The sequence below is a fragment of the Hymenobacter sp. BT188 genome (assembly GCF_014333585.1).
Taxonomy (GTDB): domain Bacteria; phylum Bacteroidota; class Bacteroidia; order Cytophagales; family Hymenobacteraceae; genus Hymenobacter.
Window position 1 is genome coordinate 346030 of record NZ_JACSCW010000001.1, and the last position, 57671, is coordinate 403700.

45 protein-coding genes and 1 tRNA gene (2 of these 46 only partly in view) are annotated in these 57671 nt (G+C 53.9%); 20 read left to right on the forward strand and 26 right to left on the reverse strand.

Going from position 1 to position 57671, the window contains the following annotated elements:
- The 3 genes from H8B13_RS01450 to H8B13_RS01460 form a co-directional block, all read right to left on the reverse strand.
- Window positions 1–313: the beginning of a universal stress protein gene (locus H8B13_RS01450; protein ID WP_187309051.1), read on the reverse strand. The gene continues 551 nt to the left of window position 1, outside the view; only the first 313 of its 864 coding nucleotides appear in the window; it begins with the start codon at window positions 311–313; its stop codon lies off the left edge, out of view.
- A 422-nt stretch (window positions 314–735) separates the two neighbouring features.
- Complete coding sequence (locus H8B13_RS01455) at window positions 736–2601, reverse strand: serine hydrolase domain-containing protein (protein WP_187309052.1); 1866 nt, start codon at window positions 2599–2601, stop codon at window positions 736–738.
- A gap of 419 nt (window positions 2602–3020) precedes the next feature.
- Window positions 3021–6215, reverse strand: a complete 3195-nt coding sequence (locus H8B13_RS01460) for an AsmA-like C-terminal region-containing protein (protein WP_187309053.1) — start codon at window positions 6213–6215, stop codon at window positions 3021–3023.
- Window positions 6216–6477: 262 nt separating this feature from the next.
- On the opposite strand from H8B13_RS01460, the gene H8B13_RS01465 reads away from it, so the two are divergent.
- Both H8B13_RS01465 and H8B13_RS01470 read left to right on the forward strand, forming a co-directional pair.
- On the forward strand, window positions 6478–7374 hold the full coding sequence (locus H8B13_RS01465; protein ID WP_187309054.1) for an alpha/beta hydrolase: 897 nt from the start codon (window positions 6478–6480) through the stop codon (window positions 7372–7374).
- A gap of 153 nt (window positions 7375–7527) precedes the next feature.
- Window positions 7528–7821, forward strand: a complete 294-nt coding sequence (locus tag H8B13_RS01470) for a putative quinol monooxygenase (protein WP_187309055.1) — start codon at window positions 7528–7530, stop codon at window positions 7819–7821.
- 214 nt (window positions 7822–8035) lie between these two features.
- Here H8B13_RS01470 and H8B13_RS01475 read toward each other — a convergent pair whose 3' ends face one another.
- Window positions 8036–9043, reverse strand: a complete 1008-nt coding sequence (locus tag H8B13_RS01475; protein WP_187309056.1) for a J domain-containing protein — start codon at window positions 9041–9043, stop codon at window positions 8036–8038.
- 59 nt (window positions 9044–9102) lie between these two features.
- A complete protein-coding gene (locus tag H8B13_RS01480) occupies window positions 9103–10020 on the reverse strand; it encodes a histone deacetylase (protein ID WP_187309057.1) in 918 nt (305 codons plus the stop codon).
- 783 nt (window positions 10021–10803) lie between these two features.
- Here H8B13_RS01480 and H8B13_RS01485 point away from each other — a divergent pair.
- Complete coding sequence (locus tag H8B13_RS01485; RefSeq protein WP_187309058.1) at window positions 10804–12327, forward strand: TROVE domain-containing protein; 1524 nt, start codon at window positions 10804–10806, stop codon at window positions 12325–12327.
- Window positions 12328–12954: 627 nt separating this feature from the next.
- Here the strand turns inward: H8B13_RS01485 and H8B13_RS21080 are convergent.
- Window positions 12955–13083: a hypothetical protein gene (locus tag H8B13_RS21080; protein ID WP_261990182.1), complete on the reverse strand. Its 129-nt coding sequence runs from the start codon at window positions 13081–13083 to the stop codon at window positions 12955–12957.
- Window positions 13084–13671: 588 nt separating this feature from the next.
- On the opposite strand from H8B13_RS21080, the gene H8B13_RS01490 reads away from it, so the two are divergent.
- The 3 genes from H8B13_RS01490 (at window position 13672) to H8B13_RS01500 (ending at window position 17202) form a co-directional block, all read left to right on the forward strand.
- Window positions 13672–15072, forward strand: a complete 1401-nt coding sequence (locus H8B13_RS01490; protein WP_187309059.1) for an RtcB family protein — start codon at window positions 13672–13674, stop codon at window positions 15070–15072.
- A gap of 381 nt (window positions 15073–15453) precedes the next feature.
- Window positions 15454–16890: an RtcB family protein gene (locus H8B13_RS01495; protein ID WP_187309060.1), complete on the forward strand. Its 1437-nt coding sequence runs from the start codon at window positions 15454–15456 to the stop codon at window positions 16888–16890.
- 72 nt (window positions 16891–16962) lie between these two features.
- Window positions 16963–17202 (forward strand): hypothetical protein, encoded by a 240-nt coding sequence (locus H8B13_RS01500; RefSeq protein ID WP_187309061.1) that lies wholly within the window; start codon window positions 16963–16965, stop codon window positions 17200–17202.
- A 10-nt stretch (window positions 17203–17212) separates the two neighbouring features.
- Here the strand turns inward: H8B13_RS01500 and H8B13_RS01505 are convergent, their stop codons facing one another.
- A complete protein-coding gene (locus H8B13_RS01505; RefSeq protein WP_222841311.1) occupies window positions 17213–19930 on the reverse strand; it encodes a cation-translocating P-type ATPase in 2718 nt (905 codons plus the stop codon).
- Window positions 19931–20288: 358 nt separating this feature from the next.
- Between H8B13_RS01505 and H8B13_RS01510 the strand changes: the two genes are divergently transcribed.
- The 3 genes from H8B13_RS01510 to H8B13_RS01520 all read left to right on the forward strand — a co-directional run bounded on the left by H8B13_RS01510 (window position 20289) and on the right by H8B13_RS01520 (window position 26040).
- Window positions 20289–21104 carry an SDR family oxidoreductase gene (locus H8B13_RS01510; RefSeq protein WP_187309062.1) on the forward strand — a complete coding sequence of 272 codons (816 nt, stop codon included), beginning with the start codon at window positions 20289–20291 and terminating at the stop codon, window positions 21102–21104.
- A 147-nt stretch (window positions 21105–21251) separates the two neighbouring features.
- Window positions 21252–23876 (forward strand): MGH1-like glycoside hydrolase domain-containing protein, encoded by a 2625-nt coding sequence (locus tag H8B13_RS01515; RefSeq protein WP_187309063.1) that lies wholly within the window; start codon window positions 21252–21254, stop codon window positions 23874–23876.
- Between the two features lie 274 nt (window positions 23877–24150).
- Window positions 24151–26040, forward strand: coding sequence for a CocE/NonD family hydrolase (locus H8B13_RS01520; RefSeq protein ID WP_187309064.1), 1890 nt, complete (start codon window positions 24151–24153; stop codon window positions 26038–26040).
- A 3-nt stretch (window positions 26041–26043) separates the two neighbouring features.
- Here the strand turns inward: H8B13_RS01520 and H8B13_RS01525 are convergent, their stop codons facing one another.
- The gene (locus H8B13_RS01525) at window positions 26044–26580 is read right to left on the reverse strand and encodes an MOSC domain-containing protein (protein WP_187309065.1); all 537 of its coding nucleotides are present in this window, start codon (window positions 26578–26580) and stop codon (window positions 26044–26046) included.
- Between the two features lie 244 nt (window positions 26581–26824).
- Between H8B13_RS01525 and cfa the strand changes: the two genes are divergently transcribed.
- Complete coding sequence (cfa, locus tag H8B13_RS01530) at window positions 26825–27946, forward strand: cyclopropane fatty acyl phospholipid synthase (protein ID WP_187309066.1); 1122 nt, start codon at window positions 26825–26827, stop codon at window positions 27944–27946.
- A gap of 103 nt (window positions 27947–28049) precedes the next feature.
- Here cfa and H8B13_RS01535 read toward each other — a convergent pair whose 3' ends face one another.
- Window positions 28050–30083, reverse strand: coding sequence for a DUF4394 domain-containing protein (locus H8B13_RS01535; RefSeq protein WP_187309067.1), 2034 nt, complete (start codon window positions 30081–30083; stop codon window positions 28050–28052).
- Window positions 30084–30597: 514 nt separating this feature from the next.
- Here H8B13_RS01535 and H8B13_RS01540 point away from each other — a divergent pair.
- Both H8B13_RS01540 and H8B13_RS01545 read left to right on the forward strand, forming a co-directional pair.
- Window positions 30598–31266: a Dps family protein gene (locus H8B13_RS01540; protein ID WP_187309068.1), complete on the forward strand. Its 669-nt coding sequence runs from the start codon at window positions 30598–30600 to the stop codon at window positions 31264–31266.
- 251 nt (window positions 31267–31517) lie between these two features.
- A tRNA-Leu gene (locus H8B13_RS01545) sits at window positions 31518–31600 on the forward strand.
- A 94-nt stretch (window positions 31601–31694) separates the two neighbouring features.
- On the opposite strand, the gene H8B13_RS01550 is transcribed toward H8B13_RS01545, so the two are convergent.
- The 3 genes from H8B13_RS01550 to H8B13_RS01560 form a co-directional block, all read right to left on the reverse strand.
- The gene (locus tag H8B13_RS01550; RefSeq protein WP_187309069.1) at window positions 31695–33263 is read right to left on the reverse strand and encodes an NFACT RNA binding domain-containing protein; all 1569 of its coding nucleotides are present in this window, start codon (window positions 33261–33263) and stop codon (window positions 31695–31697) included.
- Between the two features lie 107 nt (window positions 33264–33370).
- Window positions 33371–34138 (reverse strand): MBL fold metallo-hydrolase, encoded by a 768-nt coding sequence (locus H8B13_RS01555; RefSeq protein WP_187309070.1) that lies wholly within the window; start codon window positions 34136–34138, stop codon window positions 33371–33373.
- Between the two features lie 69 nt (window positions 34139–34207).
- Window positions 34208–34666, reverse strand: a complete 459-nt coding sequence (locus H8B13_RS01560) for a TerB family tellurite resistance protein (RefSeq protein ID WP_187309071.1) — start codon at window positions 34664–34666, stop codon at window positions 34208–34210.
- A gap of 242 nt (window positions 34667–34908) precedes the next feature.
- Here H8B13_RS01560 and pfkA point away from each other — a divergent pair, with 242 nt between their 5' ends.
- Both pfkA and H8B13_RS01570 read left to right on the forward strand, forming a co-directional pair.
- Window positions 34909–35880, forward strand: a complete 972-nt coding sequence (gene pfkA, locus H8B13_RS01565; RefSeq protein WP_187309537.1) for a 6-phosphofructokinase — start codon at window positions 34909–34911, stop codon at window positions 35878–35880.
- Between the two features lie 114 nt (window positions 35881–35994).
- The gene (locus H8B13_RS01570; protein ID WP_187309072.1) at window positions 35995–36642 is read left to right on the forward strand and encodes a hypothetical protein; all 648 of its coding nucleotides are present in this window, start codon (window positions 35995–35997) and stop codon (window positions 36640–36642) included.
- Here the strand turns inward: H8B13_RS01570 and miaA are convergent.
- Together miaA and H8B13_RS01580 are read right to left on the reverse strand one after the other, a co-directional pair.
- Window positions 36639–37598 (reverse strand): tRNA (adenosine(37)-N6)-dimethylallyltransferase MiaA, encoded by a 960-nt coding sequence (miaA, locus tag H8B13_RS01575; protein ID WP_187309073.1) that lies wholly within the window; start codon window positions 37596–37598, stop codon window positions 36639–36641. The two genes, H8B13_RS01570 and miaA, sit on opposite strands and share 4 nt — an antisense overlap.
- A gap of 2 nt (window positions 37599–37600) precedes the next feature.
- Window positions 37601–38728: a glycosyltransferase gene (locus H8B13_RS01580; protein WP_187309074.1), complete on the reverse strand. Its 1128-nt coding sequence runs from the start codon at window positions 38726–38728 to the stop codon at window positions 37601–37603.
- A gap of 148 nt (window positions 38729–38876) precedes the next feature.
- Here H8B13_RS01580 and H8B13_RS01585 point away from each other — a divergent pair, with 148 nt between their 5' ends.
- Together H8B13_RS01585 and H8B13_RS01590 are read left to right on the forward strand one after the other, a co-directional pair.
- Entirely contained in the window at window positions 38877–42977 is a 4101-nt protein-coding gene (locus H8B13_RS01585) for a PAS domain S-box protein (RefSeq protein WP_261990183.1), read from the forward strand.
- A 67-nt stretch (window positions 42978–43044) separates the two neighbouring features.
- Complete coding sequence (locus H8B13_RS01590; protein WP_187309075.1) at window positions 43045–43422, forward strand: response regulator; 378 nt, start codon at window positions 43045–43047, stop codon at window positions 43420–43422.
- Window positions 43423–43523: 101 nt separating this feature from the next.
- Here H8B13_RS01590 and H8B13_RS01595 read toward each other — a convergent pair whose 3' ends face one another.
- The 4 genes from H8B13_RS01595 to H8B13_RS01610 all read right to left on the reverse strand — a co-directional run bounded on the left by H8B13_RS01595 (window position 43524) and on the right by H8B13_RS01610 (window position 46490).
- On the reverse strand, window positions 43524–44720 hold the full coding sequence (locus tag H8B13_RS01595) for an aspartate aminotransferase family protein (protein ID WP_187309076.1): 1197 nt from the start codon (window positions 44718–44720) through the stop codon (window positions 43524–43526).
- Window positions 44721–44905: 185 nt separating this feature from the next.
- Window positions 44906–45415, reverse strand: coding sequence for a hypothetical protein (locus tag H8B13_RS01600; protein ID WP_187309077.1), 510 nt, complete (start codon window positions 45413–45415; stop codon window positions 44906–44908).
- Between the two features lie 34 nt (window positions 45416–45449).
- Window positions 45450–45908 carry a hypothetical protein gene (locus tag H8B13_RS01605; protein ID WP_187309078.1) on the reverse strand — a complete coding sequence of 153 codons (459 nt, stop codon included), beginning with the start codon at window positions 45906–45908 and terminating at the stop codon, window positions 45450–45452.
- A gap of 30 nt (window positions 45909–45938) precedes the next feature.
- Window positions 45939–46490: an RNA polymerase sigma factor gene (locus H8B13_RS01610; RefSeq protein ID WP_187309079.1), complete on the reverse strand. Its 552-nt coding sequence runs from the start codon at window positions 46488–46490 to the stop codon at window positions 45939–45941.
- Window positions 46491–46712: 222 nt separating this feature from the next.
- Here H8B13_RS01610 and H8B13_RS01615 point away from each other — a divergent pair, with 222 nt between their 5' ends.
- Together H8B13_RS01615 and H8B13_RS01620 are read left to right on the forward strand one after the other, a co-directional pair.
- Window positions 46713–47030: a tyrosine-type recombinase/integrase gene (locus H8B13_RS01615; protein ID WP_187309539.1), complete on the forward strand. Its 318-nt coding sequence runs from the start codon at window positions 46713–46715 to the stop codon at window positions 47028–47030.
- Window positions 47031–47287: 257 nt separating this feature from the next.
- On the forward strand, window positions 47288–48037 hold the full coding sequence (locus tag H8B13_RS01620; RefSeq protein WP_187309080.1) for a CPBP family intramembrane glutamic endopeptidase: 750 nt from the start codon (window positions 47288–47290) through the stop codon (window positions 48035–48037).
- Between the two features lie 297 nt (window positions 48038–48334).
- Here the strand turns inward: H8B13_RS01620 and H8B13_RS01625 are convergent, their stop codons facing one another.
- Window positions 48335–49210, reverse strand: a complete 876-nt coding sequence (locus H8B13_RS01625) for a DUF481 domain-containing protein (protein WP_187309081.1) — start codon at window positions 49208–49210, stop codon at window positions 48335–48337.
- A 16-nt stretch (window positions 49211–49226) separates the two neighbouring features.
- On the opposite strand from H8B13_RS01625, the gene H8B13_RS01630 reads away from it, so the two are divergent.
- A complete protein-coding gene (locus H8B13_RS01630; protein ID WP_187309082.1) occupies window positions 49227–49523 on the forward strand; it encodes an HPF/RaiA family ribosome-associated protein in 297 nt (98 codons plus the stop codon).
- Window positions 49524–49640: 117 nt separating this feature from the next.
- On the opposite strand, the gene H8B13_RS01635 is transcribed toward H8B13_RS01630, so the two are convergent.
- The 7 genes from H8B13_RS01635 to H8B13_RS01665 form a co-directional block, all read right to left on the reverse strand.
- Complete coding sequence (locus tag H8B13_RS01635) at window positions 49641–50597, reverse strand: transketolase family protein (protein ID WP_187309083.1); 957 nt, start codon at window positions 50595–50597, stop codon at window positions 49641–49643.
- Window positions 50598–50649: 52 nt separating this feature from the next.
- Window positions 50650–52050 carry a vWA domain-containing protein gene (locus H8B13_RS01640; RefSeq protein WP_187309084.1) on the reverse strand — a complete coding sequence of 467 codons (1401 nt, stop codon included), beginning with the start codon at window positions 52048–52050 and terminating at the stop codon, window positions 50650–50652.
- Window positions 52051–52194: 144 nt separating this feature from the next.
- Window positions 52195–53094: a transketolase gene (locus H8B13_RS01645; protein ID WP_187309085.1), complete on the reverse strand. Its 900-nt coding sequence runs from the start codon at window positions 53092–53094 to the stop codon at window positions 52195–52197.
- A gap of 46 nt (window positions 53095–53140) precedes the next feature.
- Window positions 53141–53593: a thioredoxin-dependent thiol peroxidase gene (gene bcp / locus H8B13_RS01650; RefSeq protein ID WP_187309086.1), complete on the reverse strand. Its 453-nt coding sequence runs from the start codon at window positions 53591–53593 to the stop codon at window positions 53141–53143.
- 12 nt (window positions 53594–53605) lie between these two features.
- Window positions 53606–54166: a lipocalin family protein gene (locus tag H8B13_RS01655; RefSeq protein ID WP_187309087.1), complete on the reverse strand. Its 561-nt coding sequence runs from the start codon at window positions 54164–54166 to the stop codon at window positions 53606–53608.
- 156 nt (window positions 54167–54322) lie between these two features.
- On the reverse strand, window positions 54323–56347 hold the full coding sequence (locus tag H8B13_RS01660) for a M23 family metallopeptidase (RefSeq protein WP_187309088.1): 2025 nt from the start codon (window positions 56345–56347) through the stop codon (window positions 54323–54325).
- Between the two features lie 13 nt (window positions 56348–56360).
- The gene (locus H8B13_RS01665) at window positions 56361–56975 is read right to left on the reverse strand and encodes a fumarylacetoacetate hydrolase family protein (RefSeq protein ID WP_187309089.1); all 615 of its coding nucleotides are present in this window, start codon (window positions 56973–56975) and stop codon (window positions 56361–56363) included.
- Window positions 56976–57280: 305 nt separating this feature from the next.
- On the opposite strand from H8B13_RS01665, the gene H8B13_RS01670 reads away from it, so the two are divergent.
- A protein-coding gene (locus H8B13_RS01670) for a M48 family metallopeptidase (protein WP_187309090.1) crosses the window boundary here: on the forward strand, window positions 57281–57671 show its 5' end (the start). 407 nt of this gene lie beyond the right edge of the window; the window shows 391 of its 798 coding nt (coding positions 1–391); the start codon lies at window positions 57281–57283; its stop codon lies off the right edge, out of view.

A 57671-nucleotide genomic window follows, 5' to 3' on the forward strand; every position in this document is an offset into this window, starting at 1 on the left:
CCAGAATGGCCTCGTCTACATTGCCCGTCGCTACTTGGTCGTGCACCGTTACGTCCGGAGCAATGCGGGCCATTTCGGCAATCAGCTGGCGCATGCGGTGTTTGGTACGCTGCAGCAGTTCCACCATAAATACGCCGTGCAGCGATGCTCCGCTCGATACGCCGCCAGTGGTTACCATACCACTACCAGCCGAAGCATCTACTACGTGCAATAACGTGATCTGCCCATGCGTGCGGTGGGCCAACTGCATAGCCACCTCGAAGGCGTTGTGCGCTTCGGGGGAAAAGTCCGTAGGTACAAGGATATTTTGCATGACAGTAAGGGGGAAAAGTGTGGTATACAAACGCTGCACGCGCCGGTGACGCTGGTGTAATAATTTACATATTATACTTCAATAAAACAATATTAGAGCTCAACTTTATACTCTGCCCATTTACTTCCTCTACTATCGCAACTGGTTGGTAGTGAAATACAAACGGTTGATTTCTTCTCAAAAGAAAAGGATCTTGCCAGTTGCCCCAGGCTAGCCATTCTAGCAGCGGCAAAAGCAGATGGGGGCGACGAATAATGGTAGTCAGGTATCGGCTTGCGGGTACGGCCACGATGGAGGGCTTTTTTATTGAGTTCACCTCCCACGCAGTAGCAAAAGAAGCCCCAGCTGCGGTGGCAGCTGGGGCTTCTTTTGCTACTGATAAAGCGTGGCTCTTTACTCGGTTGAAAGCTGCATTTTAATAACTACACACTCCACAGTTGCAACCCCAGCCAGCCATACGTTCCCAACACCGTAGCAACTAAGCCCAGCGCGCCGTAGGTGAGCAGCAGGTACCAGGCTACCACACGACTGCGAAACAGGCGGAAGCGGCGTACCGTCAAAATTAGGCCCCAGAGCGTGAGCACGGTGAAGGCCAGCGGTGCCACAAAGAGCAGCACACTTTGGATGCTTACGCGCCCGGCCGCCGCCACATTGCCCCCCAGGCTGCCCAGGGCAAACCCAAGTGTTATCAGTGCCACCGTGGCTAGCAGCGGCAGCAGGCGCGGCAGCAGCTGTATGCGCGGCAGCTGTTTGCGCAAAGCATAAATCAGCCAGATCAGCCCTGCCACGCTGGATGTGGTAGCCAGCAGGATACTAAGCCAGAACAACGTAGGTGGCAGCCACCACCAGATGCCTGCTTTGAGCGCGTAGCCTTGGGGTGATATCAGCACCAACTCCCCGTCGTGGTCTTTTGTTAGGGCCACGCTCGGCAGGGTTTGGCCACTGAGCCGGAAAGAAAGCGGGCCGGTAGCCATCAGTGTATCGGGGTCGCTGAAGAGGGGCTGGAGCGTGAGCAGCTGCCCGCGTCGCTCTAACGAAATGCCCCCCAGTAGGTGAGTGCTGAAGCCGGTTAGCGCGTTGCGGGGCGCAGCGCTCTGATAATGGCCCAGGTAGGGCGCAATGGCTGCTGTATCAAGAGCCAGCACGGGCGCGGTAGGCGGCGTGGGTTGGTCGCGCAGCAGAAAATCACGCACCAAGGTACTGATGGAAGTGAGTGGTTTCGAGCCATTGTTTGATAAAGCATAACCCAGGCCCAGCTCCCGGTTGTAGGCAAACATGGAGATGAAACCCTCGATGCCCCCATTATGCCCGCGAAACGGGGCTTTGCCTTTTTTGTTGATGATGGTGCTGGCAAGGCCGTAGCCGGTTTGCAGGCCGACGCGGGCTTCGAGGGTGCTATGCACGGTTTCCATTTCGCGCAGACTGGCAGGCTGGAGCAAGGCCGTGCCGCTAGGGGTGCGGAAGTCGCGAAGAAAGAACTGTACCCACTGAGCCATATCGGTGGCGGAAGCACTCATGGAGCCCGCCGGACCTGCATAAATGGGTAAGAGGGGCACGGGTTGGTAGCCGCCGTCGTCGTAAACATAGCCACGGGCCAGCTTCGGATCCGACTCTTGACGCAGGGCCGCAGTGGCATCAGGCATACCCAGGGGGCGCAGCACGTTTTTGGCGAGGTAGTGCTCATACGGTTCTCCGCTCAGCTTTTCGAGCAGATATCCGGCCACCAGATAGCCTGGATTGGAGTACGACATTCGCTCGCCGGGCCGCCACCGGCAACGCAGCTCCTTACGAAAAATCTGGACTGCCGCCGCGCCGCGTGGGTCGGTGGGGGTGGTGTTATAGACGTGGTTAATCTGCATGTCGTCGAAGCCGGCGGTATGCTCCAGCACATGCACCACGCGCACCGGATCGGTCGCTTCCCAGGGGTTATCGATGGGTACCTCGGGGGCAATTTTGCGCACCTCGTCGTTGAGGCTCAGCTTGCCTTGCTCCACCAGCTGTAGCAGCCCTACTACAATAAAAGGTTTGGTAACAGAACCCACCCGAAATAGGGTGTGGGGCGTCACAGGGGTTTTATGCTCCACATTAGTCAAGCCTAGCCCGCCCGCAAACAGCACTGAGTCGCGGGTAACCATAGTGAGTAGCAACCCCGGAATATGCTCCCGCCGCATGATGCGCTCGATGGAATCTGTAAGCTGGGGAATGGTCGTTATTGGCTGGGGTCGGCGCTGGGCCTGAGCGCTGAAACATGGCGTTAACAGCGCCAGGAATAGAAGAAGTCTTTTCACGATAAGCGCAGGAAGTAGATAGGTATATGCGCTGGAAGATAGAGCTTTTACTATTTAGATAAGCAGGACAAGTAGATAAGGCAATAGCAACTTGCGAATCAGTAACATCTCGCTGGGGGCTTTTTTTGGAAAGTATGCTTTTACAATGAGGTAGTATCCATAGTCAAACAGACAGATTGGATTCAAACTAGTAAGCTGTCATGCAGAGCGCAGCGAAGCATCTCGCGCGCTTCGTTGCAATGGTAGTTCAACCAAACACGCGAGATGCTTCGCTGCGCTCTGCATGACGTTCTAGTGATTGAGTTAGTACTCTTGCATCAGCCCGCGAGATACTTCGTCACTGCTGGAGGCGTAAAATGCTCTGCATGACTGGCGATTTTGGAAGACGGGCGACGGACCTTAGGCTCGGAAAATGCCCTCTACGGCCGCAGAAGCCGTAGCGTAGTATCCAGAGGCTGGGTGAGGAGTAGCTGCCGGGACTGCTGGCGCAGGGTTTCCTGCTGCTCGCGCTGTTCGACTTTTTTGAATAAGCGCACCTTATAGGGGCTTTTAGCAGCAGCGCGACGCAGGTTAATGTATGTAGGGCGGCCCCGGGCACTACGAATCAGGCGACCTTGCTCAATGCGCTCTACGCGCTTCTGGTTGTTGCCAAAAAGCACCTGCAACGGATTGAGGCTCACGTATAAGTTGGCCCGCCCATCTAGGTGGTAGTAGCCGCTGACTTCCAGGTTGCTCAGGTTGCTATTCAGGCGCAGGCTGGGAATCAGGATGCGGCCATCATGCAGCAAAAGCTGGGTGCTGACGGGCTCAAAAAATAGGTGGCTGGTGCGCTCCGTTTTCATGAATTTCAGTGCCTCCGTGAAAAAATCAACGTTCAGCAGCTCCAGATTGCGAATATCCGTTTTGAGGTAACCCAAGGTGGTAGCGAATACGGGCAGGAAAGTAGAGTCGAGGTCGGTGTGAATGTCGGCGGAGCAGCGCAGGGTACCGCGCACATTATGGCCGTCGAGCAGATTGATGTTCATGTCTGTGAGCGTAGTAAAAAGCTCAGGGAGAGCGATATCTTCCAATTGCGTTTGGACGTGCAGGGGATGATGGTTCTGCCCGGCATTGGTGAGCATACGTCCACGCAGCTTAATGCGGCCCTGCAAGGCATTCAGGGAGCATTCCTCCAGCACTGCTTCGCCCTCTCGCAGCCGCGAGACCAGTTGGAAGTCCGTGCCACGCACCGCTGTGTACTGCACTTTGTCGGCCTGTACCCGCACCACGGCACTCAAAATACCACTGGAAAGCAGCGACTTGTCGCGGGCAGTGCCGTTGCCATTCACGGCCGGTTTCTTCCTGCGATTTCCATTTTGGGCGGACTGGGGGGCATTTTCTTCCTTCACGTCCAGGCCGGCCAGCATTTGCAGAAGCTGCTGCACATCGAGGGTGGCGTAGCGCAGATCAAGGGTAGCATTGGCGGCCTGTACGCGGGTGCCTTCTACCTGCACGGTAGCCGTGGCCTTGCCAATACCGCCCCGCGTAGTGGCGAAGTTGAGGTAGGGCATCCGCAGCGAATTGCCCGTCTTTTCTAAGCGTAGCCGCAGATCCTTAATGTTTTCACCCGCCGAGAGCTGCATAGCATCGATCGAGCAGGTAACATGCCCGTTGGCGGCCAGTAGCAGCTCCCGCAGGGCCGGACTCGCGGGCTCCTTGGCTGAGCGCTGGGGTGGACGGGCCGTATGCCGAAGCAGGTTTTGGTAGTTGAGCTGATCGTAGTTTACTGCCAGCTCGAAGCGGATGGGAGCCACTTGCTGACTTGTATCGGAAGGCCAGGACGCGCGCCCGCTCACATTTGCCCCCCACACCTGGCCACGAATATTATTGAGGAGTACGCGGTGGCCATCGTGGCGCACGGTCACGGCCAGGTGGTTGACGGTATCGGCGGGCAGGAAAAGCCGGTCGCAGCGCAACCCCACATTCAGGCGCAACCCCGGCGGAAACATGCTCATATCCAGCTTCCCCGACTTAGCGGCTGGGGGCGGTACGGTGCGCGCGGAACCGGCCGCAACCGGCCGCAAGAGCTCACGCACGCGGTCCAGGCGCACTTCATCGACGGCAAAATTGCCGGTAATCTCGGTGGTCGGGTGTCGCTTGGTCAGGTAATCCAGCAGGTGCGTAGTAGTAGCGGTGGCCCGAAAACGCATGCCGTCCAGCACCCCCGTAGCATTGGTAAGGTGCCAGCGACTATCCTGTAACCCCACCTGCACGTTTACGCCCGAGAAATTTGCCCCCCGGTCGAGCAGCACGAAGGATGCGTCGCGCAAGGTCACCGCGCCCCGCACCGACAGGCTATCCAGATAAACCGGGGTATCACGATCCGACTGCGGCGGCAGTGGCCCTTGCAGCTTTAGATCGAGCTCGGCCGTGCCGCGCCGCGCCTGCAACAGCTCCGGGACTACCACCGCTGCTAGCTCAGGTAGCTCGGTGCGCCCAATTACCTGCCCGTTCAGATACGGGCGGGTAAAGTCGCGAATGGAAAGGGCCACATCGAGCCAGCCCGGCGCGGTATGGATGCGGCAGTGGTGGAGGGTGAGAGTAGTGGATTTGAGATTATGACCCGGGCCATTGTCGTAGGTCCCGGTGAGGTCCCAGTTTTTGATGTGGCGGGTGGTGTCGGGCCAGGTAAGCTGAGCGTTGCGCAGGGCAAAGCGAAGGATATTGCGCGGACGGATGGTGGGCCCGCTCAGCCCCCGAATAGTATAGCGAATATAGGCCTTGCTGGGACTGGTGGCTCCTTTTACAATCGGCCGCAAGCTCAGCGGCAGCGCTAGTCGCAGCACATCGGGCAGCGGCTGGGTGCCTACGAACCGGAAGTTGAGCTGGGTGCCCGGCTGACCGGGGTTGACGGCATGCGTGCCGCTAATCTGCACGGTATCACCATTGAGCGTAGCGCGGGTCCGATAGATATAGCCCTGGCGCTCCCGGAATTTGTAGCGGTAATTTACCCAGGCCTGCATGGGTTCGCGCTGAAATAAAGGCTCCGTGGTGGAGCCTAGGCGCTCAAGCTCGCCGTCGAGGCTGCCATTTACCCGCAGTATGCCCTGTTGCATGTAGGCTTTCAGTCGAGCCTGACGCACTTGTGCCGCAAACAGGCCGCCGGTAAAGTCGTTGCGGGTTATGATGCGGAAGTTATTGATGACTAAAGCATCCAGCTTCAGATTCATCCTGGGTGCCTTGCCCGGCCCGGCGCGGCGCTTGCCCTTGCGCCCCACGCTCCAGCTGCGTCCCAGCGAATCGACCCGCTCCTGCAGCAGGGCATCATTAATCACCAAACGCGTGACATGCACCTGACCCCGCAGCAGCTCGCGCAACGACAGGCGCATGTCGGTCCGGGCGATGCTCAACACCGTCATCGGCTGTTGGTAAGCGGTATCGGTGAGGCGCAAACGAAGCAGGGAAGCCGTAAGGTGCGGAAAGTCGCGCCAGGGCGAAATCTGGACTTCAAACGGCGCCAACACTAGGGCTGAGTTCTGCCGGTGCTGCTCGCGTACCCATTGCGCCACGCGTCGCTGCCCGATTCCGGTGCCCACCAATGCGGCCACCAGCCCCAGCGCAAGTATTACCAGCAAGAATAAGACAACCAGTAAGCGCCGAAGCCAGCTCCATTTCATAAATATGACCGCTCCAGTTGCAGCTACACGCCTAATTACGAGTAATTATGGCGTGTCGTCGAGTTAAGGTTGTTTGGGGTAGGGGTGAAGCGCAGGTAAGATAGATAGTCCTTTCCTAAGAACCTCAACCTTTACCAGGCAGATGAGGGTTTGAATCAGCAAGTTATTTTATCTAAACTCTCGTATTCGGCCTTACTTATTGCTTGCTGATCCGCTTTTTATGTCTCCAACCAAAACGACTACTCATCCCGCTAAGGTGCAGTATCCCTCAGTGCCGCCTGGCCTGAAGCTGCTGCGGCTGAAGTTTCGGGTACTGTCGGCAGTATCCTCCGAATGGGCTTTTAAGGCTGCTTGGGAGGTGTTTACCACCCCGCGTCGGCTACCACTAAAGGCATGGGAGGCGAAGGCTCTGGCCCATGCTACCCAGTATTGGGCTCAGGCGGAAAGCAGCCGGGTAGCCTACTATGAGTGGAACCCGGGCGGCAGCCGCACGGTGCTGCTGGTGCACGGCTGGGAGCACCGGGCCAGCTTCTGGGGTCATATGGCGGAGGGCTTAATCGAGGCTGGTTTTCGAGTAGTGGCCGTGGACGGACCAGCGCATGGCCAGTCGGAAGGGAAGCGGGCTACACTGGTGAGCTTTGCGGGAGCCGTGCAAGCCGTAGCTGATATTATAGGGCAGGTGCACGCGGTAGTTGCGCACTCTTTTGGAGCCGCATGCACGGCGGGCGTGCCGGTGCGGTTCAATCAAGCCGCTGGGGGGCAATTGCCTCGGCTTGTCCTGATGAGCGTGCCCAGCAGCACCCGCAATGTAGCCGCCCGCTTCGCCGAGTTGCTGCATTTGCCCCCCAGCGTAGTCCAGCGCATGGGGCGCTTCATTGAGGAGCAATACGGCCGCAGCGCCGAGAGTTTCAGCCTGCTTGAAGGCGGTCGTCACTTGCCCGTGCATCTCGCCCTGCTCCTCCACGACCACCTCGACCCCAATGTTCCCTTCGCCGAAGCCAAAGAAATAGTCCGTCACTGGCCCGCCTTGGAGTTTCGGCCTACTACTGGCTTGGGCCACAACCGCATCATGCGCGATCCCAACGTGATAAAGCAAGTAGTGGATTTTATTGCTTGATAGGTGCTAGGAAATAACACGTGCTCGAATTGGCAACTTAAACTGATTGCTCACAAAGGAACTACAGTTTTAAGCTGAACAATACATAGCGTGTTGGACTTGACTAACTATATTAGGTTACTCACTTCCATTTACCTCTAACACCCCAAACGCATGGTCAACGTAGGACTGTTGGTGCGGCTCGAAGCCAAGCCCGGAAAAGAACAAGCAGTAGCCGATTTTTTGCGCAGTGGGCTGCCGCTCGTGCAAGACGAGCCCGAAACCATCAACTGGTATGGCATCCAGCTAGGGCCATCTACTTTCGGTATTTTCGACACTTTCCCCGACGATGCTGGTCGCAAAGCCCACCTTGGCGGCAAAGTAGCCGAAGCTCTCATGGCTAATGCTGGGGAATTGTTGACCACTGACCCGGTCATCGAAATGGTTGATATTCTCGCCTCTAAGTAACTCCTGATAGTAATTCAGGTTGATCAGTAAGTAGAAAAAGCCCCCAGACGTCATTTTTAATGTCTGGGGGGCTTTTCTGGCCGTCATGCAGAGCACAGCGAAGCATCTCGCTCGCGCCATTAAATTAGTAATCCAGCGTCAGCACACGAGATGCTTCGCTGTGCTCTGCATGACGGCTGTTTAGTTACGAAGTTCCTTCAGTAGTTTAAGCTTCTTAAACCGTTTCCTGGCCTTCAGCTGCTAGTCCACGCAGCACTTCGCGCAAGCCGTCGGGCTCTTGAATCAAGCGAGCTACGTGCTGCACGTACTCAGCTTCGGCGCGTAAGTAGCGCTTGAGTTGGCGCAATTCGGCTTCTTGTTTTTTACCTGTGCCGCTAAGCACTTTAGACGGCCCGTATTTCAACTCGTTCAATTGCTGCTTTAGCTCGATTTGCTGCTGACGCAGAGCCTGAGTGTAGCGCGTAAGAACGTCGTCATCGGCGTGGTCGGTGGGGGCAGATTCGGACAGAAGCTGAAGCAGCGTGTAGAGGTCGTTGGCCTCGTAGGCTTCCGTAATGCGCTGCATGAGGGCGGTTTTGTGTTGCTGCGCGTCGGGATTGCGCTCTAAGTCGGGGTGATGAGTGCGGGCGAGCTGGCGGTAGAGCGTTTTTGTATTGGATAACAGTCGTTGCTCCTCTTCACGTGCAGCTTTTTCGGCGGCCTCCTGTGCTTTCTGCGCTTTGGATTTGCGTCGGGCGCGGGCTTGCTCCGCCGCTTGCTCATGTGGGGGCAGCGAAGAATCGAAGCTGGCGTTGGCTTCTGCGGAATCTGAGGCAGTACTTTGCGCCCTGCCTGACTGGCTCTGGGGGGCATATTTTAGTAATATATCCGCCGCATCTTCTCCAAACCGTTCCTGCAAAGCGCGTGCATTCCCAACGATTACCCCCGTAATCTGCTGTTCCTCGGCCCGACTGAAAAAGTGAATCAATAAAGCGTTTTCCAACGGTGCAAACAACGTCTGCCGCGCCTCTACCACCGCCCGCGCCGCTGGCCCTACCTGTTGCCAATAGCGACGCCGGGCTTCGGCTCGCTCGGCCTGCAAGTCACGTAGGCGCTGGCGCAAGCCCTCTACCTGCTGCACTGCCTCCCGAAACGCCTGTTGGGCTGGGTTGATAGCCGTATCCGTTGCCGGGATGGGTAAGGAGGTAGCGGCCGGAACGTCGAAAGAAGTGGTGTTTGCCATGGGCCAGCAAAGATAAGACGTAACCCTAAGAGAGTATTTGACGCAGTTCGTTGTCTCAGCTACTGCGCTATCTTATCACTCCACACTTCATACGCCACCCGAAACGTATTACAATGGGCATCCACGATGTCGCCGATACGTTCGGAATATCCGCCGCCCATGCTCACGGCCACCGGCAGATTGTTGTCCCGACAAAGCCCCAACACGAACTCATCCCGCTGGCGGCAGCCCTCCTTGGTGAGCGTCAGTTTACCCAGCTTATCAGTAGCCAATACATCCACGCCAGCCTGAAAAAACACGAAATCAGGCTTCACTTCGGCTAGCAGGCGAGGCAACGTGGCGGTAAGCTGGTCCAAATATTCCGCATCAGAAGTGCCCAGCGCCAACTCCAAATCCAGATCCGACTTCTCCTTACGAAGCGGATAATTAGCCCCCGCGTGCATAGAAAAGGTGAACACCCGCGGCTCCTGCTGAAAAATGCTGGCCGTACCGTCGCCCTGATGCACATCCAGATCGACGACTAACACTTGCTTAGCTAACTTATAATGCAGCAAATGCGCCGCAGCAATGGCAATATCATTGAGCACGCAAAAACCCTCACCCCGGTCGGCGAAGGCATGGTGGGTGCCGCCAGCCAAGTTCAGCGCCACGCCGTCAGTCAGGGCCCGCCGCGCCGATTGCAAGGTGCCGGCGCTGCTGCTCAAAGAACGGCGTACTAGCTGCTCACTCTGGGGTAAACCTAGCCGCCGTATTTCGGCAGGGGAGAGGCGCTGGTCGCGTACTTTGTGCCAATACTCTTGGGTGTGCACGCGCAGTATATCCTCCTCAGCGCAGAGGCCAGGGTCGTAAAAGTCAGTTTGGGGAGCAATTCCCTGCCACAGTAGCTGCGCCCGAATCAGCTCGTACTTGGCAATCGGAAACCGATGACTGGGGGGCAAATCCAGGGTATAGCGTTCGGAAGTAGCGAGGCAGGGCATGAGGTAAAGACGCAAATAGAATGAACCCGAGAACATACGTACACAGCGCAACAAGAGTGCTCGGCTCTTTAATAACAACCTTAATCCAGTGATTTAAGCTATGATTGTAAAAAAAATATTTAGTTAAATAGAATTAAAAATATGCTCAATAATGATTTAAATAAGGTTTTATAAAAGAAATGATTGATGTCAATAAAATTTATTTTAAAAATATATGCATTGCCTATTGCATGAATAAAATCAACCCTGCATATTTGTTCCATCAACTACACAACGCCATGCTACGCTGCACCAATTTTATTTCCAAGCAAGACGCCCAGGAGCCACGGATCTCCAGCGCGGTTCGGTACAGCTAAGTAGCAGCAGATTCCCCTCTTATACTTCCGCAACCCGAACCTAAACAGTTCGGGTTGTTTGTTTTACAACAGTTTACATCCGTACGGTCATGCGTTATCAACGCCCCACCTTCCTGCATACCTCCCTGACTAAACGGTCAAAGAACCGTTTCCAAGATTGGTGCGACCGGGCTTTTTCCCTGGATACGTTACGTAGATAAACCTTGCGTAACCCTTCTATGAAAAAAGCTCGGCTCCGAAAGCCGAGCTTTTTTCATGCTTAGTAAACTGAAAAATAAATCAATTTTCAGCGTGGAATAGGTGCGTCTATTTGTGAAATAAAATAAATAATAAACTGATTTTGGTTTTAGTCTTATTATAAAAAATTGGATAGTTATTTTATAACACACCGCGGTAATAAACACCTCACTCCTACACCTCCACGATTATGCGCTTCAACCTTACTCTCCCCCGCAACAAAAGCGTACGTAACCACGAGGGTGCCGCGGCCTTCGCTCTTACTCCACAATTGGAGCTGTACGCCGCCGTAGCCACGGCCGCCCTTAGCGACCAGTTCTACGAAACCGCCGATACGCGCTTGCTTCGCTTGCGCGAGTTGGTGGCCCGTAACGACCCCGCGTTTGTGGCCCGTTTGGCAGTGTATGCCCGCGAGCAGCTGTATTTGCGCACCGTGCCGTTGGTGCTCACCGTGGAGCTGGCCCGCCTGCACCGCGGCGACAATCTGGTAAGCCGTTTGGTGGCCCGGGTGGTGCAACGTGCCGATGAAATCACGGAGCTGCTGGCCTTCTATGCCCAAGCCAATGAGCGCGACGGGGTGAAAACCCTCAACCGCCTCTCCAAGCAGCTGCAGAAAGGATTAGCCTTAGCCTTCAACCGTTTCGACGGCTACCAGCTAGCCAAGTACAACCGCGCCGGTCGGGTGCGCCTCCGCGACGCCTTGTTTCTAGTGCACCCCACGCCCCGAAACGCAGCGCAGCAAGTCTTGTTCGATCAGCTCGTGCAGGGTACGCTGCCTACGCCTTACACCTGGGAAACCGAGTTGTCGGCCCTCGGGCAGCAGCACTTTGCTTCGGCCGCGGAGCGTAAGGCGGCATTCCGATTGGCTTGGGAAACGTTGATTGGGAGCGGCAAGCTGGGCTACATGGCCTTGCTCCGCAACCTGCGCAACATCCTCGAAGCCGACGTGTCGGCGGAGGCGGTGGAGCAGGTGTGTGCCCGCCTCACCGACCGGTTTGCGGTGGCGCGCTCCAAGCAGTTGCCTTTCCGCTTCCTAGCCGCCTACCGCGAGGTGCTGACCGTACAGTCGGGCTACGTGGCGATGGTGCTTGAAGCCCTAGAAACGGCCATTGCCGAAAGCGCGGTCAACTTGCGCGGCTTCGACGCCGGCACCCGCGTACTCGTGGCCTGCGACGTGTCGGGTTCGATGCAGCAACCCGTGTCGGCGCGCAGCAAAGTGCTGCTCTACGATGTGGGCCTGGTGCTCGGCATGTTGTTGCAGAGCCGTTGCAGCCACGTAACCACCGGCATGTTCGGTGATACGTGGAAGCGCATCAGCTTGCCCCGCGGCCGAGTGTTGCAAAACGTGCAGGAGTTCTACCGCCGCGAAGGCGAGGTAGGCTACAGCACCAACGGTCACTTGGTCGTCCGCGACTTGGTGCAGCGCCGCGAAGTGGTAGATAAGGTGATGCTTTTCACCGACGCCCAACTCTGGAACAGCACCGGCGACGGTAACACGCTGGCCCGAGCTTGGAGCGACTACCGCCGTACCATAGCGCCCAACGCCCGTCTGTACTTGTTCGACTTGGCCGGCCACGGCACCACGCCGCTGGAAGTGCGAGAGGGTCACGACGTTGCCCTGATTGCGGGTTGGTCGGATAAACTGTTCGACGTGCTGCAAGCCCTGGAAAACGACGAGTCGGCCTTGGCTGAAATAGAGAAAATTGATTTGTAAACCTGGCCGTCATACAGAGCATTCCGCACATCAAGCGGAGCCGAAGCATCTCGCGTGCTGATGTTTGAGTAGTAACTGTCATGCTGAGCCTGTCGAAGCATCTCTACCGCTTCGTTGAGTTTACCATTGTGGTAGAGATGCTTCGACAGGCTCAGCATGACACACAAAACATAAATTAAAACCCAACAGTCGGGGGCCTAAATGCACAGCCAAACGGGCTGGGCCTGCTCCCGACTACTTGGCAACCTACAGGCAAGGTGCCGTAGATAGGCGTTACTTCGCTGGTTAGTCAGGCGGCCTTTGGGCTACCTGTTAGGGTTCGAATCCCGCTGGGGGGCTTTTTGCCGCCCAGACACGCCTACCGCTGTTGCCCTTGCTGCTGGGTTTGGTTGATATATCCCGCCGGGTGTCGTCGGGTAGCGTTCCTTCGGGCCGCGGGTTCGACTCCTGCCTTTCGCTTACCGATCCAGGCGGCGAAAGTAGCTCAGTTGGTAGAGCAGAATGGCTTCGGCCGCGCTTCTCATTTTTTACCCCGGTTGGGTTGTAATGGAAAGTACTTCATCGGGTGCCGTAGCCTAGCCTTACTTCGATTTCGATTCGCCGGGTCGGGGGTTCGATTCCCTCTCGTCAGCCTCCGGGCTGGCGGTAGCTCAGTTGGTTAGAGCAGGACAGTTGGCTGGGCGCCTTGTTGCCCCAATGAGTTATTATTTCTGCTACCCAAGTGCCGTAGGAAGGCGCTACTTCGGTGAGATTCACTTGTGAATCAGCGGGTTCAAACCCCGCAACTTGTGGCTTCGGTCGCAAGAGACACGTTGGCAAAAGCGTGTCGGCAACGCCTGCCGTTCGTTGCCTTGGGTAGCAGCTTGTTTTCCTGATAGGTGCCGTAGTGCAGCCTTACTTCGCTATAACGCTAAGGTCGGAGGTTCGAGTCCTTCCTGCCTTCGGGCAGTAGCTCAGTTGAGAGCATAGCATAGTGGCTGCACGCCTTGTTGCCCCAGCAGGAGCCGAGCCGGAGAAGGTGTCGTCGGGTAGTATTCCTTCGTTCTGAAAATACGCAAGCGGACTACCCAGCTTTTTCACCCGTTTCCGTGCCTCGGCAAATTTATCAGAACGTCAAGCTCCCCTCATCAGATGAGGAGGGGACGCCGTGCCGCAGGCGCGGCTGGGGTGGTTGAAGTCATTGTTTAGTTGAACGATACCGGCGTCTGCATAACCGCCTTTCAAACAACATCAGCAACGAGGTCAACCACCCCGGCTTTGGCTTCGCCAAACCATCTCCTCCTCATCTGAGGCGAAGAGGTAGTCGTTCACATTGCTTCATTTCTTCTCGACAAAAACCTACTCATGGCCCAACAATTACGTGGCAACGACCTCTGGCAGCTTGGCTTCCCCGAGGGTCGAGCCATCGGCCTTGCGCTGGCTCAATTGCAGCGCAAGCATCTCAAGAGACTTTCTCTACCCAATCAGCTCACGCTCTTACAGCAAATTCTGACTACTCCCATGGACTTTGTTACGCACCTCGATTGGAGCCACGTGGCAGCTGCGTTGCTCCCGCCACCTTCGCGTCATATCGAATTGGTGGCGCGCAAACCCTATGCCCTCTACGGGGCCGAACACATTGAAGCCGGCGCCCTGCACCAGATGGACACGGCCATGAAATTGCCCGTCACGGTAGCGGGTGCCCTCATGCCCGACGCCCACCACGGCTACGGCTTGCCCATTGGCGGCGTACTGGCCACCGACAACGACGTAATTCCCTACGCCGTGGGCGTGGACATCGGCTGCCGCATGGCCTTGTCGGTGTATAATTTGCCCCCCAAGCACCTCACCCAGCGGGTACAGGAACTGCAAAAGCTGCTTCTGGACAACACGCGTTTCGGCAACCGAACTGGCTTTCAGCACGGCCGCAAAATGGGCCACGAGGTGCTGGATCGGGACGAATTTCGCGACATTCCCTTCCTGCGCAACAAGCAGGCAACGGCCGCCGAGCAAATCGGTACGTCGGGTTCCGGCAACCACTTCGTCGAATTCGGCATCGTGGACATCACGGAGCCGACGAACGGGATGGGCGTTCCGGTAGGCCAGTATGTGGGCTTGTTGTCGCACTCTGGCTCGCGGGGCCTGGGCGCGGGGGTGGCCAACCACTACACCAAGCTAGCCATGGAAAACTGCCAGCTGCCCTCTGAAGCCAAGCACCTCGCCTGGCTTTCCCTCGACGGGGAATTGGGCCAGGAGTACTGGGCGGCCATGAACCTGGCGGGCGCGTATGCGTCGGCCTGCCACGAGCACATTCACCAGCGGATGGCGAAAGCCTTGGGCGAGCGGCCTTTGGCGAAAGTGGAAAACCACCACAACTTTGCCTGGCGCGAGACGCTAGCCGACGGCCGGGAGGTAATTGTGCACCGCAAGGGCGCCACGCCGGCCGGCAAAGGCGTGCTCGGCGTGATTCCCGGCTCGATGACGGCTCCGGGCTTTATCGTGCGCGGTCGGGGCGTGGCCGATTCCTTGGGGTCGGCTTCGCACGGGGCGGGCCGCCTCATGTCGCGCACGCGGGCCAAGCAGGAGCTAAGCGAGTCGGCGGTGCGCCAGTACCTCACCGACCACGGGGTAGTGCTGCAAGGCGGCGGCCTCGACGAAGCGCCCATGGCCTACAAGGACATCCACGCCGTGATGCAAAGCCAGCAAGAGCTAGTGGACGTGCTCGGCTCCTTCACCCCGAAAATCGTGCGCATGGACGGTGCGTAGAGGATGGAAAAAGCCCCCCAGAAGTTTTCTGGGGGGCTTTTTTTGTGATAGAAGGTCATGCAGGATACGTAGCTTATTAATCCGGGCACGAAGCATCTCATTCGCTTCATCTGTCATCCTGAGGCACGAAGGGCCTTTTCACGTGTGAACAAATCATTCATCTGGCATAAGGTCCTTCGTGCCTCAGGATGACAACGACTATTGGGGCCATTGCTCTGGGAATGTACTCGCTACACTCAGCACGCGAGATGCTTCACTGCGTTCTGCATGACGTTCTTACGAACACAAAACCTATTATATCAACCTCGCCAAACGAAGCTCAACCATAACCTATAACCACCGATCAGCGCTACAACCGGGAACAACCCAACTTCCGCCATCATGGCTAAAGCAACGAACAAACTCCACAGCAAAGACCTGCGCCAAATCGGCTTTACCAACGACCAGCACATAAGCCTCGCCCTCGATATCCTCGACCAACGTGAGCTACGCCGACTTGATAAAGGCAGCGCGCAAGCCTTGCTACAGGAAATAAAAAATGACCCGTTCAAGTACTTACGCGACGAAAACTGGCGGCCCCTCGCTGAGGAGCTCGTGCCCCAGCCGTCGCGCGATGTGGCCCTCAATCCCGAAATCAAAGACTATCGCCGCTATGGCGAGGCTTTTATTGAAGATGGCGCCCGCAAGCAGATGGACACCGCTATGCAGTTGCCCGTCACCATTGACGGAGCGCTAATGCCCGATGCTCACCAGGGCTACGGCCTGCCTATCGGTGGCGTGTTGGCGGTCGACAATGCGGTGATTCCCTACGGAGTGGGCATGGACATTGGCTGCCGGATGGCGCTGTCTATCTTCGACATGCCGGCCAGCTACCTGAACAAGCACAGCCAGGATTTGCGCAAGTTGCTGCTGGAGCACACCAAGTTTGGTAACAAAGAAGTATTCAAAAAGCCTTTCACCGACGACCCCATTTTCGAGCGGCCGGAGTTTCGCGAAATCGGCGTGGTGCGACAGAAGCGCGATTCAGCAATTTCTCAGATTGGCAGCTCCGGCTCGGGCAACCACTTTGTGGAGTTTGGGCTCGTAGATATTACCGATCCGAATAATGAAATGGGCGTGCCCATTGGGCAGTATGTCGGCTTACTATCGCACTCTGGCTCGCGGGGATTAGGTGCAGCGGTAGCGCAGCACTTTACGAAGGTAGCCATGGAAAAATGCCCCCTACCGTCCCAGGCGCGGCATTTGGCCTGGCTGTCGCTAGATTCGCAAGAAGGGCAGGAGTACTGGCGGGCCATGAACTTGGCCGGTGACTATGCCTCGGCCTGCCACCACGATATTCACCGTCGCCTCAGCAAGGCCTTGGGTAATAAACCGCTGGCCCAAGTAGAGAATCACCACAACTTTGCTTGGAAGGAAAAGCTGCCTGATGGCCGTGAAGCCATTGTGCACCGTAAGGGTGCCACGCCGGCTGGCAAAGGCGTGCTCGGCGTGATTCCTGGTTCTATGACGGCTCCTGGCTTCATCGTGCGGGGTCGGGGTGAAAGGGACTCGCTCCAGTCGGCATCACACGGGGCCGGACGTCGCCTCAGCCGCACTCAAGCAAAAGCACAAGTAGGAGAGGGCGATATGCGCCGCCAACTGCGCGACCACGGCGTAGAACTCATCGGCGGTGGCCTCGACGAAGCGCCTGCCGCCTACAAAGACATTCACCAAGTAATGGCTCACCAGCGCGATTTGGTAGATGTGTTGGGCACGTTCACACCTAAAGTTGTACGTATGGATGCGGGTGGAGGTAGAGGAAAAGGACGAGGGGAGTAGCTGGGGGGCTTTTTGTAAAGTGTTTTTGGTCATGCTTGATCTGGCGTCCGCTGGTCGAACCATCTCTACTGAGTGCTGATCAATAATATTGCAACGAAGCAACTACGCCCACAAGGACCTGTTCAAGGAAGCCACCGGCACACCGCCAGCAAGTGGCCGCTGAAGCAGGCTTTTCTCATTCGCCACTTCCGCCACGGTACTGAAGCCTGCTTCAGCGGCCACTTGCTGGCGGTGTGCCAGGAAGATTTATGTCACCTCGACGTTTGGTTCCGCCCTGAAAATCAGGCTCGTTTTATTTGTGCACCCGCTTAACTGGTTTGAACTATACTGCGCTACTTGAGTTAACTAGCTTCCTCTCAATCTTTATAACAAAGAAAATTAAACTGCCTGCCGCAACCGAGACCAACAGATTCTCCATTGGTAAAGGCACCAACTTGAAAAAGCGCTCCATAAAAGGTACATAAATGACCATAAGCTGGAGTACAACAGTGGAAATGATGACCAAGACCATCAATGGGTTGGTTTTGATAGAGAAAGCCGAGTGGGCCGAGGAACGCAGGGCGAGCGCCTGGAAAACCTGGGCAAACCCTACCGTGGCAAAAATCATCGTTTGCCAAGTTAGGTCCTCTGGGTTCGCGGGGTTGTAGTAATATAAAGCCAGCCCCAGCGAAACGGCGGCTATCGTTACTCCAACTATCCCTAAAGGGAGTATATCTCTCTTTCCCAGTGCCCCTTTGTGCGGGCTCCTGGGGGGCCTTCTCATCGTGTCCGCCTCCGCAGGTTCCGTTCCCAAGCCAAGCCCCAGCAAGCCGTCGGTCAACAGATTCAGCCATAACAGTTGCAGCGGCTGCAGGGCGATGATCATCCCAAAAAACGGCGCTCCCAGCATGATCAGGACTTTTCCGATGTTGCCTGCAAGGGAAAACCGGATGAACCGGAGTAAGTTGTCAAAAATTACCCGTCCTTCCTCCACGGCGGCCACGATGGTGGCGAAGTTGTCGTCCAGCAGCACCATGTCGGCTGCTTCCTTAGCTACGTCAGTTCCGGTGATGCCCATGGCCACCCCAATGTCTGCTTTCTGCAGGGCCGGGGAGTCGTTCACCCCATCTCCCGTCATGGCTACCACTTCTCCTCTTTTCTGGAGGGCACTCACAATTCTTAGCTTGTCCTCCGGAGATACCCGTGCGTAGACCGCGGTTTTTTCTGCCAGCGCCACGAGCTCGTCCTCATCCGATTTTTGCAGCTTCTCCCCTGTAACGGCATCCGGATGATCCGTAAAACGCAGGGCCCTACCGATAGCGACCGCTGTCAGGGGATGGTCGCCGGTGATCATAATCGGCCGGATACCAGCCAATTTACAGTTTTCAACCGCTGCCTTTACTTCCTCACGAGGAGGATCAATCATGCCGACCAGGCCGATAAAGGTAAGCCCCTGCTCCATGGCCGCACCATCATTGACCGAATTCAGCAGGCGTAAGGCCAGACCCAGCACCCGGATGCCGTTTTGAGCCAGTTTTGTATTCGCCTCCAGGATCCTTTTCCTCCAGGCTGCATCAAGCGGCACCTGCTCCCCGTTCACCCATACCGCCTCAGCAACCATCAACAGGGAATCGGGAGCACCTTTGGCGCAGAGCAGGAATGACGTTTCGCTTAGGTCAGGAAAATAACCCGGCAGCGGCCTCATTACTTGATGAATGGTGGACATTCTCTTTCTGTCACTGTCAAAGGGTAGCTCGTCAACCCTTGGCAGGGTCTCACGCAGGTCTTCTTGATAGATGCCTCTTTTGGCTCCCGCCACCAACAAAGCTGTTTCTGTGGGATCCCCGATCACCTGCTCAGAACCAGCATCCCCTACTTTATGCAGGGAAGCATCGTTGCAAAGCACGGATATAGCGAGCGCCAAGTCGAGGGCTGATGCTGCCTGGCCACCTGTTTCCCTGTCAGTTCCTGGTTCAAACGAAACCGTCTGCCCCGGCAGGTCTACCACCATAACCGTCATCTTATTTTGGGTGAGGGTACCCGTCTTGTCAGAGCAAATCACGGTGACGGAGCCAAGAGTCTCCACAGCGGGAAGCTTCCGAATGAGGGCGTTTCGCCGCAGCATCCGTTGCCCGCCCAACGCCAAAGTGATAGTGACCACCGCGGGCAATCCCTCGGGAACCACGGCCACGGCCACACTGACAGCCGTCAGGAACATATCAGCGGCGGACTCCCCTAAAAGGACGCCCATCACCAAAATCAGGGCGGCAGCGCCCACCCCGAACAGGGCCAGCGTCTTGCCCAGCTTGTCCAGCTTTTCCTGTAGAGGTGTTTGACCTGCCTCAACGGTTCCCAGCAGGTTGGCTATCTTCCCTAATTCTGTTTCCATACCGGTGGCGACAGCGATTCCCACGCCTCTCCCGTAGGTGACCACCGTCCCTAGGTAAGCCATGTTGCGGCGGTCACCAATCGGCATATCCTTCTGCACCAGAGGGGCGGCGTCTTTCTCCACGGGCTCTGACTCTCCTGTCAGGGCTGCCTCTTGGACTTTCAGGCTGAAGGCATCCAGAACCCGGAGGTCGGCAGGCACCACATTGCCCGCCTCAAGCTCCACGACATCCCCCGGCACAATCTCCTTGGCTGGGATCTCCCGCACGGTTCCTTCTCTTCTCACCCTCACTGTGGGGATGATCATGCGGTTTAGGGCCGCCATGGCGCGCTCCGCCCGATACTCCTGGAAAAAGCCGAGCAAGCCAAAAAGAAGCACAATGGCCAATATAGCAACCGCCTCAGTGGTCTTGCCCAGAAAGAAGGAAAGCAGCGCCGCGACAAGCAGGATAAGCACCATAGTTTCTGCGAACTGCCGCAAAAGCATTTTAAAAGGGCTTTTCTGCCTCTTTTTAGCCAGCGCATTGGGGCCGTGCTGCGTCAGACGTATAGCAGCCTCCGCATCCGTGAGGCCTTTAGCCAATGAGCCGAGGTCGGATAAAACGTCTTCTCTGGGTTTTATGTGCCACTCGCTCATCCTGCTATACAAATGGGTCTTACTAAATATATTCACTTTTGAGGTGATCTAGTCAGGCCGGACAGAGTGGAGTAGTTAGAAATTAACTCTCGGGTATTGGTTTAAACGAGGATGATTTGACGATTATGCTCGTCTATACAGACAGAAGTTACGTATTTCAAACGCTATGTATGCTGATAGTTAATGGTTTGCATTGAACCTAATATTTTTATAGATCGACTGATAATCAGTTGGTTAGCCCTTCGCCTGAGTGGCTTGTAACAAGGGAGAACTATCTGGTATTTTAGCTCCTCCGTAGCAACCCCAACTGCCAAAAACGAGTACGGCTGAACTTGTCTTAGTGCGGTCAGCTTTGGCTACGAACACTAATAGACTCTACTAAACACCTACTACTATGGCTTCATCTTCTACCAAACGCTTAGCTAATCAAGTAGCGATAGTAACAGGCGCCAGTTCAGGTATTGGCACGGGGGTAGCCGTAGCCCTGGCCGAAGCGGGCGCAACCGTCGTGGTCAACTATCATAGTGATGCTGAAGAGGCTGAAAAGGTAGTGGCGCACATCAAAGAAAAGGGCGGAAAGGCTGTTGCCTTCAAAGCCGATGTGAGCAAGGAAAACCAAGTGCAGGAGATGTTTCGGCAGACCATTGAGCAGTTTGGGACGCTACATATTTTGGTAGCCAACTCCGGTATCCAGCAGGATGCAACGCTGGTAGATATGACCCTTGATCAATGGCAAAAGGTAATTGACGTGAACCTGACGGGCCAGTTTCTTTGCGCTCGGGAAGCGGCGCGTGAGTTTATCAAGCGCGGTGTGCAGCAGGACGTATCCAGGGCTGCCGGCAAGATTATCTGCATGAGCTCGGTGCATGAAACCATTCCGTGGGCGGGCCACGTAAACTACGCCGCATCGAAAGGCGGCCTGATGCTGCTTATGAAAAGCATGGCCCAGGAACTGGCACCGCACAAAATACGGGTGAACAGTATTGCACCGGGCGCCATCAAAACGCCCATCAACAACGAAGCCTGGGAAACGCCCGATGCGGCGCGCAAGCTGCTGGAGCTCATTCCGTATGGTCGTATCGGAGAGGTGGAGGATATTGGGCGCGTGGCCGCTTGGCTGGCCTCCGATGAAGCTGATTATGTCCATGGCACCACCCTATACGTAGATGGTGGCATGACCCTGTATCCGGGCTTTGCCGACAACGGGTAACAAGGCGAAATGCGGTAGCTGGTCGGGGCTGGAGCCAGACAATTGTAATAGCCCATCCCGACGAGAATAAGCCACCAAAGCTTGCGTTTTAGCCATGCCCAACACTACTTTTTAGCCGGGCAAACAGGTCCGTGCTACAACACACTTATGACGCAAGAACAAGTACGCTTAGCTGAGTCAAACGCTCAAAATACCGTCTGGAAGAAGTTTGGACCTTACCTCACCGAGCGGCAATGGGGCACCGTCCGTGAAGACTATAGCGCCAACGGTAATGCTTGGGAGTATATCACCCACGACCTGGCGCGTAGTTACGCTTACCGCTGGGGCGAAGAAGGCCTAGGGGGCATTTCTGACCACCGCCAGCGTCTGTGCTTCTCGGTGGCCCTTTGGAATGGGGCCGACGGCATCCTAAAAGAGCGCCTATTTGGGCTGACCAACGGCCAGGGCAACCACGGCGAGGACGTGAAGGAGTATTATTACTACCTCGATAGCACGCCCACGCACTCCTATATGAAGATGCTGTATAAGTATCCGCAGCAGGAGTTTCCGTACGTGAACCTAGTGGAGGAAAGTGCCAAGCGCACCCGCGATGAGCCCGAATACGAGCTGCACGATACCGGCATCTTCGAGGACAACCGCTATTTTGATGTGTACATCGAATATGCCAAGGCCGGAATCGATGATATTCTGATTCAGATAACGGTGCACAACCGGGGGGCAAAATTGGCCCCCATTATGGTGTTGCCGCAGGTGTGGTTTCGCAATACCTGGTCGTGGGGCCACGACTCCTACCGGCCACATCTGCGCACTCCTGAGCCCGGCATGGTGCAGATTGACCATAAGGAGATGGGCACCTATCAGCTTTATTGCGACCAGAATCCGCCCTTGCTTTTCTGTGATAATGACACAAACGGCGAACGACTTTACAACTTGCCGGCCGATGGCTTATTCTTTAAAGATGGCATCAACAATTATGTCATCAATGGCAAGCTAGACGCCATCAATCCCTCTCAAACCGGCACCAAAGCCGCCGCCCAATACACGCTGCACATCCCGCCGGGCGAATCGCGGTCGGTGCGACTGCGCCTGAGTCAGGCCACGCTGCATGCTCCATTCGCTGATTTTACCGAAATATTTGCCGCCCGTCAGCAGGAGGCCGATGAGTTTTATAACCGTGTTCAGGAGAAAGTAAAAGACCCTGATGCGCGCAATATTCAGCGGCAGGCCTTTGCTGGCATGCTCTGGAGCAAGCAGTTTTACTACTATGATATGGCCCAGTGGATCGATGGCGACCCGCTGATGCAAGCGCCACCGAATGAGCGGCGCACGGGCCGCAACAGCAACTGGCGCCACCTCTACAACGACGACATCATCTCGATGCCGGACAAGTGGGAGTACCCCTGGTATGCGGCCTGGGACCTCGCTTTTCACTGCATCCCGCTGGCCATGGTCGATGCGCAGTTTGCCAAGCACCAGCTACGCCTGCTCACCCGCGACTGGTACATGCACCCCAACGGCCAGCTGCCGGCCTACGAGTGGAACCTGAGCGACGTGAACCCGCCTGTTCACGCCTGGGCCACCTGGCGCGTGTATCAGATGGATAAAGAGCAAAATGGCGGTAAGGGCGATACCCACTTTCTTGAGTCGGTCTATCATAAGCTGACGCTCAACTTTACCTGGTGGGTAAACCACAAAGACAAAAGCAACCGCAACATCTTCGAGGGGGGCTTTTTGGGGCTGGATAATATTGGGGTCTTCGACCGCTCAGCCCCGCTGCCCACCGGCGGCACCATTGAGCAATCGGATGGTACAAGCTGGATGGCTATGTACGCGCTCAATCTCATGCGCATCGCACTGGAGCTGGCCCAGACAAACCCCGTGTATCAGGATATTGCGAGCAAATTCTTCGAGCACTTCCTCTACATCGTGGAGGCCATGACCCGGAGCGGCGACGGCGCATTCAACCTCTGGGACGAAGAGGACGAGTTTTACTACGACGTGCTCCATACGCCCGATAATACGCGCACCAAGCTCAAAGTGCGTTCTATTGTGGGTTTGATTCCCTTGTTTGCGGTAGAAGTGCTGGACGACGAGCTGCTAAAGGCTATGCCCGATTTTACGCGCCGTCTGCGCTGGATGCTCGACAATCGGCCCCAACTGGCGGAGCTCGTATCGCGGTGGTTGGAGCCAGGAAAAGGCGACCGGCATCTGCTGTCTTTGCTACGTAGTCATCGCCTTAAGTGCTTGCTCCGCCGCATGCTGGACGAAGCTGAATTCTTATCAGAATTTGGAGTGAGGGCTATGTCGCGCTATCATCTGAAGAATCCCTATGTGTTCCCCACACCCGAAGCCAACTTCATTGTTAGCTATGTGCCGGGGGAGGCAGAGTCCAGCATGTTTGGGGGTAACTCTAACTGGCGCGGACCTATCTGGTTTCCGATTAACTACCTGATTATTGAGTCGCTGGAGAAGTTTTATACCTACTACGGCGACTCGCTGAAAGTAGAATACCCAACGGGCTCCGGCGAGCTGCGCAACCTCCGCGATATTGCCGCCGCCTTGTCAGAGCGCCTGACCAAGCTCTTTCTGAAAGATAAAAACGGCCACCGACCTGCTTTCGGCCCCTCCGAGCTGCTGCAAACAGATCCTCATTTCAAAGACAATCTTCTCTTTCACGAGTATTTCCACGGCGACGACGGCCACGGCATGGGCGCCAACCACCAAACCGGCTGGACTGGACTGATTGTGCGCCTGTTGCAGCCACAGTCTTAAGACGTTCAGTGGTACTTACTGAATTGTAATTACTGGATTAACTCACCAACCGTCATGCAGAGGCGGAGCCGAAGCATCTCGCGTGCTGATGTTGGATTACTAATCCAACATCAGCACGCGAGATGCTTCGGCTCCGCCTCTGCATGACGGTTTATAGAGGTTTGTTATCAGATCAAGACATCAAGAAAGTGATTAACGACGATGTCAGACACCTGTTGAGCATTTTATTGCCTACTATTGAAACAGCATTCCTCCGTTTCACCTGCTTTATAAGATGCTCCGTTTTCGCGCCGCTGCCGCTTGCCTGGCTAGCCTTTTCCTGCTTGCTGCACCTTCGGCCCAGGCCCAGCAAAATGACCCCCAGGATTCCGTTTTTGTCCGCCAGAATTACCGCAAGCTCGACCGCCTCATTCCGATGCGCGATGGGGTGAAGCTGTACACAGTCATCTACGTGCCGATTGATGCGACGAAGAAAAATCGGTACCCGTTTCTGCTGGAGCGCACGCCTTATTCGGCCGCGCCATACGGCGAAACGAATTACCCCAAAACTGGCCCTGGCACAAGCCGGGCATTGTCGGAGGAAAAATACATTTTCGTGTATCAGGATGTGCGCGGGCGCTACAAAAGCGAGGGCCAGTTTGAGGAGGTGACGCCCAACGTACCTGGCAACAAAACCAAGCAAACTGACGAAAGCTCAGATACTTACGACACCATTGAGTGGCTGCTCAAGAACGTGCCCGGCAACAACGGCCGCGCCGGCATCACGGGCATTTCCTATCCCGGTTTCTACGCCACAGCCGCCCTGCCCGACGCGCATCCGGCCCTGAAAGCCGTGTCGCCGCAGGCCCCGGTGACGGATGAATTTATTGGCGACGACGCCCGCCACAACGGAGCTTTTTTTCTGCTTGATAACTTCTCATTCACCAATTATTTCGATGCGCCGCGCACCGAGCCGGTAGAGGAGTATAAGTCGTTTTTCCCTTTTAGGGCGAAGGATGTATACCAGTTTTTCCTCGACTTAGGCCCCCTCAAAAACGCCAATGCGCCGCAATATTTTAACAACAAAGCCAAGATCTGGAATGAGTATCAGGAACACGATACGTACGATGCCTACTGGCAGGCGCGCAACATCCGAACGGCGCTCAAAAATGTAAAGCCCGCGGTGCTGGTTGTGGGGGGCTTTTTTGACGCGGAAGATCTATTCGGCGCGCTCAATACCTACAAAGCTATTGAGCAGCAAAACCCCAAGAATAACAGCCGCTTGGTGATGGGCCCTTGGACGCACGGCGCATGGTCGCGGGCGGAATGGAGCCAGTTTGGTCCGCTGAGTTTTGGCAGCAATACAGCCAAGTATTTTCAGGAAGATATCGAGCTGAAGTTTTTCAACGCTTATCTCAAGGAAAAAGGCAAATTCACGCAGGCCGAAGCCACGATATTTAACACCGGTACGAATGAGTGGAAGACGTTTGAGCAGTGGCCACCGGCCTCTACCCAAGCCCAAACGCTGTTTTTTCAGCCCAATGGTGGGCTTGCTTTCTCGGCCGCTACCGCTTCGGAAAGCTTCGCGGAGTACGTGAGTGACCCCAGCAAGCCGGTGCCTTACACCGACGGTATTTTCGCTCGTCGCAACAACGAATACATGATCGAGGATCAGCGCTTTGCCGCCCGCCGACCTGATGTGCTGGTCTTCCAAACGACGCCGCTGACCGAAGACCTAACGCTGGCCGGACCGCTCACCGCTGACCTCTTCGTGACTACCACCGGCACCGACGCCGACTTTGTAGTCAAGCTCATCGACGTGCTCCCCGATACGGCCCGCAACCCCGAGCCCAATCCCAAAAACCTCCAGATGGCTGGCTATCAGCGCCTGGTGCGTGCTGAGGTAATCAGGGGGCGTTTTCGCAACAGCTTCGAGAAGCCAGAGCCGTTTCAGCCAGGTCAAGTGGCAGAAGTAAAGTACGAACTGCCCGGCGTGCTGCACACCTTCAAAAAAGGCCACCGCCTGATGGTGCAAGTGCAGAGCTCTTGGTTTCCGCTCGTCGACCGCAACCCGCAGACCTACGTGGATATTGACAAGGCTGAAGAGAAAGATTTTGTGAAGGCCACGCTACGCCTGTACCATGATGCCCAACACCCATCGGGCCTGAAGGTGATGAAGCAGTAGCCGCTAGGCCGGAGCTGAAATTGTCGGTTCCAACACGCGCACCACGTCGCCCACCCGAATTTGCCCCCCACGGATGATGCGAGCCGTGAGGCCGCCGTGGCCGCGCATGGCGTTGTAGCCGCCGGGCCCAAGCTCTTCTTCCATGCGTGAGCAAGGATGGCACTCGCCGGTTATTTCCAGAATCACCTCTTCGCCTAGCTGTATCTGCCGGTTTTTGAGCGCCAACAGATTCAGGCCGCTGATGGCCAAGTTACGCCGTAACCGGCCAGGCTCTACGGGGCCATCGAGCCCTAAAAAGCCCCCCACGGCCGCTAAGTGCTCATGCTGAATAAGCGTAACCTGACGTTTGCCGCCGGGCTTGGGCCGGGCGTGGTCGCCGCGCAGGTGCTTATCCGTCAGTACTTCTACTTCGGGCAGCGACACAAGTGGTTCGCGCCGCACCGGTCGGATGCCAATCCACTCGATGCGGCCGGTTTGAGGCAACGTGGACAGCAGTCGGGCAATGGTCGATTTATCGTCGCCGAAGAAAGGAAAAGGCATGTTATCAGAGGTAATGTGCTTGTGGGTAGGTGCAAAAGTAAGGTACAGTTATCATGCTAGGGAGGCGAGTCTTTCGCTCGCTGAAATGGGAGTAACGTTCAATCAATCATCCCGCAAAGTGCCCTCCAACGCTTGGCATGAATGCCGTTCTGACTAAACAGTTTAAGGTGATATATTTTATTATTGTAATAATTAATTTAATTATAGCCTTATTGTAAGAGCAGCTGACATATACGATCCGCGAATGAAGGCACAGCAATTACAACAAAACGTAGCCCAGATTCTTGCTCCGGCGGGCATACAGGTGAATGGTTCGCAGCCCTGGGATTTGCAAGTTCACAACGACCGGTTTTACCAGCGGGTGCTCAGCCAGGGTACGCTGGGGCTGGGCGAATCGTACATGGACGGTTGGTGGGACTGTGAGCAGATAGACGAGTTTATATTCCGGGCGCTGCGGGCTGATTTGTACAAAACAGCTCGGCTGGGTTGGAAAAGCATAGTAGAAGTGCTGCTTACGCAGATATTCAATCGCCAAGCAAAAGGCAAAGCCGCCCGCAACGCCCAGCATCACTACGATATCGGTAATAACCTGTACGAACTCATGCTGGACAAGCGTATGACCTACAGCTGCGGTTATTGGAAGAATGCTGGCAACCTCGATCAGGCCCAGGAAAACAAGCTGGATCTGATTTGCCGCAAATTATACCTAAAGCCCGGCCAACGGGTGCTCGATATTGGATGTGGCTGGGGCAGCTTCGCTAAGTTTGCCGCCGAACGCTACGGCGTAGAAGTAGTAGGCGTGACGGTAGCCCGCGAGCAGGTGAAGCTGGCGCAGGAACTGTGCAAAGGCCTACCCATCGAAATACGCTTGCAGGACTACCGCGACGTGCGTGAGAAATTTGACCACATAGTGTCAGTAGGGATGGCCGAGCACGTAGGTCACCGCAACTACCGCACGTACATGCGCACGGCCGCGAATTGCCTCAAGGACGATGGCCTGTTTCTGCTGCACACCATTGGCATGGCTTACTCCCGGACCTCCGCCGACCCGTTCACGAATAAGTATATTTTCCCCAATTGCCTTCTGCCTTCTATCAAGCAGCTTGGCGGAGCAATGGAGCACCTCTTCGTACTCGAAGATTGCCACAACTTCAGCGTGCACTACGACTATACGCTGCTGGCTTGGTTTAAGAATTTTGACCAGAGCTGGAGCCAATTGCAGCCTACCTACGGCGACCGGTTTTATCGGATGTGGAAGTATTATTTACTGTCCAGCGCCGCGTCTTTCCGGGCGCGTCACAACCAGCTCTGGCAAATGGTGCTTTCCAAGCGGGGCTTGCTGGGAGGCTATGAGTCGGTGCGGTAAGGCTAAAAACGATAGAAAAAGCCCCCCAGATGACTGCTATAAGCACAAAAAAACCGCTGGCAGTATTGCCAGCGGTTTTTTGTAAAAAAGATAATGCGGTTTACTAGCGCACCATCAGGCGCTTCGTTACTACGCCTTCAGGAGTAGAAAGCTGAAGCATGTACATGCCTTTCGCCACATTGGTGAGCGAGAGACGCTGCGTAGCGCCGTCGCGGGCGGAAAGCGTGCGGCTTAGTACCGACTGGCCTAAAGCATTAAGAAGCGTAGCCTGCACCGACTGCTTAAGCAAAGAGGCGGGCATATTGATGGACACCTCGCCAGTAGCTGGGTTTGGGTACACATCTACTTGCGCGCTAACTTTGGCCGAAGCCCTATTGCTGGATAGCACAGTGCCCGAAATCAGAGCTGATACGCCCGTTATAGGCATTCCAGCACCAACAACTTCTACTTCCGTTGCAGCGCCTGTTGATAAATTAACAGTGTACAGTCTGTCGCTATTAACAAGACTTCCCGTGCCCGTGCTGGCTACCAAGAAGGCCTTGTTCTGAGTAGCGGCAGGAGCAGATGGATCGAAGTAGATGTCGAAATCAACACCCTGAGCTGCGTTTACGGTGATACCGGAGCTTCCCACAGTCGCGAACGTACCAGTGTTAGGCGCGTCCTGCCGAACAAGCTGGTTATTGGCCGCATTGTAGTTGTATAGAATAGTAGTAGCAGGAGCAGTGCCAGGGCCGCTATTCGTGTAAGCTGCCGATGAGATGACCCCACCAGCTGGGTTCAAATCAGCGTCGTCGGTTTTTTCTCCATTGGTAGGGTTGAGGCGGTAGTTCTTGTTACTAGTGCTTACCACCCGAATCCGGTCAGCAGCAGGGTTAAAGTCAAATCCAACGCGGGCTGCTGCATCCCCAAGCTCTAAGCGCTGGGCAGTACCTACAGCCGTGAGAGCACCCGTGCCTGGGTTTACAGTGTAGAGTTGGGCGTTTGCAGTAGGCGCGGCAGCGGTGGCGTTATAACCAAGCGCGAATAGCTCACCGGTAGCTGGCCGGAAATCAAGTCCCACTAAGGCCTGACCAGCGGCTAAGTTGGTAACAGACGTTGAAGTGCGGATAACACGAGGAGTACTCGAGTCGAAAGAAATCAGATTGCTTCCCGTCAGTGCAAACATCAGTTGGCCCGTGAGTGCAGCTGGCGGCGACACAGGATCAACGGAGAACGTAGCGAACGTTAGATTATTAATAGGGAGGCCGGTGCCAATGACGCCTTTCGCTGTAGCTGCCCCCGAGCCGAGGTTAATTTCGTAAAGCTGTGTGCTTGTGCCAGTGCCAGGAGCGCCAGACATTAATACATAGTTTTCGCCCGTTCTGACGGAGTTAATATCCATGCTAACCCCAACTGCGGGGTTGAACGTAATCCCCGTGGCTGGCCCTGCGGAAGTAATTAAACCCGTATTAGGGGAAGTTTGAATGAAGAGTTGGCCAAGCACATCATCAAATATAAATAGCTCGGTGCTGCCCGTACCAATAAAGTTGTTGGTGTAAGCCGCCGCGCCAATAGAGGGAGTACCAGGATTCAAATCGCCATCGCGCTGGGTGCCCGCCGCAACAGGGTCACTGTCTACGATAGTGCCATTGATAGGATTGAGGCGGTAGTTGGCCTTGTTCGTGCTCACCACCCGAATCCGGTCCACCACTGGATTGAAATCAAATCCGATGCGGTCGGTGGCAGTGCCAAGTACCAGCGTCATAGCGGCAGCGCCTACTGGCGTAGCTACCCCTGTAGTAGGATTGATAACATATAGACGAGCGTTATCGGCTGCGAGGGTAGCATTGTAGCCTAACCCATACAATTGGCCCGTGCTCGGCCGAGCGTCCAAACCCACTAATACCTGACCGGCAGTCACACCAGTAATGGCGATAGTAGAGCGAAGGACAGTAGGAACTGCTTCGTCGAAGGATATTAGGTTGGTAGTAGTGCCAACTACCTGCGTGGCATACATTAGCTGCCCGGTCAGGGGAGGTAGCGTTTGGGCCATTGCTGGTGCCATAGCGCTAAGGCATAAGCCTAACGTAGCCCCTACTAGCCAGGGTGCACGGCGGGTAGCTTTACCGAAGGAAGGAGAGAGTAGGGTTAATTGCATTCGACTAAGGGTTTTAAAAATGGAAATTATAATACCGATTAAGCTGTCTGAAACGCGAAGAAAGTGTGCAAAGCTAAACTTTTATATAGCTTTTGTTACGAGGAAAATATAGGAAATAGATTAATTAACCGACATATTTTTTCACTGGACATATTTTATTGAAAAAACATTGGTTTTGACAACTAGCACGCAATTGTGTCGTATGTGACATGTTATAGCGCGTAGCTAAATTCTGCTTTAGGAAACGGAATTTAGTATTTTGCTTCTATTTGCTTCTTGTGATATAACCATCAGCCGTAGTTGCCGAACAGCGCTACCATTACTGGCTACAGTTAAGCTTGCAGATGGGACGGTATACGAGTGATAATTTTTATTAGAAGCCGACAGCAAATAAGCAGATCGCGCTAACCTGCAGGGCAACCCTGCGTATTGACAATAAGCCGGAAATAGACTGCTGAATTACCAGCCAAGCACGTGTGTCTGTTTCCTTTTTGTTTTCAAATCTCACCTTTCTATGGCAACCAAAACCACTGATAAGAAGCCGGCCGCTGCCAAAAAAACGGCGGCTGATGCACCCAAAAAATCGAATGGCGCTGCCGTTAACCAGGGCAAGATTCAGCCCGGTAATGTAGAGCAGCCTATTGTTAACCAACGCGCCGCCGCTATTCAAAAATTTGGTGTCGTGTCTCCTCGCATGCCAGTAGGACTGGAGGAGAAAGTGCGCCAGCAGAGCGTTGACATGCTCAATCAACTTCTGGTAGACACTATTACTATCCGTGATCTATACAAAAAGCATCATTGGCAGGTAGTAGGACCTACTTTTTACCAGTTGCATTTGCTCTACGATAAGCATTACGAAGAGCAAAGCGTATTGGTAGACGCCATTGCAGAACGTATTCAGCTTCTGGGTGGAGTAAGCTTGGCCATGGCTGCCGATATTGCCGAAACGACTCATATTCCGCGTCCGCCCCGCGACCGGGAAGAAGCACCCGTGCAGGTATCACGCTTGCTCGAAGCCCACGAGATTATTTTGAAAGAGTGCCACGAGTATGCCAAGAAGGCGGACGAATCGGGCGACGACGGAACCAATGACCTGATTGTTAGTCAGCTGATTCGGACAAACGAGCTGCAAACCTGGTTTGTATCAGAACACGTAGTTGACACACCGCTGGCTCGTTCTTAGCCAACTCTCAAATAACAGAAACCGATGATACGGCGGTCTTTCCAATGGGAGAGGCCGCCGTGTTTTTGTCAGAATGAAGCCTTGTTACTCCTGAAAAAGCTTCCCAATAATTTGGCTGAGCCTTCAATAGTGAAAAAATACCGCCTGGCATTTGCGTAGGGCGTTACGAGTACCTACTTTTGTGCCCACTTCGCCGCCTCAGCGAAGCCGGAAACGCAGGTTTCCAGAATAAAGCCTTTTGTCAGCCTACTGCGCACGTGGTGAAACTGGTAGACACGCCATCTTGAGGGGGTGGTGCCCTCCGGGTGTGGGAGTTCGAATCTCCCCGCGCGCACAAACAAAAAAGCCCGACCGTAATTGGTCGGGCTTTTTTGTTGCTTGCTATAAAGATTATAGGCCTATAGGTTGGCTTCTTTATAGAAGCGCAACTATTTGCCCCCCACGCGCTCGAAAGGGTTAGCGGGCACCACCAACACTACTTTTTCCCGCTCTACGAGCACCTGGCCGGGCAAAGCGCCTTTAGGCTTTCGCACAAATTTCTTGGGTGTAACGGTAACCGGACAAAGCGAGTCGTGCTGACGGCGCGAGTACCAAGCTGCCAGCTGGGCTGCGCGCTCTACCACCGTAGCCGGCACCGCATAGCCCGACCGATGCCGAATAACCACATGAGACCCAGTTACGTCCTTGGCGTGCAGCCAAAGGTCTTCTTTGTGGGCATAACGCTGAGTGAGCAGGTCGTTGTTGGCTGCATTGCGCCCCACCAGAATAGTAAAGCCTTCATCCTCAAATACTTTAAATGGTAGCTCAGTAGCGGCTTTAGCCTTGGTTTCGGGTTGTAAGTCGTGGGTCTTGCGCCAGGTGCGTAGGGCGCGCAAGTCCAGAATGCCCCCCAACTCCTCCAGACGCTCTAAGCACCAGAAGGCGTCGGACTCCCTGCGCTCTACTCGCTCCTGTAACTGCCGCGTTTCAATTTGCTGGTTTTTGGCCTTGCGGTAGAGGTTTTGGGCTGTGCGCTGAGGCGTCTCGGTAGGTTTGAGCTTAATCGTACGGGGCTGATTATCCTGATAAAAATCAACGACTTCCACCTGCGCAGCCCCAACTGGAATCTGGGTAAGATGAGCCATAATAAGGTCGGCGGTCTGGCGGTAGCTGGCGCCGTGCTCCAGGGCATGTAGGCGGGCGCGGGCTTGACTGGCGCTGGTAGTTGCTTCTTCGGCCCGGCGCTCCAGTTGCTGCCTTACCTGTCGTGACTCCGTTTCGTATGCCCGCCGACTCAGGAACAGCGGCACAAAGGCACGCAATGCCGCTATCGGCTCGGGCGGTAGGGTTTGCTCTATTTCCCCTAAGGGCAGTAAACTCAGGCGGGTGCGACCCTCCAGATTAATGATGTAGAACTGCTGCGGGTTTTCCAGGAGTGCTACAACCTCCTGTACTCTCTTTTCCTTGTCGAGTTCGAGTGCTGAATCGTAACCATGCACCCGCAGGTAGCGGGGGGGCAAATCGCCAAGCGCCGGGTAACTTTTCAGTGGGTCAGCGGCTAGGTTGGGCGTTAACGCATCAGCAGTAGGTAGAGGCGCCAAATTGGCGTCGGTGGTATAGCGTTGGTGAAATAGCTGAGCGGGTGCATCTGGAGCCGGACGGAAAATAGCATTTGGACGCGGGCCGTAAAGCTTGAAAAGCAGGGAAGCGCCATCAGTAAATTGTAATGTAAGTACCCGGTCGTTGGGAAAAACGTCGGCGCCAGCCACGGTGCGGCCCAGTAAATCCGGTAGCAGATCAACGGAGTTGGTACGGGTGCGGTGAAAGCTGGTTGGCAGAGCTAGAACCGGGAAAGAAGCGGTTAGCTGAGCCTTGAGCCAAAACTCGGTGCTACCATTAGCCAGACCAATTACTAACTCGTCTTTTTCCTGAGAAAAGCAGGCCGCAACCACGTAGCCCGATAGCTGCGCGGCTAAAGCAGGAGCGAGTTGGCGCAGGAAATAGTAGTTATTATGCACAGATGATGACGATGCCCTCGCATACGGGAGGTATACTTAATACAGCAACCAATTCTATGATTTGGTGCTGACAACACACGAAAGGGCAGAAAAGAAACTGCCGGAGGCTACATCTCTATCTTTAGCCCATCGTAGGCTAGCCGGATAAACTCCGGTAGTTCTGCCTCTACATCGCGGTGGCGCCCCAGCAGGTGGCTAATATGCGTAAGATAACCGCGCTGGGGGGCTAAATCCGTCAGAATGTCTACCGCTTCGGGCAACGAGAAATGCGAAATATGCGGCTCCCGCCGCAAAGCGTTCAGCACAATCACCCGCGAACCCCTAATCCGCTCCATGGATGCCGGTGAGATGTAATTAGCGTCGGTCAGGTAGGTGAAATCGCCGATTCGATAGCCTAGTACCGGGAGCTTATAATGCAAGGCTCTGATGGGATGCACCTCAATGCCTTCTACTGAAAAGCTATTGTGGTCATCTAGGATGGGAATGGTTTGCACGCGGGGCACACCGGGGTATTTGTATTCGGCAAAAATGTAGGCAAACTCCCGTTTTAGCTGATCAAGTACACGCTGCTCAGCATACACAGGCATATCGCGCTGCTGCTTAAAGTTATACGAGCGGATATCGTCCATCCCGGCCGTGTGGTCTTTGTGTTCATGGGTGAAAAGCAGCGCATCAAGGTGGTCAACCCGCTCGCGCAATACCTGCTGGCGAAAGTCGGGGCCCGAGTCAATGACGATACTTTTGCCCCCCACCGCCACGTGCACCGCCACGCGCAGGCGCTTATCACGATAATCCAGGGAGCGACAAACGGCGCAGTGACACCCAATGACGGGTACGCCCTGCGAGGTGCCCGAACCGAGAATGGTAATTTGCATGCCAGATAAAAATCAGCTGTCGGGCGTGCCGCGCAGCTCCAATACAATGGCCAAGATACGGCCTACTTGCTACTCACAACCGGGACCGCTGTTTTGCTCGTTGTAATTTAAAAATGCCTGAGTTTCTTCCTTGATCTGCTCGCGGGGCAAGCCATCTTTCACACCTAGCGAGATTTTACGCACCAATACGCCCACAATAGCCTTGCGAAAACCAAGCTTACAGGCCATATCAACGCAGAACTCCATCTCGTGGTCATCAATCACGCCATCGGCCAGCATCATATCCACCAAATCGAATATTTGATCGAAGCGCTCGGAGTCGTTATCGGGCAGGAGCATGTTTACGCTGCCTGAATTAGCCACCACACTACGCACATCAGCAGGGCGCATACCATTTTTTTGGCCAATAGCCACAATAAAGCTCATTTCCCGCTCATCAATATGACCATCAGCCTTAGCCAGCGCGGCCAGGTTCACGATATGGCTTTTGATCTTCTTGGTTTGCTCATTTTCAAAAAAACCAAACATACAGAGCGTTGCTTAAGTACAGGGTGGGATGGGAACGGTGCAAATAGTCGAAACGCAGGATCCGACCAAATGGTAAGGTAGGAGATTGACCCGAAGGTTCCAATAGCGCCCTTTACGCAGATGGCCAAAAAACAGCCAGCTACGGGGGGCTTTTTAGAAGTCGGCAATTGACTGCTGCAATATTAGCTGGTATTTGCCACCTTTGCCCCGCCGCTTTAGGCAGCTTTCAATTCTGATTAATGATGAAACGTATTGCAGTTTTTACCAGTGGTGGCGATTCGCCCGGCATGAATGCCTGTATCCGTGCCGTAGTGCGCACGGCCGTGTACCACGGTATTGAGGTTTATGGTATCATGCGCGGCTTTAAGGGCATGATTAAAGGAGAAATCGTGAAGCTTGACTCGGCCTCGGTTTCGAACACGGTGCAGAAAGGTGGCACGCTGCTCAAATCAGCCCGCAGCCAGACATTCATGACCAAAGAAGGACGGCAGCAAGCCTTCGACCAGCTTAGCAATCATAAAATTGACGGCTTGGTAGCTATCGGCGGCAACGGTACGTTTACTGGGGCTATGCTCTTTGAGCAGGAGTTTGGAATTCCAACAGTAGGCGCGCCCGGCACGATTGATAACGACCTTTACGGCACTGATTACACCATCGGCTACGATACGGCCGTGAATACAGCGCTGGAAGCGATTGATAAAATACGCGACACGGCCGACTCGCACGACCGTTGCTTCTTTATTGAGGTAATGGGCCGCGATTCGGGCTATATCGCCATTCCGTGCGCTATTGGCGGCGGGGCCGAAATCGTGATGATTCCGGAAACGCAGATGTCGACGGAAGCAGTCATTGACACCTTGCGAACGGGCTGGAAGCGCTCCAAAACCTCTTTTATCGTCATTGTAGCGGAAGGCGACGAAGAGAATAACGCCACTACGGTAGCTGCCAAAGTAAAAGAAGCCATTCCTGAGCTGGACACCCGCGTCACCATCATTGGTCACGTACAGCGCGGCGGCTCCCCAACTGCCGCTGACCGCCTCTTGGGCTCTCAGATTGGTATTGCAGCAGTGGAGGGCCTGATGAATGGCATGCATAACGTGATGGCTGGCATCGTGGACCGCAAGCTCGTTTACACGCCTTTTCACGAAACCATTTATAAGAAAAAGCTTATCAATCAGAGCTTTATGCGAATGGTAGAGATTCTGTCTGTATAGAATTTAACGAGAATTCATCTTCTTAAAAGCGCCTGAAGGGGCGCTTTTTTGTATGTGGTCGAGAAGATTATTTTTACTATATAAATTACCGAATATTCACTCTACTATTAAATTTTGGCATTTATTATGACCTCCTTCTATTCCCGGCTTTATTTAGTCGTAATGCTTAATGCCAGCGTCTTTATAGCTAGCGCACAAACTCCCGAATCATCTTCTCCTTCTACCTTACAATTAGGAATCGGAACTGCAGGAATGGGCACTGGCGATTATGTTTTGCTTAAAGCCCAGGTAGAATACGGGCGGCTTTTCAAGCGTCACTTAAGTACAGGTACTCGGCTGGCATTGGCTGGTGGCAATCGCGAGAACATTGCTACAGTCTACAATTCTCAGCGCCCTGGTGGCAATGGCGTTAATGTGCCTTACGCACTGAGTTATCAGACCGCCAATTTGGAGCAAGAGTTTTACATTTATCCATTTGGAAATGACAAAGAAATACGCTTTTTCGCGGGTGGCGGTGGCTACGTTGGCTATTCCACCCGTTATGGCGCTCCTGCAAATCATCTCAACTTCACAACTAACGAGGCTACCCTTGACTTAGATCATGAAGAAGGCTGGCACGCTGGATATATGTTCTCTATCAACCTTGATCTAGCACTTGGAAGTGAGCAAAACTGGCGAGTAGGCGGCAAAGCATCATTTCAGAACGATACTTTTGCCAACTCGCTAGCTTCCTTGCAATTTAACGTGGGTCGACGTTTTTAACTTCCCTTACGTGGCTCCACCGTGGTGTGAGAAATCAACAACGCCATGATTTCCTCTTCGGCAGTATCAGGATGCAGCCAGTGGTACTCCGGGTCGCGGCGCAGCCAAGTGAGTTGGCGCTTGGCGTAGCGGCGGGTGTTGCGCTTAAGAAGGCGCACGGTTTCGGGCCAGTCCTGCTTATCATCCAGAAAATCAAATATTTCCTGATACCCCACGGTTTGCAGGGCGTTGTGGTGTCGATGGGTGGCTACCGATTCAACCTCTGCCAGTAGGCCCGCCGCCAGCATCTCATCTACGCGCTGATCAATGCGGGCGTACAACGCTTCCCGCTCCCGCGTAAGGGCAATTTTCAGGGATTGAAATGGGCGCTGGGGGGCATTTTTTTGCGCATGAAAGCTTGAAAACGGTTGGCCCGTTCCGCGCGTAACTTCTAAAGCACGTAGCACTCGCTGCGGATTCTGGCGGTCGAGGCGGGCATGAGTAACTGGGTCAGTGGCCAGCAATTCAGCAACCAGCGGCTCTAGGCCGTGCGCCGCTAATTCCTGCTGCAAACCAATTCGCACCTCTGGCTCAATGGGCGGCATCACGTCAAAGCCCTCCGTCACAGCCTGCAAATACAGACCCGAGCCGCCCGTCAGAATAACGACAGCGTGCTCCTGAAATAACTGTTCTAGCAGAGTCAGGCAATCTACCTCGAAGCGGCCCGCGTTATAATCCTCTGTAATAAAGTGTGAATCAATAAAATAGTGCGGCACTCCCTGCATTTCGGTAGCGGTAGGTTTGGCGGTGCCAATGCTCAGCTCCCGAAAAAACTGCCGCGAGTCGGCCGATACCACAACGGTTTGCAGGCGTTGGGCCAGTCGAACACACAGCGCCGTTTTGCCTACGGCCGTAGGACCAGTGACGACAAGGAGAGTGGGGCGGTGGGGGGCTTTTTTTGATAAAAAATCGAGCATAGTCAGGCCGGTATAGATACCGGTTGGAGTAAGGTAGCGTAGAGTGCCAGCAAAGTTTGCTCCTCACGCTGCCAGTTCAGCTCAAGGCGGGCCCGACGGCAGTTGGAAGCTAGCTGATGATAACGCTCAGGATCATCAAATAATAGCCGGTTGATAGCCGCGGCTAAGGCATCGGGCGTTAGCTCTACTACCTCCGCTACGTCGTACAAATCATTCAGGCGACGGTATTCCGGGAAGTCTACAATGAGCTGAGGCACAGCGGCGTGCAGATAATCGAAAAACTTATTGGCCAGAGAATAATAGTAGCTCAAGCCACGGTTTTCGAGCAGCATAATGCCCAAAGATGCCTGCCGCGTAATTAGACGTAACTCGTCGGGTAGCACAAACCCCCGAAATTCAACCTGCCCGCTGGCCAGCAGCCCTAATTTCTGAGCCCGCTCCCGCAACGAAGCAGATAAGTCGCCTTCGCCACAAATTATTAAGCGAACCTTTATTTGGGGCATCGCATCGAGGAGTGCTTCCAGGCCACGTCCCTCATTCAACACTCCTTGGTAGAGAATATATCCGTTGGCAGGGTCTGCCATGGGAGTGGGGGGCAATTCTGCCACCTCAAGGCGACTTATGTTGCGCACTACAGCAAATGGTTGGCCGTATTGTTGCACAAACCAATCAGCTAAAGCTGGCCCAACTGTGTAGGCTAAGGTAGTTCGAGGTACAATAAATTTTTCTACCTGCTGCCACACGCGTTTTATTATCGGACGACCCACAACTTCAGGTACTTCCGTAAATAATTCGTGCGCGTCATACACAAAAGGCTGGCCGCCCAACGTAGCCCGCAGCCAAATCGGAAGCGCAGTATCTAAGTCGATGGCGCACCAGATGGATGCTCGCTGCCGAATTAAATACAAAAACAATTTTAAATTATATTCTAAATAGAATAACTTGCCTTTTTTAAATAAACACCGTAACCGATGCTGCTTGTATGGCTGGGGGCTAAGAGGCTGAGAATGCGGCCATTCGCGCCCGATTAAAAGTACTGAGTAACCATGAGCAGCCAAACTGCCGCAAATACGCTGCATACGCTGGTCATAGTTTAAATCGGTGGTGACCGCAAAGAGCAAAGGGCGCATATGAAAGCGGGCACAAAACGCTATTTACCGATAGGCGAGAGCAAATGGTAAAGCGCAGTTTTTGATATATTTTTGACAAATTTAGAAGTTAAACCGCGTACCGGCCGGTGGTTTAATTTGAGTTGACCTGCCGGTGCTACCTCTTGCAATGCCTATTCGCTCCGCATCATCGCTTCCTCCTTCCGCGCTGGGAGCCATGCCGGCTCAGCCCGACTTCTACCAAACCTTGTTTGACGATGCATATGATGGATTATTACTCTACGACGAGCAGGGCCGACTGGTAGATTGCAACCAGACGGCTTTGCGCATGCTGGGCACCACGCGGCCTATGCTGCTGGCTTCCGGCCTGATGGCCTTTGCTATGCCGCCTGCCGATGAACGCCAGGATCATTGGCTCTCAGAACTCATGCTTCGCGAAGCCGTGCTGCTGACAGCTCGGACGGGCGAGCGATTCTCGAAGTGGTGGCATGGCCGGCGTACCGATCATGTAATGATAGATGGTTGGGTAACGCTTCACCGCATTCAGCTGCCCGTAGGCATGCGCGTGCAACTCACGCTACGCGATGTAACCAAGGGTCGTCGTCGCCACGAAGCGGGCGAGCAGCGCCAGCAGGCCGATAGGACGCAGCAGCAATTGCGTGATGTGCTAAGCCGTACTGATTTGTCGTATGTATTGGTAAATCGTGAAGGTATCATTCAGGATGTCAATGACTTTTTTCTGAATTTCACGGAGTACTCACGTGCTGAGCTGATCGGAAAAAATTATTTTGATCTGTTCCCGCCAGCTTCCGATCAGGAGTTGAGCCGCCAAGCGTTTTTGCAAAACATCAGAGAGGAAAGCGTTGCTGATGCATGTGAGTTTCCGCTCGTAACCAAGCTGGGCCAGACGCGGCTGGTGCATTGGCACGTGGAGTTTGCCCGCGACTTTGATCAAAATGTGACGGGGGCCTTTTTTGTGGGCCGCGACCACACCGACCGGCTGGTGGCCGCCCGCGCCCTCACCGACAACCGCAATCGCCTCCAAGACTTTCTTGACAATGCCCACGATCTGATTCAGAACCTGAGCATTGATAACCGCTTTCTGTTTGTGAACAAAGCCTGGAAAGAAAAGCTAGGCTACACCGACGATGACCTTACTCAGCTAACTCTCAACGAGGTAGTGCATCCCTACTACAAAGCCAAGCTGCTTTATCAGCTGCGTAATTTGTATAAAGGGGAGAAAGTAAATAAGCTTGAAACCGTATTCCTGACCAAAACGGGCAAGCCCGTTCACCTGATTGGAAGTATATCCTGCTCCTGGCAGGATAACGAGCCGGTTTCGACCCGCGCCATTCTGCACGACATTACCGACCGCATCAAGGCGGAGCGCTTACAGAAGGTGTATTACAGCATTGCCAATCTGGCGATTAGCTCCAAAGATTTGAACTCGCTTTACGGCGCAATTCATCGGGAGCTGAGCAAGATTATCGAAACCAATAACTTCTATATTGCCCTCTGCGACGACGCCCGCACCACGTTGCAGTTTGCGTATTTCGTGGATCAAAACTCCCAAGGCAGCCGGGGCATGGGTGCTCGTCCGTTCTCAACGGGTGTATCGGAATATATCATCCAGACGGGGCGGCCGCAGTTTTTGCTGAAGCAGGAGCTACACGATCTGATTGCGGATGGTACCATTACCGCTTTTGGCCTGATGCCGGAGGTAATGCTGTGTTCTCCGCTGAGCATTGGGGAGCGCATCATCGGTGTAATAGCCGTGCAGGATTATCACAAAGCCGACGCCTACGCGACGACTGATATTGAGATTCTGCACTTCATTTCCAACCAGGTAGCTCTGGCCATTGAGCGCAAGCGCAATGAGGAGATGATTAATAAGCAGAACGCGCGTCTGAATGCCATTTTCGAAAGCGGCTCCCATTTGATGTGGTCCGTAGATATGCATTCGCGTCTCACATCCTTCAACCGCAACTACGCCGCCTATTTCCTGCGGCGCAACGGTGTGTACCCGGCGCTGAATGTGAACCTCTGGCAGGCCGATATGGCCATGATGGACGAGGAGGCGCACGATATTTTTCAGGAGAATTACAAAAAAGCCTTCCAGGGCCTGGCTCAGCGGTTTGAAGTGCGCCTGCGCGATGCTCGCGGTCAGGATACGTGGCGGGAAATCTACCTCAACCCGATTTACCTCGACGACGGCTCCTTTGAGGAGATTTCGGGCATGGCCCACGATATCACGGCGACGAAGAACTCACAGCTAGAGCTGGCCGCTCAGGAAGAGAAGTTCCGAGCCATCTTCGAGTCTTTCCAGGATATCTACTATCGAACCGACGACCAGGGTATCATCACTATCGTGAGTCCTTCGGTGTATGATGTACTGGGTTACAAGCCGGAAGAAGTACTGGGTAAGCGCATTGTGGATTACTATGTAAACCCAGTTGATCGTGACCAACTACTACTTGAAGTTTCAACTGTAGGGGCGCTGCGCAACTTCGAAGCGGCTCTGCGGCATAAAGATGGGCACGCGGTACCGCTGCTCATAAACGCTCGTGCGGTATCGGGCGCGATGAGCGGGACAGAAGGTATTGCGCGCGACATCACCGAGCTGAATCAGATTCAAGAAGATCTGCGGGGGGCTAAAAATGAAGCGGAGGCTGCTTTACATGCCAAAACGCAGTTCTTGGCCAACATGAGCCACGAGCTGCGGACGCCCATGAACGGCATTATCGGCATGATTGACCTGCTGCACCAGACTGTAGCAAGTGAGGAGCAGGAAGACTATGTGGATACGCTGCGCAAGTCGTCGGATGCGCTGCTGGCTATTTTAAATGATATTCTGGACTTGTCGAAAATACAGGCGGGTAAGCTTCAACTCAGCGAGTCTGGCATTGATCTGACTTACACGCTTGACAAACTGCACTCGCTGTTCTCGAACCGTGCGGCCCAGAAGGATCTGCAGTTCAAGTACAACGTGACGCCGCACACGCCGCGCTTCATTCATACGGATGAAACGCGCCTGCTCCAGATTCTATCAAACCTCACCTCCAACGCCATCAAGTTCACTTCTCAAGGGCTGGTGAATATTCAGGTTTCGTCGGTATCGACGGATGGTGATAACCACACGTTGCGCTTTGCTGTGCAGGATTCGGGTATTGGTATTTCGTCGGAGAATGAGAAGTTGCTGTTCACCAATTTCACGCAGCTTGATACCACACCGACTAAGTCGTTCGGTGGTACCGGTTTGGGCCTGGCCATCAGCAAGCAGTTAGCGGAGCTGCTGGGGGGCGAAATTGGGGTTATATCCAATGAAGGCGTCGGTAGCACGTTCTGGTTTACGATTCAGTGCAAGGTGGCGCGCAATGAGGAGGAGATTTTGCAGGAGCGCATTACGGCCCGCGAGCGGACGCAGGAAGTATCGCACTTCGAAAATGCCCCCCAGGTGCTGCTCGTCGATGATAACCCAATTAACCAAAAGGTAGCCGTGCGGCTGCTCGACCGTCTGGGCTGTAAGATTGACGTGGCCAGCGACGGGTTTGAAGCAATCAGCAAAGCCACCGATCCGAAGGCCACCTACGATGTCATCTTCATGGACATTCAGATGCCGGAGATGGATGGTGTGACGGCCATGAACGAGATTCGGCGTCGCTTAGGCAAAAAAACGCCCCCAGTAGTGGCCATGACGGCTTATTCCATGAAGGAAGACGCGGAGCGCTTTGTGCAGGAAGGCATGGATGATTACGTGTCGAAGCCCGTCAAGACTCAGGACCTATACGCGGTTCTGCGGCGCTGGACCACGATAACGATGGAGCCTGCCATAACTCCCCGCCTCGTGGGTGTAGAAGCAGCCGTGCAGGAACCCGAACCAGTGCCTGCACCCGCGCCGGTTGCTGAGCCGCTGCCCGAAGACACGGCCAGCAGCATTGATACTGCCGTGTTAGAGCAGCTGCGTCAGTTAGGGGGAAGTGAGTTTGCGGCGCAACTGTATGAGGACTTTGAGCGGGAGGTCAGCCAACTATTAGATGAGGCCACGGCGCTGGTTAAGGCAAAAGAGTACGCTCTGATTCTGCCACATTTACACCAACTGAAAGGCACAGGCTTCACATTGGGCATAAATAAGCTGGCCGAATGCGCTAAGAGTCTGGAACATACTATTAAAGAAGGTAAGTTTACCGGCATTGATCAGCGTTTCTCCTCCTTGTTGCGTTACTTTAGGGAGTTCGTTGCAACTTACCCTGAAGTTACCCAAGCAGTTTAATTCAACTTATACCCAATACTTTCTGGTCTTTTCTCTCCACCTCATCTGAAACTAAATCTATTCCATCATGGCCGAGTCCAAAACGATTCTGATTGCGGAGGATAGCTCCGTTATTCTGAACCTGACCAAAAAAATTCTGGAACTGCAGAAATACCACATCCTTTCGGCCAAAAACGGGAATGAGGTCATCAAGCAGATGGAAAGTCAGTCCATCGATTGCGTATTGATGGACATCAACATTCCGGTAAAAGACGGGATGGAGTGCACCCGCGAAATCCGGCGCAGCTCTAACCCGCAGGTTGCGCAGGTTCCTATTATTGCTATCACTGGCAATGCGAACAACTACTCCATGGAGCAGTTCCGCGAAGCTGGCATCACCGATTATCTGCCGAAGCCTCTCGACTTTGATGCCTTGGTACGGGTAGTAAAGCAGTACGTAGGATAAAAAGATTACCCAAGAAGGACCTTATTATGGAAGAACAGCTGTCTTAAAACGGCCTGTTCTTCCATGATAAGGTCCTTTCTATGTGTGGATGGGCTGATGCTTTAGTGACCAGTTACGTATGTTATTGCTCGCAAAAGAGCCGCACAAGCTTCATCAATTTCATGATCAGCGATGGTAAGTGGCGGAGCTAGGCGAAGAGAGTTGTCGCAGAACAAAAACCAGTCGGTCAGAATACCTTCATATTCTAGGGCGCGATCAATAATGGGCTTGAGGACATCGTAGGAATCAAATTCAACGGCCATCAGTAAGCCCTGCCCGCGTACATCCTTGATAGCTGGGTGCACAAGCTGGCGGCGAAACCGGGCGGCTTTTTCCGCTACGCCCGCTAATAGGTTTTCCTCTAAAATAACGCGCAGTGTAGCTAACGAAGCCGCGCAGGAAACCGGATGCCCCCCAAATGTAGTGCAATGGCCTAGCACCGGGTTGCTGCGGATGCCCGCCATAATAGCCTGAGGGGCAATAAAGGCCCCTATAGGCATGCCGCCGCCCATCCCTTTAGCGCAAACCAGAATATCAGGCCATATTCTAAACTGCTCGAAGGCCCAGAAGGAGCCTGTGCGCCCAAAGCCACACTGAATCTCGTCCAGAATAAGCAGTGTGCCGGTGTAGAGGCAGCGCTTGCGAAGGGCTTGCAAGTAGTTGTTCTCCGGCACTCGTACACCCGCTTCCCCTTGCACCGTTTCGATGATGACAGCCGCCGTGCGTTCGGTAATGTGCTCCAGGTCAGTGAAGTCGTTGAACTCTATGTGGTGGACATCGGGCAAAAGAGGTCGGTAGCTGCGCTTAAATTCCTCCGATCCGGTAACGGACAGTGCTCCGTGGGTGGAGCCGTGGTAGGCGCGGTGACAGGAAATCAGCTCGGTGCGGCCAGTGTGGCGTTTCGCTAGCTTTAAGGCTCCCTCAACCGCCTCGGTGCCTGAATTGGTGAAGTATACCGCGTCGAGGTGGGCTGGCAAGGTTTGGTATAGAGCGTGGGCCAATTCTGCTGGTGGCGCCTGCACTAACTCGCCGTACACCATCAGATGTAAGTATTTATCAAGCTGATTCTGAATGGCTTGAATAACCTTTGGGTGACGATGACCTACGTTGCTTACTCCAATACCCGAAATCAAATCTAAATAGCGCCTGCCATCGGGACCATACATATATATGCCTTCCGCCCGCTCTATTTCCAGAAGTAGGGGAGAGTCGGATGTCTGGGCTTGATGCCGAAGGAAGAGTTGGCGAGGGGTAAGCATGCGAATGGGTAAAAAGATTCTGGGGGGCAAAAGTAAGCACCGCAAGGTCGGTAGTAAGGTGTTGCTTGCTCTTAAGCGCAATTCCACGTTTACGCTTGAATTTTGCCCCCCAGCTGATAGCCAGTAACCAACAAAAAAAGAGGCTGAATGCTCAGCCTCTTTTACTTTCCGGAAAGTACGCTTACCTAGTTGGCGTTTCCTGGGTTGACTGCCGGTCTGCCTGACCGTCCGCGCGGCCCGTTAGCCTGACGCTCGGTTTTCATTTCCTTCATCATCACGCGGCCAAACTCGCGCTCTGCCTTATATAACTGTGCTACCTGCCGGGCTGAAATCACCTTCTGAAATTTGGCGAAATAATCCTCCGTCATATTCAGCTCATTTTTCGACACGGCAATGATCTGCTTGAGATTGTCGCGGGCCTGGTCGTCGGTCATGGTGGGCGTAGCACTGCGGCGCAGCTGATCGTGGGAGCGGCGTAGCTCACGGCGCTTGGTGCTGTATTCATTATACAAAGGCCAGAAACGTTGACCTTGCTCGGGGGTAAGCGCTACTTCGCGGGTGATGTAGGCAATGCGCGCATTTTCAATACGGGCCTCAATATCGGCGGAGCGGGTGTTTTGGGCGCGCAGGTTTGGTAAGGCAATTAGCAGAAGCACCAACGCCAAACCTAAGCGAGAAAAAAGGGAATTATTCATAGTGGGAAGAAGGCAAAAAGAGATAAAAGTTCGGTTAGTAGTAAGCTTCATCAAGGGTGGGAGGCCCCAGTGCAGCTTCCAATTCCTGGGGTGAGGCTTGCAGGAAATAAGCCATTAGGTTGTCATCGGGTAAGGGCAAGCTGGCCAAGTCCTCGGTTTCCAACTGATTGTTGACGGCCAGATACTCAATCAGGGCGGCATCGGGCACGGTGGCCAGCGCGGTCGTGGGGGGCAAATTGGGGGTTTGTATAGTAGGCTGACTCAGGTAGAAAGCTGTCGAAAAGCCCCCCAGCACTACCGCTGAGGCCAAAGCCGTGCGTAGCGGTCGGGATAGGTTTGTCAGCCAGCCCCACGTCACCGACTCAGAGGTAGCTTCGGGCTGCACGCGCGCCATTATCTGGCGCGGCAGCTGGTCGAAGTAACCGGCTGGGGGCGAGGCTAGTGGTGGTTGCGGCCGGCGTGGGTGGTCATCGAGCCGAAAAGGAGTTTTCATATGCATTGGATGCGACTGGGGCCGCGAGGTTTAATCGGCGGAAGATTCTTCGGTAACGTATTGCTCAATCTTTTTTACAGCGTGGTGATAGGAAGCTTTCAGGGCGCCTACCGAAGTGCCCGTGACGTCGGCCATCTGCTCGTAGGTCATATCGTCGTAATATTTGAGGTTGAACACGAGGCGCTGTTTGTCGGGGAGGCGCAGAATGGCTTTTTGCAGCTTGCGCTCTATCTCATGACCGGCCAGCAGCGGGTCGGCTTCGATTTTGGCCGCTAATTCGGCCCCCACATCATTTAGCGGCAGAAAAAACTTGCGACGCTTGCTTTGCAGAAAGCTCAGGCACTCGTTGGTGGCAATCCGGTAAATCCAGGTGTAGAGAGAGGCATCCTGGCGGAAGTTGCCAAGGTGATTCCACACCTTCACAAAGGTATCCTGGGTGAGGTCGTCGGCATCATTGTGGTCTACCACCATCTTGCGCACATGCCAGTACACCTTCTGCTGATACTTGCGCACCAGCTGGTTGAACGCCACATTGCGAGCCGCCGGGTCTTGGAACTTGAGGAGGATTTCTTGGTCTTCCAAGTAGGAGGGAGAGGAGTTAAAGGACGCTGACGGTGATTAGACGCGAAGGGCAAGAGGAGGTTTAATGCGAAGAAGTAGTTAGCCTGATAATTGCCAACTCCGCGATAGAGGCGTGTGGACCTCCGGGACACTTATGTATCTAGCCGGAGTGCCCACCTTATTTGTATTCATTTATAGACAAGAGCGGCCGTAGCGCACCAACTACGGTCCGGCTTACGCCCACTGCTTGATTTCGACACCGACTCGAAGCGCATAGCGCAGTACGAGCGCGGCGGCAAAGGAAAGAAAGACCGCAGCTTACCATTGCCGGAAAGCCTGTTGCACCTACTGCGTGAACAGTTCCGGCAGTTTCGCCCGCCCCATTTATTTTTGTTTGAGGGAATGCAGCATGGGGAGCCCTACAGTGACCGTAGCCTACAACAAGTAGTGAAACAAGCCGCGGCCCGTGCCAGTATTCGGCGGCCGGTTACGCTGCACATGCTGCGCCATTCTTATGCCACCCATTTACTGGAGGCTGACATTGATATTCGCCTTATTTAGGACTTACTGGGTCACAGCAGTATTAAAACAACCGAAATTTACACCCATGTGGCTTAACGAAGCCGCTCCGCCACTCTACTTGATAGCCTAGGCCTGTGGTGCCCCGATTGCGGGTAGCATGCTTGTATGGTATGCTACCCGCTACTTACTTGCATACTGAAAGAAATACCTGCTATTCACGCAGCCCGCCAGTAGCAGGTATCTAAATGTTAGGTGCAACCAAAGGGAAGACACAACAATCATAAACAAATTATAAAATGAATAAAAAGTTAAAATTAGGGCTGGCACTTTTTATAATAGGATTACTTGGTGTATTTACAATGCTAACTGTGACTATACCTCTTGAAAACTTTCCAAAGGAAGTATTAGATAAAATATCACCACAAACTCTCAAATTTTTAGTGCTACTCAATCCGACGATTCTACTGTTAATTGCCGTCGTGGTTGGCACGGTGCTATATGACAAGGTTGGACTTACCGTTCCAACAATTTCTTCAATACTGAAAATTGAAGACGCTAAGAAAAAGTTTATGAGCCAAATAAAATTTGGTGTTTTATTTGGTTTGGTGGCAGGTATTTTAACTACAATTATTGGACTTATTTTTAAATCTTCTATTCCGCAAGAACTTATTGAGGTTGGAAATAAAATTAAAGTAACTACACTTGCAAGATTTGCCTATGGGGGATTGACGGAAGAAATTCTAATGCGTTTTGGATTTATGACATTAGTTGTCTGGATAATTTTTAAGTTGAGCAAAAAATTAAATAATTCAACTTACTGGATAGGTATTATTTTAGCAAGTGTTCTATTTGCCATTGGACATTTTCCAGTCATATTTAATGCCGTGCAAAACCCAACAATATCTTTGTTGACTTATATACTAGTTGGAAATTCAATCGCTGGCCTATTTTTTGGCTGGTTATATTGGAAAAAGGGACTTGAAGCAGCATTCATAGGTCACATATTTGCACACGTAGCAATGATAAGCGGAGAACAAATATTTTAACTTCAATGACAAATTTGACAGTGCATAACAAGGGTATGGCAAAATGAGGATGGAAGTGCTGAATTGAACATTTGTTATTCGACTTTCCCGCCTTCGTAAAGCCCAAAAGTGTTGTGTTATAATCAAATAAATCAAATAAATACGTTTTAATTATTAATGTGAGCGCTGTTTATTTAATTTACTTTTGTAAAAATTTATTAAGAGGCAAACTATTTTATTTAGGGTTTAATTAACGCCAGCTTATTTTGTTGATATAAATTAGTTAAGTTGTGTTGCTATACGTTTACTGTATTTTAGTTATCTATTTGTTGCGTAAGAAATCCCTACCGTAATATTCGTATTGTCATTAAATCGGCCCTCAATTACCCGGCTTTCGTGGGTGTAGTTGTAGGTGAAATTTACAGCCAGGCGGCGCGTAAGCTTCAGAGCAAGCGTAGTTAAATTGCTGAAGCGATAATCATCAAAGTTTCTGAGGGAAGGCTGATAGTACGTGAGGGCACTCAGCGTAATGATGCTGCGCGAGTAAGCCACCTTCAGTCGGGCAGAATTGCGGGCAGTTACGCGCTCAGTGCCATTCTGGAAGTTGGTCGACTCACGGATGATCAGATTGCTGACTGATATTTCGCGCCCCAGCGAATCGAAGTAAAAGGCCCAGCCCGGCCCGGCTCCTAACTGAACTCGGTGGTCGATGCCGCGCAGATTGCTGCGCTCGAAGCCACCGATACCATAGAAGCGAAAACGGTTGAGGCGGTAATAAGGCGTAGCATTCAGGAGCAACTCGCGCTCTTTGAGCAGACGATCCTGCTTACCATAAATAAAGCTGCCGCTTAAGGGCAAGCCGATATGTTCGCCGCGGGTAAAAGTGGCGGTGTGGGCCGTGGATAGCAGGGTGCGATTTACGCCTCCAGCGCTGTAAGCGCCCGTCAACTGGCCAGTATACACGATTAAAGTCGTGTCGGGGGGCAAATCCTGGGCGAGGGTAGGGCGCGCCAGCAGCAAAGCAAGACACATGACTACTCCCAGGATACTGTGGCCCGACAGGCTTCGATTCCGGATTTTGAGCAAGTATTCCGTTAGGACACTCGGCGGTCGTTGATAACCGCGCGGCTTGGTTCCCGTATTGAAAAATGCCCCCCGCATGCGCTCAGCAATACCGGGGGGCATTTTTTCCATTCTTACCGTTTGTTCTATGCAATACAATATCGATAACATCAAAGTAGATTTACAGATGGTGGGCTTCTCTGAAAGCCCCGCCTTGGTGGATCAGGTAGAAAGCGAGCTGCGCCGCGTAATGCGCTTCCGCCAGGACATTGTAGCCGCCGACGTGTACTTGCGTGAGGAAGGCACAAACCCCGAAAACAACAAGACCGTACGGTGGCGCCTCGGTATTCCGGGCAAAGATCTGTTTGCGGAAGGTGCCGGTGCTTCCTGGCCCGCTAGCCTACGTGATGCCAGCGAGAAGCTGAAGCGGCAGTTTGTTGACTAACGAATAGCGAAGGTATAAATAGTAAGCAACTGCTGTGCTTCGCTACTTGCTATACTCTGCTTAAAAAAAGCCCCCCAGAGAATATCTGGGGGGCTTTTTAACTTAAAAAAACACGCACTACTTCTTACGAGCCATTACTCGTTCTACCGCTGCCACGATGTCGTTTTCCATCAGGCCATATTTCTCCATGAGCTGATCGGGGGTGCCGCTCTCGCCGAAAGAGTCGTTGACGGCCACCATCTCCAGAGGTAGCGGCTCTTCACGAGCGAGCAGCTGGGCGATGCTGTCGCCGAGGCCGCCGTTCATCTGATGCTCCTCTGCCGACACTACGCACCGCGTTTTGCGCGCCGACTGGAGAATAGCAGCCGCATCTAAAGGCTTGATGGTGTGAATGTTGATGATTTCGGCATCAATGCCTTTTTCGGCCAGCAGCTTACCCGCCAGAATGGCTTTCCACACCAGGTGGCCGGTGGCAAAAATGCTCACATCGGCACCTTCATTGAGCATTACGGCTTTGCCAATTTCGAATTGCTGATCGGCGGGGGTAAAGTTGGGCACCACAGGCCGGCCAAAGCGCAGGTACACGGGGCCTTCATGCTCGGCAATGGCGATGGTAGCAGCCTTGGTCTGGTTGAAGTCGCAGGGGTTAATAACGGTCATGTGGGGCAGCATGCGCATCATGCCCAGGTCTTCCAGAATCTGGTGGGTGGCACCGTCTTCCCCCAGCGTAACGCCAGCGTGGGAAGCGCAGATCTTCACGTTCTTACCGGAGTAGGCAATGCTCTGCCGGATCTGGTCGTACACCCGGCCGGTGCTGAAGTTGGCGAAAGTGCCGGTAAAGGGAATTTTGCCCCCTATGGTCATGCCGGCCGCCATGCTCATCATGTTGGCCTCCGCAATACCTACCTGGAAGAAGCGCTCGGGAAAGTCTTTCTTGAACGCATCCATTTTGAGCGAGCCCGTGAGGTCGGCGCAGAGAGCTACTACGTTTTCATTGGTTTTGCCCAGTTCGTGCAGGCCGGCACCGAAGCCTGAGCGCGTGTCTTTGGATTCGGAGTAGGGGAATTCTTTCATGAAGGAGATGTAAAATGTTGGAGTTGCTCGTTCTGGTTATTCTTCAAGCATATCATTTCCCAAACATACTCACCGAAGTCGTCTGTCCGCTGCGGATGGTGAAATTGCGCACGTCCGTAAACTGACTACCCGTGGAATTTTTGGTGCGAAACACCAGGCGGTAGGCGCCCGGCTGCATCGTCAGGTTGATTTTGCTGGAGGTTTCGGGGAGGTTATAAATCCAGGTTTGTGATTCGTCGTCGTTGAGTTGATAGATGCTGCCGTAGCCTGCCAGATCGGTGACAATATTCAGCGTGCCGGGCGCCGGATATGTTACCATGGTTTCCTGTCCTTGCTTGATCGTGACGCGGCGGATAATGCGCGGCAGCGTAAGTAACTCTACCTCATAATTGCCCCCCAGTAACTTCTGCCTACTCCCAAATGGCAGCGCCACTACCGTGGCCGCCTCGCCCTGCGCCCGCACCACCGCTTGAACCGTGCCGTAGGGGTTAGGCGTCATATTGGGGCCCTGCAAGCGGAGTGTTCCTTGTGGGGTCTTATACGTCAGTAAGTTGGCTTGGCCGGGCTTGATTTTTAAGTCGGCCTGCCGCACTGGGGGCACCGTATTGATAATGAGGTCGTAGGACTGGAGCGCGTCAATGTCGAGAACGTCGGGCTGGCCTTTGGCGTCGCGGTAATGCACGTAGTTGTATTCGGGCTGACCGGTGGCGCTGTTCACAAAGGTCATGTTCACGTTGCTTTCCACTGGCTTGCCGTCGGCGTCGGTGAGGTTTACCCGGACAGTGGTTTTTTGCAGGGTCTGGGTAATGACGTTATCGAGCACCGAGCGGAAAGTCTTGACATCCGCCGCGTTGTAATACTGCCCCAAACATTCGAGCTGTTTGCCAAACTCTTTTTCGGCCCCAATGCCAATTACAAAGGGCTTTAAAAAGATATGCTTACGCTGCAACGCCAACGACGTGGCGCACGGGTCACCCTGGCAGGACTCAAGACCGTCGGTGATGAGAATGAGCACGTTGCGAGCTGTTTTATCGGCCGGAAAGTCGTTGGCCGATTGCAGCAGCGAATACGTGATGGGCGTATTCCCCCGAGGTTGAAGCGTCTGTAATTTAGCCTTGATGGGCTTCGCATTCTTAGCTGCAAAAGCTACTTCCAGACGCGAGTCCTGACAGTTATTTTCCTCCCGACCGTACTGATGGCCATACACGCGCAATCCCAATTCCAGATTTGGGTATGTGTTAAGCGAATCGACCATCTTGGCCAGCAAACTCTTGGCTACTTCCATACGTGGCCGACCTTCCCACACGGCCCCCATGCTACCCGAAGCATCGAGCAAAAACAGGATGCGGGTAGTGCGGGGCTTCGTGGGGGGCAAATTCTGGGCGCACACCGGAGTCGTGAGTAGCAAAATGCCCCCCAGTAGTATTCCGCGCAGGCACCCAAGTCGGCTCATAGCATACGGCAGATAATTTGAACGTCATGCAGAGCAAAGCGCAGCATCTGGCGTGTTTAGTGGGGTTACTAACCTCTCATCAGCATGCGAGATGCTTCGCTTTGCATACGTTCAAAGTTATAAAGCCAAGTCTGCGACTCGGCTTTAGTAATCCGAGGCTTCTTCTACCAAAAGTTGCTGCAAGGCCTTCTCCAGTTGCTCATCGTTCGGGGCTACGCCGTGCCACTTGTGCGAGCCCATCATGAAGTCAACACCGGCGCCCATCTGCGTGTCCATCAGCACCATAACAGGCTGTCCCTGACCGAGCAGTTGGCGTGCTTCTTCCAGCGAAGCAATGAGCTTTTCGAGGTCGTTGCCGTCGGTCTCGAGCACGCGCCACCCAAAGGCTTCGAACTTAGCACGTAAGCTGCCCAGATTCATAATCTCCTTGGTGGAGCCGTCGATTTGCTGGCCGTTGCGGTCCACGATGGCAATCAGATTATCTACCTGGCGGTGCGGAGCGTACAGGGCAGCCTCCCACACTTGGCCTTCGTTCAACTCGCCGTCGCCCATGAGCACATACACCGTGCGGTCGTCTTTGTTAAGTTTCTTGGCTTGGGCAGCCCCAACGGCTACACTCAGCCCTTGGCCCAACGAACCCGAAGCTATGCGCACGCCCGGCAAGCCTTCCTCCGTGGCGGGATGACCCTGCAAGCGCGAATTCAGCTTGCGGAATGTGGCCAGCTCGCTCACCGGGAAATAGCCCGAACGCGCCAATACCGAGTAAAATACCGGGGAAATGTGACCGTTCGACAGAAAAAACAAATCCTCATTGTGGCCTTCCATCGAGAAGTCGGGGTTGTGCTTCATGATGCGGAAGTACAGGGCCACCAGCAGATCGGTGCAGCCCAGGGAGCCGCCGGGGTGGCCTGAGTTCACGGCATGAACCATGCGTACAATGTCGCGGCGTACCTGTGAGGCAATCTGTTTTAGCTCCGCAATGCTTCTTTCTTGCTGAACGGGCGGGGTTTCGGTCTGTACGTTGGCTGAGCTTGACTGCGACATATAGTAGTTCTTAGTAGGAGGTTGGGAGCGAAGATAAGCGGTGAGATTAAGCGCCAAGCAGTTGAGCCGCGTGATTTTTGGTGTCAACTTTCGTAATCACCTTTTCAATGTTGCCCTGCTCATCAATCAGAAAGGTATAGCGCATGGTGCCCATGTACTTACGGCCGTACATCGATTTTTCCTGCCATACGCCGTAGGCTTCCACTATCTTCTTATCCTCATCTACCAGTAGCGAAAAGGGTAAGTCGAATTTGGTGGCGAACTTCTGGTGCGACTTCTCTCCGTCGATGCTTACGCCCAATATTTTTATGCCAGCAGCGCGCAACTCGTTCTGGTTGTCGCGCAGATTGCAGGCCTGAGCTGTGCAGCCTGAGGTGTCATCTTTTGGATAAAAGTAAAGGGCTACTTTCTGGCCGCGCAGATCCTGCAGGCGGATGAGGTTGCCGTTTTGGTCGAGAGCTTCGAAATCGGGGGCGGGTTCGCCGGGCTGAAGGGACATGGGGGGCAAATGTTAGGGTAAATTGGCAGCAGGTTGGGGCGTGAAGATGAGCTTTTCCACCGGAAAGCCAGCAGATTGCGCCACGGCAATGAGCTGCTCGCGCACGGGCTGAGCCAATTGGGGGGTGCGGCTAAACAGCCACAGGTTTTCGCGGCCGGGCTCACCTACCAGCGCGTACTGGTATTCGGGGTCGAGGTCCAGAATCCAGTAATCGCCCTCAAAAGGCCAGAAAAAGCTAACTTTTAGTTTGGCGTTGGTCTTAGAATCAACAACACGAGCTACACCACGCGCTATTTCCAACGGACCCGTGGGGCTGTTTTTGCGACAACTGTTTATCACGGCTACTTTCCCATCAGGCCGCAACGAATACTCGGCTGTTACGTGCTGGCAACCTTTCTCGAAGCGAGTAGGAAGACGGGCAATTTCATACCAAACGCCCATATAGCGGCCCAAGTCAACGTGCTCGGCTACGGCCAGCGGCGCATGACGACGATTTCGTGAGTACACTAGGCCCACCGCCGCTACGGTAACAGTGGCGGCAGCGGCGAAAAGAACAGGACGGCGAGTTTTCATAGGTTGGTGTTTGGTAAATGATGCTTTGTTAAAAACTTCTGTCATGCAGAGCAGCGCGAAGCATCTCGCGTGTTTAACAGGATTACTAACCTCGCATCAGCAAGCGAGATGCTTTGCTACCGCTCTACATGACCGCCTTTTGCCCCCAGCTCACGCTTAAATCTTAAACTGCAAAATTTTCTCGTTGCCGGCCTGGTCGGTTAAGCGGAGTTCTGCTTCGCCGGCAAGCGGCACTGTTTTATCCTGCGGATCGGTGAATAAGGTAGCGTTTTTGTACTCGTAGCGCAGCATACGCCACTGCCCGTTCACCAGTAAACGGTAGCTGCTAAGCCCCGAAAGATTATCGCCTACTATAAAAGTGAGGCCTGACGGCGACTTGCGCACCAGCCGCGCCGTGGGCGCCAGCGTGTCGGTCAGGATGCGGAAGGAGCCGAAGGTCTTTACAGGAAACGTGATCTGTTCGCCTTCCCATTTGCCCCCCTGATAGATGCGGGCACCTTTATAATTGATCATGTAAACCGCCGACCGGGTCTTGTCGACTACGGCTACGGGCGGCTTCAGAGTGGCTTGTAGCGGCTTAAACAAAGGCGTGCGCGCATTATGAATCGTCCAGAGTCCGTCCTTGTAGCCGTTTTGCAGATACAAAGTGTCAAACAGTGTAAGAGGAGAAAAGACCAGATTCTGAAAACTGTTGGCGAACGACTGCTCAGTGGCGGCCGGGATGGGGGCTTTGGGCTCAAAGGCTTTGGTCAACTGCCCAAAGCGAATGGAATCGGGCAGGCCAGCGCGCAGATCGTAGAGGTACACATTTTCGCTTTGCACCGTGTAGCTTGGCACCACCTCCAGGCGGCGGTTTCCGCGCATCAGCGTAATATTTGCCCCCTGTCGGCTGGTATCCGGATCGGTGGCCACTACTTTAAGAATGTTGCGATTTATATCATATCGCAGAGCCGGCTTGCGCACAGCAGCATTGCGCGTTTTGTAGTAAACCGGCTTCTGGCCGCGCAGTACAAAAGTGAAGGGCGTGGTATTGCCATAAGAGTCGCTCAGGCGCACTTCAACTGTATATAGTAAGCCCTCTTCTACCCGAAGTTTTCCTTTGGTAGCGTTCGTGTTATATATGGGCAGTGTGTTGCCATCGTCTACGAATAGCTTCTCCAGGGTGCGGCCGTTGGTTTGTTGCCATTGATAGTCAATGTGCTGCGATATCTGCCGGGAGTCGCTGAAGGGAACAGCATCAATAATATGACGATAATGCGGTTGCCCATTTACGCGCACTTCCACTCGTTGAAGACCGTTGCGGTTGGTAGCTATATCAAATCGGTCGAAGCCCTGCACCAGCAAACCAACCATACCGAAAGCCGCAATAGTATCAGGATAGGCGTAGGGCGCGCCGGGCGTGGGAGGCTTTTTTGGCGTAAAAACGGCTTTGTCAAAGCGCCCTTGTACGCGGGCGTCAATGCTGAGCGGCTCTACGGCAAATGCCTGTAGGGTAGGCGCCACATGGTCCTGAATCTCCGCAAACCCTCCAAAGCGTAGCGGGTTAAGCTGCCGGTCTTCCGCGTCGCGCACTTCCCAGTGCAAGTGCGGGCCGCCTGAGCCACCCGTGTTACCTGACATGGCTACAATGTCGCCGCGCTTCACGACAAACTGGTCTTTTGTCGGAAACAGCTCTAACTCAAAGGTCTGCTTGGCGTATTGCTGCTGGCGCAGAAAGTCGGCCACCGGACCCTCAAAGCGGTTGAGATGGCCATATACCGTTGTCATCCCATTGGGGTGGGTGATATACAGCACATTGCCGTAGCCAAAGGCTGACTGCTTCAGCCGCGACACGTAGCCATCGGCGGAGGCGTATACGGGCAAATCAACTCGCCCATCTGTTTTGATGTCGAGTCCACCGTGAAAGTGGTTAGCGCGAATCTCCCCCATGCTACCCGTCAAGAAGTTGGGTTTGCCGGGCTTAATGGGAAACATAAAATAGCCGGCCGGCACGCTGTTTATGGGCGTGATATGTCGGCTGGGCTTGGTTTCGGGTGCCGCCTGGGAAGTGGGGCGCGGCGCAACGGTCCCGTTAAATGGCGCGGGCCGCAGACTCATAGCCGTAAGGGCTACCGAACCAACTACCACGCCGAACCCACCCAACTTTACTATTTTACTAATGCCTCGAACTTGGTACTGCACAATTTTCAACCCTTTACTTAACAGCAACATCCAACAGCTTTTCGTTCTCAATATACCCTTCCAGCCGGTCGCCGATATGCACAGGGCCTACACCGCTGGGCGTACCGGTGAAAATCAAATCCCCCATTTTTAACGTGATGAAGCGGGATATGTAGGCAATCTGAGCCGCAAAATTGTGCAGCATCATTCCGGAGTTGCCCTGCTGCCGAACCTCACCATTCACTTCCAACCGGAAGTTGATGTTGGCCAAATCAGCAAACTCTGCCACGGGCTTAAATGTGGTAGAAAGGGGCGCCGAGCCATCAAAGCCCTTCGCCAACTCCCACGGCAAGCCCTTCGCTTTAGCTTTGCTTTGTAAATCGCGGGCCGTGAAATCGATACCCAAACCAATGGCATCGAAGTAGTTGGTGGCAAACTGCGGCTCTATGTTCTTGCCATTTTTGCAGATACGCATCACCAACTCGATTTCGTGGTGAATATCCTGCGAGAAATCGGGGTAGAAAAAGGGCTGATTTCGCTGTAATAAAGCCGTATCGGGCTTGGCAAAGATGACGGGCTCGTCGGGCGTTTCGTTCTTAAGCTCAGCTATGTGTTCGGCATAATTACGGCCGATGCAGAGTATTTTCATTTCTGTATGATGCTTAGTGACTTCAGCTTAGCCTGTCAGCTGGGGATTCGCACGTAAGGTATATAGCCCCCAACGCCGCAAGCGTGTGCAGCCAAAATTAGGGCTATTTCTGTGGGGTAGGAAATAAATAAGGCCTCTTTCGCCTTTGTAGGTGCTATGGCCAAATGGTAAGCAGTAAACATTTACCCCCAGCGCTGTCGTATAGACAATAGCTATCTAAGCTGGGCAGTAAGGCAGTTTGGCCTTATAAATGCTATATGCTATGGTAGTTAAGTGACATTTTATTCCAAAGTAATCTCTCTGTCATGTTTAAAAAGTTTCTTGTAGCCAGCTGCCTATTCGTGGCAGTAGGCTGCTCTACGGTCCCAATTACGGGTCGTCGCCAGCTTAGCCTGGTGTCTGACGCTGAGATAAATACCCTGGCTGCTCAGCAATACCGCGAAGTAATCGGCCAAAGCAAGCTTTCGACTAATTCCACCCAGACGGCCATGGTACGGCGTGTAGGGCAGCGCATTCAGCAGGCCGTTGAAACGTATTTTCGGCAGCAAAATGCTCAGGATCAGCTGGCTGGCTATGCTTGGGAGTTCAATCTTATTCAGGATGACAAGCAGCAGAATGCCTGGGCAATGCCGGGGGGCAAAACCGCCGTTTATACCGGTATACTCCCTATTACCCAGGACGAAAATGGCCTTGCCG

What these genes read in the sequence shown, in the direction of transcription:
- miaA (WP_187309073.1), bottom strand. Translation starts at nt 37,598, where the DNA reads ATGCTCGATTTTTTATCAAAAAAAGCCCCCCACCGCCCCACTCTCCTT.
- H8B13_RS01640 (WP_187309084.1), bottom strand. Translation starts at nt 52,050, where the DNA reads ATGAGCCGACTTGGGTGCCTGCGCGGAATACTACTGGGGGGCATTTTG.
- H8B13_RS01655 (WP_187309087.1), bottom strand. Translation starts at nt 54,166, where the DNA reads ATGAAAACTCGCCGTCCTGTTCTTTTCGCCGCTGCCGCCACTGTTACC.
- H8B13_RS01665 (WP_187309089.1), bottom strand. Translation starts at nt 56,975, where the DNA reads ATGAAAATACTCTGCATCGGCCGTAATTATGCCGAACACATAGCTGAG.
- H8B13_RS01645 (WP_187309085.1), bottom strand. Translation starts at nt 53,094, where the DNA reads ATGTCGCAGTCAAGCTCAGCCAACGTACAGACCGAAACCCCGCCCGTT.
- H8B13_RS01535 (WP_187309067.1), bottom strand. Translation starts at nt 30,083, where the DNA reads ATGCAATTAACCCTACTCTCTCCTTCCTTCGGTAAAGCTACCCGCCGT.
- H8B13_RS01480 (WP_187309057.1), bottom strand. Translation starts at nt 10,020, where the DNA reads ATGCCCTGCCTCGCTACTTCCGAACGCTATACCCTGGATTTGCCCCCC.
- H8B13_RS01515 (WP_187309063.1), top strand. Translation starts at nt 21,252, where the DNA reads ATGACGCAAGAACAAGTACGCTTAGCTGAGTCAAACGCTCAAAATACC.
- H8B13_RS01580 (WP_187309074.1), bottom strand. Translation starts at nt 38,728, where the DNA reads ATGCGCCCTTTGCTCTTTGCGGTCACCACCGATTTAAACTATGACCAG.
- H8B13_RS01520 (WP_187309064.1), top strand. Translation starts at nt 24,151, where the DNA reads ATGCTCCGTTTTCGCGCCGCTGCCGCTTGCCTGGCTAGCCTTTTCCTG.
- H8B13_RS01555 (WP_187309070.1), bottom strand. Translation starts at nt 34,138, where the DNA reads ATGCAAATTACCATTCTCGGTTCGGGCACCTCGCAGGGCGTACCCGTC.
- H8B13_RS01630 (WP_187309082.1), top strand. Translation starts at nt 49,227, where the DNA reads ATGCAATACAATATCGATAACATCAAAGTAGATTTACAGATGGTGGGC.
- H8B13_RS01595 (WP_187309076.1), bottom strand. Translation starts at nt 44,720, where the DNA reads ATGCTTACCCCTCGCCAACTCTTCCTTCGGCATCAAGCCCAGACATCC.
- H8B13_RS01620 (WP_187309080.1), top strand. Translation starts at nt 47,288, where the DNA reads ATGAATAAAAAGTTAAAATTAGGGCTGGCACTTTTTATAATAGGATTA.
- H8B13_RS01605 (WP_187309078.1), bottom strand. Translation starts at nt 45,908, where the DNA reads ATGAAAACTCCTTTTCGGCTCGATGACCACCCACGCCGGCCGCAACCA.
- H8B13_RS01560 (WP_187309071.1), bottom strand. Translation starts at nt 34,666, where the DNA reads ATGTTTGGTTTTTTTGAAAATGAGCAAACCAAGAAGATCAAAAGCCAT.
- H8B13_RS01600 (WP_187309077.1), bottom strand. Translation starts at nt 45,415, where the DNA reads ATGAATAATTCCCTTTTTTCTCGCTTAGGTTTGGCGTTGGTGCTTCTG.
- bcp (WP_187309086.1), bottom strand. Translation starts at nt 53,593, where the DNA reads ATGTCCCTTCAGCCCGGCGAACCCGCCCCCGATTTCGAAGCTCTCGAC.
- H8B13_RS01525 (WP_187309065.1), bottom strand. Translation starts at nt 26,580, where the DNA reads ATGCCTTTTCCTTTCTTCGGCGACGATAAATCGACCATTGCCCGACTG.
- H8B13_RS01540 (WP_187309068.1), top strand. Translation starts at nt 30,598, where the DNA reads ATGGCAACCAAAACCACTGATAAGAAGCCGGCCGCTGCCAAAAAAACG.
- H8B13_RS01475 (WP_187309056.1), bottom strand. Translation starts at nt 9,043, where the DNA reads ATGGCAAACACCACTTCTTTCGACGTTCCGGCCGCTACCTCCTTACCC.
- H8B13_RS01495 (WP_187309060.1), top strand. Translation starts at nt 15,454, where the DNA reads ATGGCTAAAGCAACGAACAAACTCCACAGCAAAGACCTGCGCCAAATC.
- H8B13_RS01585 (WP_261990183.1), top strand. Translation starts at nt 38,877, where the DNA reads ATGCCTATTCGCTCCGCATCATCGCTTCCTCCTTCCGCGCTGGGAGCC.
- H8B13_RS01485 (WP_187309058.1), top strand. Translation starts at nt 10,804, where the DNA reads ATGCGCTTCAACCTTACTCTCCCCCGCAACAAAAGCGTACGTAACCAC.
- H8B13_RS01625 (WP_187309081.1), bottom strand. Translation starts at nt 49,210, where the DNA reads ATGGAAAAAATGCCCCCCGGTATTGCTGAGCGCATGCGGGGGGCATTT.
- cfa (WP_187309066.1), top strand. Translation starts at nt 26,825, where the DNA reads ATGAAGGCACAGCAATTACAACAAAACGTAGCCCAGATTCTTGCTCCG.
- H8B13_RS01470 (WP_187309055.1), top strand. Translation starts at nt 7,528, where the DNA reads ATGGTCAACGTAGGACTGTTGGTGCGGCTCGAAGCCAAGCCCGGAAAA.
- H8B13_RS01590 (WP_187309075.1), top strand. Translation starts at nt 43,045, where the DNA reads ATGGCCGAGTCCAAAACGATTCTGATTGCGGAGGATAGCTCCGTTATT.
- H8B13_RS01490 (WP_187309059.1), top strand. Translation starts at nt 13,672, where the DNA reads ATGGCCCAACAATTACGTGGCAACGACCTCTGGCAGCTTGGCTTCCCC.
- H8B13_RS01510 (WP_187309062.1), top strand. Translation starts at nt 20,289, where the DNA reads ATGGCTTCATCTTCTACCAAACGCTTAGCTAATCAAGTAGCGATAGTA.
- H8B13_RS01465 (WP_187309054.1), top strand. Translation starts at nt 6,478, where the DNA reads ATGTCTCCAACCAAAACGACTACTCATCCCGCTAAGGTGCAGTATCCC.
- H8B13_RS01635 (WP_187309083.1), bottom strand. Translation starts at nt 50,597, where the DNA reads ATGAAAGAATTCCCCTACTCCGAATCCAAAGACACGCGCTCAGGCTTC.
- pfkA (WP_187309537.1), top strand. Translation starts at nt 34,909, where the DNA reads ATGAAACGTATTGCAGTTTTTACCAGTGGTGGCGATTCGCCCGGCATG.